This is a genomic window from Rhizobium sp. WSM1274, from assembly GCF_025200775.1.
In the GTDB taxonomy this organism is placed as follows: Bacteria; Pseudomonadota; Alphaproteobacteria; order Rhizobiales; family Rhizobiaceae; genus Rhizobium; species Rhizobium leguminosarum_I.
This window is the reverse complement of sequence record NZ_CP104138.1, coordinates 3,640,172-3,696,860: the sequence shown is the minus strand read 5'-3', so window position 1 is coordinate 3,696,860 and position 56,689 is coordinate 3,640,172. Positions and strand designations below refer to the sequence as shown.

Genomic DNA, 56,689 nt, shown 5'->3' with positions numbered 1-56,689 from the left:
TTTTCGTGCAGATCATGGAATATCTGCGCGGCGAGGGTTTTGCCCATTTCAATCTCGGCATGGCGCCTCTTTCCGGCATGTCGAAACGCGAGGCTGCGCCCGTCTGGGACCGCATCGGCAGCACCGTCTTCGAACACGGCGAGCGCTTCTATAACTTCAAAGGCCTTCGGGCATTCAAATCCAAGTTTCATCCGCACTGGCAACCGCGCTATCTTGCGGTCTCCGGAGGGGGCAATCCGATGATCGCGTTGATGGACGCGACATTGCTGATTGGGGGCGGATTGAAAGGGGTAGTGAGAAAATGATCAGGACAATCCTTCTTGCCACGGCATGCGCCTGCATGCTCGCGGCCGCACCGGCTGATGCCGCCGAGGAGACCACGCAGACCTTCGAAACCGGGCTTATCCCGTCGCCGCACATCTTCCTGCCGGAAGGGGAGGTGAAGGGCACGGTGACGCTGATCTCGGATGCCGCCGGCTGGGGCGACTATGAGAAGGCCGAAGCCGACAGGTTGGTCGCCGAAGGCGCCGTCGTCATCGGCATCGATTTTCCATCCTATATCCAGGCGCTTAGCCGGTACGACGTCAGCCTCAACGATGGCTGCGTCTACATGGTCTCGGACATCGAATCGCTGAGCCAGCAGGTGCAGCGCGCGACCGGCAACAACGCCTATCACCTGCCGATCGTCGCCGGCATCGGCGAGGGCGGGGCCTTAGCGCTGGCGATCGCCGCGCAAACGCCGGATGCGACGATCGGCCAGACACTTGCCGTTAATCCGGTCGCCGGCATTCCGCTTGCCAAGGAGCTTTGCACGCCGGCGTCCAAGCAGGTGGTTGGCGAACGCACAGTCTATGGCCTCAGCGACGGGATCTTGCCGGACCCGATCATTACTGTCTTCACGCCTGATGCCAACAAGGATGGCCGGGCGCACGCCGAGGCGCTGAAGAAGGCCCATGCCGCGATCGAGATCCGCGATTCCGCCGACGATGCGCAGACGGCGTTTGCCGATACGCTCGACGATCTCGTCACCGCCTCCGGCGCCTTCGGCAACCCGCTCGGCCTGCCGCTGGCGGTGCTCGAGGCAACGCCGGCCTTCGATACGATGGCTGTGATCTATTCCGGCGACGGCGGCTGGCGCGACATCGACAAGGAGGTCGGTGGCACGCTGCAGAAGGAAGGCATTCCGGTCGTCGGCGTCGATTCGCTCCACTATTTCTGGTCGGAGCGCAAGCCGGAGGAGACCGCCGCCGATCTTTCGAAGATCATCGATTTCTACCGCAAGCAATGGAAGGTGAAGCATGTGCTGCTCGTCGGTTATTCCTTCGGTGCCGATGTCGTACCCGCCACCTACCAGCTCCTCAAGCCAGCCGAAAAGTCGACGGTGGCGCAATTGTCGCTGCTGTCGCTTTCGCACCAAGTTGACTACGTCATCTCTGTTCTCGGCTGGCTCGGCCAGAAGACGGAAGGGGCGGGAGGCGATCCCGTCGGCGATCTGAAGAACATCGATCCGAAGCTCGTGCAATGCATCTACGGCAAGGACGACGATGACGATGTCGCCTGTCCGGCGCTGAAGGACAGCGGCGCCGAGGTGATCGAGCTGCCCGGCGACCATCATTTCGACGAGAATTACGACCTTCTCACCAAGACGATCATCGACGGGCTGAAGAGACGGCTGCAGGATTAGAGCATGATCCGAACACCGTACAGCGGTTTCGGACCACGACAGGCATCAGATAAAGACTTAAAGCGTGCCACGCGTCCTGCAGGACGCGCTAACGCATCAGTGTTTCTTCGCTCCAGCCGAGCGCTGCGAGTTCGCTGCCGCGGAACCTGGCATCGTTGGCAACGATGAATTCATCGAGTTGCGGCGGAGCGACGCTCGTGCCGGAGAGCATCGCATGTACCTGTCCGCGATGATGGGTCTGATGCTGGAAGAGGTGGCCGAGCACGTCGTCCATCCGCTCCTCTTGAATGCGGTCGCCGCGATGGAGGCTAATGGTCGAGGTGAGCCTCTCCGGCGTCAGGGCCTCGCAAAGTGCCACCAGGCGCTGATCGACCTTCGCCTGGGCTTCTGCCAGCGAGGAGAGGTCATCGAATGGTTCGTCGACCTCAAAGGCTTTGAGCCCGAGCGTGCCGCCTTCCAGGCCGTCGACATAGAACCAGTCGACCGTGATGATATGGTTCAAGGTTTCCTTGATCGAGGGAAAGAAGCTTGTGCGTGGCGCTTCGAATTCGCCAGACTTCAATGTCGCGCAGGTCCGAAGCAGCCGGCGGTTGGCAAGGGCGTTGTTATAGGCAAGTTTGCGGAATGGCCTGACAGGATCGAAGGTCGGCATCGGCGCATCTCCTCCTTAAGCGCTTTTGGCTACAGCTCCGGGCGCCTTTTGAGGCGCGCAAAGGGCGCTGTAACGCCTTGAATTGCTTGCGTCAGTCTTTGCCGTCGAGATCGCCGTCCCGCCAGACGAGATGACGTGGCGAAACGGGAAGGGTTTCGATTTCATCGGCGATGAAATAGGGCGGGATGTCGAGTGCGATCAGGGCATGGCGCGTTGCCGGCACCCATTTGAATTCGAGATGGTTGTCGTCGTCCTCGACTCGATGGATGATCTCGCCCCGTCGGAAGGGGAATTCCGGCGGGATGTCCATCAGGTAATAGAAGCCGAGTTCGTGCCAATCGCGCTGTTCGTAGTGGAAGAAATTCTCGACGATCCACAGCAGGCGATGGACGGTCACCTCAACGCCCAGCTCCTCCACCATCTCGCGCTTCAGTGTCTCTTCCGAGGTTTCGCCGATCTCCGCCCGACCGCCCGGAAAAGTCCAGAAGGGCTCGTGTACGGCGCGATGAACGAGCACATGGCCGTCGCGAAAGCCGAGGCCGGCGATGCGATAGTTGAAACGCCGACCGCCTGCATTCAGGCGGATGTGAATGCGCTTGGTCATGCCATTCTTATCCAAGATCGATCACGACAATTTCCGGCGGCACGCCGAACCGGACGGGTGCAATGGAGCAGCCAAGGCCGCCGGAAACGATGATATTACGCTCCTCTTCAACGATATGGCCATAGGCGTAGCGATTGCCGTAGCGCGAGGGCACGATCGGCGAACGGCCGAGGAATCGGATCTGTCCGCCATGGGTGTGGCCCGATAGCGTCAGCGAGACGCGCTCGGGCACGCGCGGAAAGATATCGGGCTCATGAGCGAGCAGGATGACGGGCGCATCGTCGGTAATCTGCGCCATCGTTCCCTCGAGATCGTCGAGGCCGAGCATCTGCGTGCGGCCCCACTTCCGGCCCGGCAGCAGCGCCAGCTGATCTTCGAGGCCTGCGAGCCAAAAGCCGCGGCCATCCTTTTCGAGCCGGACGGCGCGGTTGCCATAGACCGGGATGCCGACGTCGGCGAGGGCCCGGTGCCCGAATGTTTCCGTCCCGCCGTTCTTCTGGGCTGTCCTGTCCTCCCACCAATCGTGGTTGCCCATAATCGCGTGGACTCCGAGAGGGGCCTGCAAGGTGGCGAGCGCCTTCGACCATTGGCTCGAATGCACGTACTGCGTCACCATGTTCATGCCGGCGGCATAATCGCCGAGCAGGACGGTGACGTCGCCTTCGAGTTCGTTCGCCCTGTGGCAGATCGCGGCAATGCGGCTTGCCGACATCCAGGGCTCGCAGGCATGGAGATCGGCGAGCGCAACGACGCGCAGCTTGAGCCCGGGCGTCCATCCCGGCGGCGTCAGCTGATAGCGGGTGATGGCGAGCCGCGCGAGCGGTTCATAGGCGAAGGCATAACCACCGAGCGACATGACGCCTGCGATACCGCCGCCCAGAACCTTGAAAAATCCGCGGCGGGTGATCACTCAGTTGTCCTCCTGGAACAGCCGGAACTGCGCAGCCTCCATATCCTTGGGCGGTTGCATTCCCAGATGTTTCCACGCGATTGCGGTCAGAACACGGCCGCGTGGCGTGCGCTGAATAAAACCCTGCTGGATCATATAGGGCTCGATGATGTCCTCGATCGCGTCGCGCGGCTCGGAAAGGCCGGCGGCGATGGTTTCGATGCCGACCGGGCCACCGCCGAAATTGACGGCGATCATGTTGAGGTAACGTTTGTCGAGCTGGTCGAAGCCGACATTGTCGACCAGCAGGCGGGTCAGCGCTTCGTCGGCGATCTCGCGGGTGACGGCTTCCGCCCTTGCCACCTCGGCAAAGTCGCGCACGCGCCGCAGAAGCCGGCCGGCGATGCGCGGAGTGCCGCGGGCGCGTCTTGCAATCTCGCGGGCGCCCTCCTCGGTGATCGGCAGGTTCATCAGCCGCGCGCCACGGCGCACGATCAGTTCCAGCTCCTCGACGGTGTAGAAGCTCAGGCGCACCGGAATGCCGAAACGGTCGCGCAACGGCGTCGTCAACAGGCCGAGGCGGGTGGTGGCCGCCACCAGCGTGAATTTCGACAGGTCGATCTTCACCGAGCGAGCGGCAGGGCCTTCCCCGATGATCAGGTCGAGCTGGAAATCTTCCATGGCCGGATAGAGGATTTCCTCGACGGCGGGGTTGAGGCGATGGATCTCGTCGATGAAGAGCACATCACGCTCCTCGAGATTGGTGAGCAGGGCAGCGAGATCGCCGGCCTTGGCGATAACAGGGCCGGAGGTCGAGCGAAAGTTGACGCCGAGTTCTTTGGCCATGATCTGCGCCAGCGTGGTCTTGCCGAGGCCGGGCGGGCCGACGAAGAGCACATGGTCCAGCGCTTCGCCGCGGTTTTTCGCCGCCTCGATGAAGACCTTGAGATTGGCGCGCGCCTCCGCCTGGCCGGTGAACTCGTCCAGCGATTGCGGGCGCAACGTGATATCAAGGTCTTCGCCCCGCTTTTCCGGCGAAATCAGGCGGGCGGATTCGCTCATGTCAAAAGTTCCATTCCAGGTATGGTTTTTGCGGCTTGGGCATCGAATGTCCTGGTTGTCACGCAACCCGCATCACGATTGCGAAGGGCGATGAAGACATCTGCGAATTCTGCATTCGTCCGCACCATGATTGCGAGCGTTTCCTCGACTACTCTTTCATCTTCAAGGATCAGGTCGGCCGAGTCCAACAAGTCCGAAATCGCCTCCATGAGCTGTTCTCTCTTCAGCTTGATCCGTTGTCTCAAGAACCACGCGCATTCCATCAGCGTGATGCAACTGATATAGCCAGGTGCGGTATCGGACAGGCTCGCGAAGAGGGTTGTGACCTTCTCCGTCTGGACGACATCGTCCTTCAGGAGGAAGCGCAGCATAATATTGGTGTCGAGGCCAATCATCTTGCACTGGTCACGTGATCGGCGATGGCTTCCCCAATCGCCTCGTCCATTTGCGTCAAAGTAATCGTCGGTCGGTTCGGATCGTGAAACTTGCCTGCCAGGTCGATGGCGCGTTTGTTCTTGGCTTTCATGATGATTTCGCCATCGCGGTTGATGTAGCGGATCCTGTCGCCGGACTTCAGATTCAGCAATTCACGAACTTCAGCCGGAATTGTAGTCTGGCCCTTCGATGTCATCGTACCGTAGTAGATATTCATGCGGATCTCCTTACCATTCAAGTTTAGTAAGGAATTGCGATATATTCAAGGAGATCAACGCGCCAACTCCTTCAATCCCAGCCTGATCAGCTTGGCGCTGTCGGCGCCGTCGCCTGCAGTCTTCATTGCTGCGGCAATCGCATTCGCCGCCTGGTCTCTGCTGTAGCCGAGGTTGGTCAGCGCGGAAACCGCGTCGGCGACAGGCGCGGCCGCGACCCCTTCGCCGAGTTCCTGCTTGAGGGCGATATTGATCGCTTCGCCGGCAAAGGCCGGCGCCCGATTCTTGAGCTCGGTGACGAGGCGCATCGCCACTTTCGGGCCGACGCCCGGCGCACGCGAGACCGCGGCACGGTCCTGCAGGGCGATTGCATTGGCAAGTTCGCCTGGCGTCAGCGTCGAGAGCACGGCGAGCGCCACCTTGGCGCCGACGCCCTGGACGCTCTGGAGCAGGTTGAACCATTCCCGCTCCAGCGCCGTCATGAAACCGAAGAGCTTCAACTGGTCCTCGCGCACATAGGTCTCGATGAAGAGCACGCAGGCCTCGCCGGCCGAGCCGAGCTTGGACAGGGTGCGGGCCGAGCAATGGGCGACGTAGCAAACGCCGTGCACGTCGACGAGCACATAGTCTTCGCCGATCTCGTCTATGGTGCCTTTCAGCTTGCCGATCATGGGTCGCGGTCTCTCAAGGATGCGTTTCGGGGGTTATAAGGTCAACGGAGGGGAAATAGGAGCGGTATCCGCTGGGATCGCGGGTCAAAATTCTGTAGCCCCTTATTGCCGCATGCGCGCCGATGAAGAAATCGGGCAAGATCCGTTCGCGCCCACCGCCGGCGCGACGGTAAAGCCGGAAGGCCGCAGCAGCGGCGAATGCAGCCGGCCAAGGCAGATTCTCGCGGCGGAATTCATCCTGCGGCAGCAGTCGATCGACTTCGTCCACGTCGTCGTACCGAACGGAAAATTCGGAATAGATGATCGGGTTTATGAGGACAGGACCGTCTTTGAAGACGTCAAGCATCCTTCGACGCGACCAACCGTGCCAGTCCGAACCGACCACGGCCAGATCGACAAGTATGTTCGTGTCGACAAGTGTGGCCATCAGCGATCACGGGTCATCGACATAAGGTCTTCGGCATCGATCTCCTGATCGCCAGTGCCCTCGAGACGACGGATCGTCTGTATGAAACGATCCAGGCGGCCCCGATCCTCGATCTCCTGCTTGCCGTTCTTCGGCGAGAGAACGAGCTTGCCGCCCTCTATTGAGAAAATGACCTCGCTATTGGCCTCGATGCCGACAAGTTCCCTGAGATCACGAGGAATGGTGACCTGCCCTTTGGACGTAACTCGCATCTTGTTGCTCCTTCACAGTAAGAATTATCCTTACCAATGGAACAAGTCAAGAACAAGCTATCCGGCCAATGCCTGCCGCATTCGGTTGCTGCCGCGATTATGCGCGTGACAGATGGCGATCGCCAGGGCGTCGGCGGCGTCGTTGCCCTTGAATTCGACCTTCGGCATCAGGATCTTCAACATCATGTGGATCTGCTGCTTTTCGCCATGGCCGACGCCGATGACGGCCTTCTTCACGGCGTTCGGGGCATATTCGGAGACCGGCAGCCCGGCGCGGGCCGGTACCAGCATGGCAATGCCGCGGGCCTGACCAAGCTTCAGGGTCGCCACCGCATCCTTGTTGACGAAGGTCTGTTCGACGGCGGCCTCGTCCGGCTTGTAACTGTGGACGATCTCCGCCAGGCCGTCGTGCAATTGGCAAAGGCGGGAGGCAAGGTCCATGTCGCCATCAGAGGTCACGGTTCCGGACGCCACAAACCGCAGGGAATTGCCTGATGTCTCGATGATTCCCCAGCCGGTGCGGCGAAGCCCGGGATCGATGCCGACGATGCGAATCGTATTTTGCATGGTTCAACCTATAGCGATTGCGAAATAAGTGCCATCGATGTGTGAACAAAACAAAAACATTCCCGGATTTCGGCCCTGCCATTTACCGCGAATTAAAACAGATGCCTGAATTCTAGTCATTGAATACGAGAGGGGCCCTTTTCGCGAAGATTTAAGCCCCCGATGTTCTGTTTATAGGTCAGTTGATCAGGCATGCGCAGCGTGCCCGCGCTGGCAGGCGCGTTACGAAGGGGTTCGTCGTACATGGCTCGGAGATTTCAATCCTTGTCCTTCAAGGTCATCGTCACATTCATTCTGCTGACCGTGCTGTCGATCGCGGTCATCGATGTGCTTGCCTATTTCGCCAGCAGCCGCATTTCTGACGAGCAGGCGCTGAAGGCCAAGGAAAGCGTGCTGATCTTTCGCGGCGACATGCTGCAGGACCAGCTGACGCAGCTTGAAAACCAGGCCAACTCCATCGCGCGCATCGAGGCGCTGCAGATGTCGATCACCAATCTGAAGAGCGGCTGGAAGACCATCGAGAAGACCGCGGGCGATGCCCGGGCCGAGCTGAAGAAGGTTTTCATAGCAGGCAACCCCAATCCCGCCGACCAGCGCGAGAAGCTGATCAAGCCGGAGGGGCCAAGCGGCTTTTACTATTCGAGCCACGAAAAGACGCAGGGCGAAGTCGCCCGCGACCTCGAGGATACCGCCTTCAGCGATCTGCTGATCGTCGATCTCGAGGGTACGGTGCTCTATTCCTATAAGAAGCAAGACGATTTCGCCGAAAATCTGAAGTCGGACGCCTGGAAGGCGACCGGCGCCGGCATTGCTTTCGCCAAGGCGATCGAGAATACCGCCAAGGCGACCGATGACGCCGCGCCGACCGGCTTTTCCGGTCTTCGCGTCGATGCCGGCAACGGCAAGTCGGCGATCTTCTATGCCGTGCCGATCGTCAAGCTTGGGGCGGCCAAGGGCATCATCCTCTTCAAGGTGCGGGATGAGATCGTCACCGGCATCCTCGCCAAGGGCATCGTCCAGGGCAGCACGGCGCGGGCGGCGATCGTCTCCGGCGATGGATCCGCCGTCAGTCTCGACGGTAGCGGCAAGCTTACGACGCTTGACGCGACACCCTTCACCTTCATCAAGAGCGCGCTTGCCAGTTCGGCGATGACAGTTGCCGATTTCAGCCGAGCGGATGGTGCGGCTCGCGCCTATGTTCGCGGTATCGACTATCGCGGCGATCGCTTCCTCGTGGTCGAAAGCGTGCTTTTGAGCGAGCTCAATGCCGGCTCGATCGAGATCGCCACCCTGCTGACGATGATCGGCATCGGCGTACTCGTCGTCATGGCGATCGCGACCGGGCTCGTCACCAATTTGCTGTTTTCACCGCTTGCGCGGCTTGCCGGCGTCACCCGCGATGTCGCCGACGGCAAGCTCGACAGCGAGATCGGCAGCCTGAACCGCAAGGACGAGATCGGCACGATGGCCAACGCGCTCGACCGCTTCCGCCACTCGCTGATCGAAAGCCGCGAGCTCGAAGCCGCCAGCGAAGAGACACGCCTGCAGGCGGAGCAAGACCGCCAGCAGAATCTGGCCGAACGCGACGCCGAGGCGAAGACGCTGCAGCAGGTGGTCGAGGCGATTGACGAGGGCCTGCATCATCTGGCGAACGGCGATCTCGCCTATCAGATCGATACCCGCTTCCCGAACGAGCTCGAAAGCCTGCGCGTCAATTTCAACGAGGCGCTGGCGACGCTCAGCGAAACCATGACGGCAATCGGCGGTAATTCGATGGCCGTGCGCGCCGGCTCAGAGGAGATGCGCACCGGCGCCGACGAACTTGCCGGGCGCACCGAGCGCCAGGCCGGCTCGATCACCGAGACGGCGAATGCGATCAGCGCCATCACCCAGTCGGTCCGCCGGCAGATCGAGCGAGCCGAACAGGCCGAGCGCATCGCCCGCGACGCCAAGAAGGAGACGACCGGCTCAGGCCAGATCATGCGCGAGACGATCGCGGCGATGGAGGCAATCCAGGCCTCGTCGCGCCAGATCAACACGATCATCTCCGTCATCGACGACATTGCCTTCCAGACCAACCTCCTGGCGCTCAATGCCGGTGTCGAGGCGGCGCGCGCGGGTGAATCCGGCAAGGGCTTCGCGGTCGTCGCCATGGAAGTGCGCGAGCTCGCCCAGCGCTCGTCGAGTGCCGCCAAGGAAATCTCCAGCCTGCTGCAGAAATCGACGCATGAGGTCGAAAGCGGCGTTGCGCTTGTGGAAAAAGCGGGCGTCGCGTTGACCGGCATCGGCGCCCATGTCGAGGCGATCAACGGGCAGATCAACGAGATCATGGGTGCGACCCGCGAGGAAGCCAATACGCTGCGCGAGATCAATAGCGCCGTCGCCGAACTCGACGCGATGACGCAGCAGAACGCCTCGATGGTCGAGGAGACGACGGCGGCGATCCACCGGCTGGCGACGGAAGCCCTGGAAATGGACCGCCAGCTCGGCAATTTCACGCTGCCGCCCGGCCACCATCAACCGAGCGCCGAGGTGCACGTGCTGCGCCGTCACCGGTAACTCAGCGCTTTCAACATTGCACAGAGGCCGCGCTCGCGCGGCCCTTTTTGTTACGCTCATGGTTTGGAATGGTGTGGGCGCGAACCTACATAGACGGCATCGTCCAACTGCCCGGCAGGTTTCCCATGGTTCCCTTCTCCATACTCGACCTTTCCCCCGTTGCCGAAGGCAGCACCGTGCGCCAGTCCCTCGAGGGCTCGGCGCGGATGGCTGTGAAGGCGGAGGAATTCGGCTACAAGCGTTTCTGGCTTGCCGAACATCACGGCATGCCGGGGATCGCCAGTGCCGCCACATCAGTCGTCATCGGCCATGTCGGGGCTGCGACAAAGCACATCCGCATCGGCTCCGGCGGCATCATGCTGCCCAATCATTCGCCGCTCGTCATCGCCGAGCAGTTCGGCACGCTGGAGGCGCTCTTCCCCGGCCGCATCGATCTCGGCCTCGGGCGTGCACCGGGAACGGACATGCGCACGGCACAAGCGCTGCGGCGCAACCTCGAGGCCGGTGCAAACAGTTTCCCCAACGACGTGGTGGAACTGCAGCAACTCCTCGATACGCCGGTCGAGAACCAGGCGATCCTCGCGGTTCCCGGCAATGGCTCTCATATCCCGATCTGGCTGCTCGGCTCCAGTCTCTACAGCGCCCAGCTCGCCGGCATGCTGGGGCTTCCCTATGCCTTCGCCTCGCATTTCGCGCCCGACATGCTGCTCGATGCGATTGCGATCTATCGCGACCGCTTCAAGCCTTCGGCGACGCTCGACAAGCCCCATGTGATGGTCGGCGTGATGGGTGCGGTGGCGGCGACGGACGAGGAGGCACGCTATCATTTCACCTCTGCCCAGCAGCAATTCGTCAATCTGCGCCGCAACGTCCGCGGCCCGTTCCCGCGTCCGGTGACCGATATGGGGGACTTCTGGTCGCCGATGGAAAAGATGAATGTCGAACACACGCTGCGTTATGCCGTGGTCGGCTCGCAGAAGACGGCGGAGGCGAAACTGACGGAGTTTCTACAGGAAACGCAGGCCGACGAGGTAATCATCTCGATGCCGATCCACGACATCGAGGCGCGGCTGACATCGGTGGAACTATTCGCCGGGCTGGGAAATTTCATGCGAGCCGCCGCTTAGAACAGGATGATTTTAGGCCGGTCGGCCTAAAATCTGAATCCTTTACGGCAAGAAGAAACCCGGCGTTGCATCCGGGTTTTATTTGACACCTGCCTGAGGAGATCAGGCCGAGAGCTTCGCCAGGACTTCTTCCGAGACTTCGAAGTTGGAATAGACGTTCTGCACGTCGTCATCGTCTTCCAGGCTGTCGATGAGTTTCAGCAGCGACTGGGCTTTTTCCTCGTCTACCGGGACGTTGTTCTGGGCACGCCAGACGGCCTTGACGGTTTCGGCTTCGCCGAGGCTCGATTCCAGCGCTTTCGCCACGTCGCCGAGGGCTTCGAAGGCGCAGGTGATGTAGTGGCCGTCTTCGTCGGTTTCGACGTCGTCGGCGCCGGCTTCGATCGCGGCTTCCATCACCTTGTCGCCATCGCCGACGGAGAGTTTGTAGGTGATTTCGCCGACATGGTCGAAGGAGAAGGACACGGAACCGGTTTCGCCGAGAGCGCCGCCAGCCTTGGTGAAGCTCGAGCGCACGTTGGAGGCGGTACGGTTGCGGTTGTCGGTCAGGGCCTCGACGATGATCGCCGTGCCGCCGGGGCCGTAGCCCTCATAGCGGACTTCATCGTAATTCTCGCCGTCGGCGCCGGCTGCCTTCTTGATGGCGCGGTCGATATTGTCCTTCGGCATGGACTGGGCCTTGGCGTTCTGGATCGCCAGCCGAAGGCGGGCGTTCATCGTCGGGTCGGGCAGGCCGGCCTTGGCGGCAACGGTGATTTCGCGCGCAAGCTTGGAGAACATTTTCGACCGCACGGCATCCTGACGGCCTTTGCGGTGCATGATGTTTTTAAACTGTGAATGGCCAGCCATGGCACCCCTGTTCACGTCTCATTGTTCGGAATGGGCCGCCTTATAAGAGCGAAACGGCACCCGTTCAAGGAAAAAGCGGTAGATTTGCCGCATGATGCACGGGTCTGTCGCCTGTCTCAGTCAACCGTCAGCCGCTTGCGGCTAGCGAGGAAACCATGTCCGTCCCGGCGTCGGCAGCGCAACCCTTCCGTGCTGGAGGTGCACGAATAGGGCCCGTCCCTCCAGCTCTCGCCATAGTCGAGCACATGCTCTTCGCTGCAGCAGGCGGTGTCGCCGACCATCTTGAAGATATAGGCCTTGCCGCTCGCCGGCAGGATGAGGCGGACGTAGAGCGGTTCGATGCGATCGCAGGCAAGCTCCGGACCGCCGTCTTCGGGAACATACATTTCGACGCCGCCCTTTGGCGTATAGACACAGCCGATATTTCTTGTGGGCGTGACGAAGACGACCTGACCGTTCCCGTCGGGCTTGAACGTCCTTTCCGCCGCAAGGCCCGTGGGCGCAAAGGCTGCGCAAAAGATCAAAGCCAGAATCGAATGTCCTGTTCCCATTGTGATCGCCTCCCGGTCAGGCGCACTATCGCATATTCCCCTGCGCGGAAAAGAGGGCACCGTCCGCTGCTTCCGCACGGAACAAAGGCGATGGGATGACGTTTCAAACCGAACTCCATACAACGGAAAGGAACGGTCATGGCAAGTCTCAGCGAGGCGCAGGAACATCCAGCACGTCAGCTCTGGGATCAGGTCAACGATGTTCATGCCGGCATGCTTGGAATTTCCGGACTGGACATGCACATGCAGCCGATGGCACCGCATGCCGATCGTACCACCAACACCATCTGGTTCTACACCAAGACCGATGCCGACATCGTGCGCGCCATCAAGCCCGGCAGCCGCGCGCATTTCTGCGTCATCGGTAGGGATCACGACTATCACGCCTGCCTTGCCGGCGTGATCGACGTGCGCCCCGACCCTTCCAAGATCGAGGAATACTGGAGTTCGATCGTCGCGGCCTGGTATGACGGCGGCAAGAAGGACCCCAAGCTTACCATGCTGTCCCTCCATGTCGACGATGCCGAGATCTGGGTTTCCACAGGCAACACGCTGAAATTCGGCTGGGAGATCGCCAAGGCCAATCTCGACGACGACAAGATGCCGGATGTCGGCATCAAGCGCCATCTGCAGTTCGCCTGATGTACGAGGCTCCTGGATAACTCCTAAATTGGAATCGATTTAGGGATAGAATTATGCAGCAGTTCAGAGTGCTACAGCGTCCTTTGCGCGCCTAAAAGACGCGCGGAAAACCGCCGAGCCTGTTTACTGCACACCCTTCAGCACATAGATCAGCGGTTTTTTCGGCAACGTGCGCATCGAGACGATGATACTGTCATCGGGCGCATTGACGACGTCGAAATCCTTGCCGAACATCGAGACGAAGGCTTCGACCGGCGGGCCGCGGCGGTGCATCGGCAGGATCAGCGACGAGCGTAGCCGCTTGATGACGCGGCTCATGCTGTCAGCGCCCATGGTCAGGCCACCGTCGACGGGGACCATGACGACGTCGAGGCGGCCGATCTCGGTATAATGGGCATCCGTCAGTTCGTAGTGCAGGTGGCCGAGATGACCGATGCAGAGGCCGGCGATTTCGAAAATGAAGATCGAGTTGCCGTTCTCGTGCGCACCGCCGAGGCCATAGCTGAAGCGGATATCCGTCGTGACGTTGCGGATATAAGCATCGCCGACGACGAGATTAATATTCGCCTTTTCGCCCGGAATATCGCTCCACCCATGCAGCACATGCTTGATGCCGGGATCGGGCGTCAAGGTGAAGTGGGTCGAATGGGCCTTGTTCATGGTCACGACGTCGGGCATCGTCGCCGGCCTGTACCAGCCATTATAATCTGTCGCGATGACCATGCCTGCGGGCGTTTCGATCTCGAAGGTGGAGTGGCCGAGGAAGGTGAGTTTGACATCTTCGCCCTCGAAGACGGCAGGCATCAGCTGCGGAGCGCCGGAAAAGCTTGCGAAGGTCACCTTGGGGATGGTTTGCGCGATCGCCTGGCACTGGCTGGCCGGTGGCCGCTGTCTTGTGCCCCGGCAAGATTCGGCGCGGCGAAGGCAGCAAGGCATGCGATAGCGAGGACAAGATATCGCGGCTTCATGCCACCCCTCCGGCGCTCTATCACCCTTTGATCGGCGCATAACCCCGAAAATCAATTCCGATTTTCGGGGTTATGGGCGAATGGCGGAAGGATGCGGCATGAGGCCGCGGGGGTCCAGACGGAGCATGCTCACAATTGCGTGTTGGATGGCGCCCGCAGCCTGCTACCGCCAGAACTCCGGCACCGTCTCCGCCAGCCGCGGTCCGAGCCGGAGCGGCGCGATCTTTTCGGCAAGTCCCGTCGCATCCGAGATTTCCACGCCGACGCCGCAGATCGTCGCGGGGCCGGTCGCGGCCTCCATGCGGCCCTTCGGCATCTTGGAGATGAAGCGGTTGAGCGGCTCCTCCTTGTCCATGCCGAGGGAGGAGTCGTAGTCGCCGCACATGCCGGCATCCGACATATAGGCGGTGCCGCCGTTCAGGATCTGTGCGTCGGCGGTCGGTACATGCGTGTGGGTCCCGACGACCAAGCTGGCGCGGCCGTCGACGAAATGGCCGAAGCACTGCTTCTCACTGGTCGCCTCCGCATGGAAATCGAAGATGATCGCGTCGGCCTGTTCCTTCAGCGGGCAGGCGTCGAGGATGACTTCCGCCGATTTGAAAGGGTCGTCGAGTTCCGGATGCATGAAGACCCGGCCCATGACGTTGGCGACGAGCACCCGCGCGCCGTTCCTGGCATAGAAAAGGCCGGAGCCGCGGCCAGGCGTGCCTTGCGGATAGTTGGCAGGACGCAGGAACTGATCGTGACGGCCGGCAAAAGCGACGGCTTCCTTCTGGTCCCAGACGTGATTGCCTGTCGTCACCACATCGGCGCCGGCATTGATCGTTTCCAGAAAGATGTCCTCGGTGATACCGAAGCCGCCAGCGGCGTTCTCGCCGTTGACGATGACGAAATCGAGTTTGAGGTCGGAAACCAGGCCGGGAAGACGGTCCCAGACCGCCGTGCGTCCCGTCTTGCCGACCATGTCACCCAGAAAAAGCAGCCGCATTCCCTATCCAATCCAAGAGGCAAAAAAGCGAAGGCCGCTTTCTGTCAGGATGGCATCCAGGCTTATGTCGTGCGGCTCAGCGGGCACATGTGCCACTTCCTGGCAGTCGAATGCAATGCCGATCAGCTTCGGATGCAGGCCTTTTTGCCTTAGCCGGCTGATGGCGCGGTCGTAGTGGCCGGCGCCGTAGCCGATGCGGTGGCCTCTGATATCGAAGGCCGAAAGCGGCACCAGCATGATCTCGGGATCAAGAATGGCGGCATCTGTGCCGGGGCCGACCGTGCCGAAACCGGTATCGACGAGGGGCGCACCTTCGGCCAGCTCGCGAAAGACAATGGTCTGCCGATCGAGGATTGCCGGTACGCAGAGCCGCGCACCGCGTACGGCAAAGCGCGCCATCAGCGGCCTGAGATCGGCCTCCGAACGGATCGGCAGAAAGCCGGAGATGATCGTACCCAGTGCAAAACCGACAGCCTCGCCGGCATGTTCGGCCATTGCGAAGCTTTTGGAGGCGCGTTTCTCGGCGGGGATAGCGTCGCGGGCGGACAGCCGCTCGTTGCGCAACTGCGCTTTCAATTCTTTCGCGGTCATTGGATCTGCCGGTTCTGAGAGATTTACCCGAGCATAGACGGCGGGATGTCCGATGCAAATGCCGGATGCGACGGTATCACGCGCGTTTCATGCCTCGGCCGCCGACGGCAGCGATCGTCAGACGATGATGCTTGTCGGTATTGTCGCCGCGGCGATGGAGAAGCCCGTCATATCAGGAACGGCATTGGCTCCGGCCTGCCGGTCTTGCAGCCGCAACTCGCGCATCGCCTTTTCGAGCACTTGCTTGAGTTCGCGCACCACCGCCTTGAACTCTTCCATCGTTTCGCGATCATCGGCCGAGATGCCCGAGAATTTCGGGGCATCCTCGGCGACGCTGGCATAGGCGTTGCGGGCGTTGGTGGCGGCGTCTGGTTCCTGGGAGCCGGTCTCGCCGGCCGCAGCTTCTCCTGAAGTATCCGTCAGCGTAGCGGCGGCCCCGCTGGTTGCGACCGGCGTCGCATCCGTGGTTGTTGCATCCACCGGAACAGCCGTTGCCGGGCTGTCGGCCGCGACTGATGATGCGAATTCGGAGGCGGCGGTGCCGACCTTGCTTGCCAGTTCGGCGGCCAGCCGGGCGACCACCTCCGGAGCCATGTTGGAGCTGCGCAGCATCTCCAACTGCTGCTTTGCCTCTTCGAGCTTGCGTTGCGCCTTCGCCTTGGCCTCGTCTCCCGAGTTCGCCAAGGTCTGGCGCATCTGCTGCAGCGCCTGGGTGGCGCGCTGCAGCTTCAGCACGCCTTGATCGGTCTCGGTTCCGGCGGCTGAAATGGCTGCCGTCGAAGACGTGCCGCGCAAGATGATGGAGGCAGACGTGGTTGCGACCTGCATGGACAAATTCCCCGATCTTTAATTCGGGCGCATTCTGCATCGTCAGACTTGCGTGGAACTGTGTCTTGGGGGTTCGGGAAGCATAGCGGCCAGCCGCTGCATCGTCTCCTCGAACAGAGGCACTCCGCCGGGCGCCCAGCCGAGCGCGCGGATTTTCGTAGTGTTCATGGGGTTGAGCGCGGCGCTATCGGCGGGAGCCGGCAGCGCGTGCCGACAGCCCGTCTCGCGGCGGATGCGTGACAGGATATCGCGCGTGTCGACCGACATGTCTGAGACGTTGAAGACCTCGCCGGAGACGCGGGTGCTTTCCGTCTCCAGCATCAGCCGTACCGCCCGCCCGAGATCGCGGCCGTGAACCTCGGTTCCCACGCGGGCAACGACCGGCCGGCCGGCGAGATAGTCGGCGATGAGGCGGTCCCACTTGTTCGGCGAGAGATCGCCATAGACGCCGGTCGGCCTCAGGCTCACGCCGGCAAAACCCGGCGTCGAGAGATGGGCAAGCGCCCGTTCGGCATCGAGCTTGACCTGGCCGTAGAGTGTTTCGGGCTTGGCCAGCATCGTCTCCGTCAGTTCGGTTTCTGGCGGGTGTTCGCCATAGGCGGCGCGGCTGGACAGGAAGACGCAGCGGCGCGTGCCGGCGCGTTTGGCGGCTTCGAAAAGCCGAACGGTGCCGTCGAGGTTCAACCTGTGGAAGGTCTTCGGATCGTTGCCCTCGCCGCCGCGATATTTGCCCGGGACATGGCTGAAAGCGGCGTGGACGAAGAAATAGGCGTCATCGAAGACATCGATCTGATCTTTGTCGGGATCGAGCGAAAGCGCTGCGAACTCGACCGGGCGGGAGAAGAGGCGGGGCAGCGGCGCGCGGCGCCCACCGACGATCACCTGATATCCGGCGGCCAACAGTTCCTCGACCACATACCGGCCGACGAGACCCGTTCCACCCGATACCAGTACTTTCATGCTGCCCCTTCCGGATTGTCCAGCGTCGTCACCTCAGGCACATCGCCGCCATTGTAGAAACGATGCCACAGATCGATCAAGGGTTGTAGCCGCGCTGCTTTGGGATGATCCTTTTCCCACGGTTTTTCGTACTGGTAATGCAGGATCGAAATGCTCTTCCAGTCCCAAAGCTCCGGCATGGTGAACCATACATATTGCAGCATGTTGAAATAAACCGGCAGGCCGTGCCAATGCGGGAAGAACGTCTCCAGAAAGGTCTGATCGGTGCGCCGCCAGAAGGCGTCCAGCCTGTCAAGCCTTTCGAGCATGTGCCGGAATGTGTCATGCGAGGGCGTGGCGACGAAGACGCCGGAATTCATGCGGCGGAAGTCGGCGAGGCTTTCGTAGACATTGGGGGCGGCGGAAAATTCCGGATAGAGGAAGAGCCTGTCGACGTTCTTCAGTACGAGAGCGTCGGCGTCGATGAAGACGCAGCGCTGATATTCGACGAGTTGCCAGAGCCTGAGCTTGCAGAAATTGTCGAGCGGCGAATGGAAATCCGGCTTGCGGCCCTTGGTGAAAGGGGCTGTCGAATGGAGCCGGCCGCGGGCGTGGCGTTGGTTGAAGGCGTCGGAAAGCGGCAGATGCTCGACTTCGATCAGGCGGCAGTCGAGCGCTTTCAGGGGCGCGAGGGCGGCTGCATCGACGCCGCCGGTGTGGAGAATAACGATGTCGGCGCTGGTGCTGGTTCGGCGCAGGGAGCGGGCAAGCGCGGTCGCGCCCATGACGTAGTCGGCATTGGTGACGAGCGTGACGTAGGCGAAGCGATGAGGCGGTTGCGTGGTTACGTTAGCCACTACCACACTTCCTTGTTTCTGTCCTTGATCAGGCCCAAGGACGGGATGGAGAAGAGGGTGTGCCGTGGCCACCCCCCTCTGCCCTGCCGGGCATCTCCCCCACAGGTGGGGAGATTAGCTAGGCGCGACGACTTCCCCCAGCAACCGGCGCCCAGCACAGCGAAACGGTAAATGGGTGGGAAGTGCGAGCCGCTTGTGATCTCCCCACCTGTGGGGGAGATGCCCGGCAGGGCAGAGGGGGGCTCACACTGTATGCCGTCTCCTTCCCACATAAAGTGAGTTGGTGAGGGAGCCTCTATGGAACCTTCCAATATGAACACGCCCGCACTCACGACACCGACTTCAACCGCTTGCCTTCCGGATCGTGATTGATCGTCGCGGCGATATCCCTAGTCCAGGCGGAGACGGCCGGCACGCGTGCGCGGTCGACGCGATAGGCGAATTTCTTGGCGACGTCGACGATTTCGCCGAGCATGCCTGCTTCCAGCGTGATCGGGTCGAGGCCGAGATCGCGGAATTTTTCGTTCCGGACGATCAGCTCGTTCTCTGCGGCTTCCTTGCGCGGGTTGGGCAGCCAGGCAATCTTGGCGCCGCTTATCCCCGCGATCATCTCGGCAAGGTCGCGCACCCGGTGGGTTTCCGTCATCTGGTTGAAGATCTCGACGCGGGCGCCACGCGCCGGCGGGTTTTTCAGCGCCAGCTCGATGCAGCGCACCGAATCCTGGATATGGATGAAGGCGCGGGTCTGGCCGCCGGTGCCGTGTACCGTCAGCGGGTATCCGATCGCCGCCTGGATGAGGAAGCGGTTCAGCACCGTGCCGTAATCGCCGTCGTAGTCGAAACGGTTGATCAGCTGAGTGTGGCGGCGTGTCTGCTCGGTATGCGTCCCCCAGACGATGCCCTGGTGCAGATCGGTGATCCTGAGACCATCATTCCTCGCGTAGAACTGGAAGAGAAGCTGATCCAGGCACTTGGTCATGTGATAGATCGAGCCGGGATTGGAGGGGTAGAGGATTTCCTGGCTGACCGTCTCGCCGCCTGCGGTTTCGATGCCGACCGGCAGGTAACCCTCTGGGATCGCCGCGCCGACCGTCGAATAGCCGTAGACGCCCATAGTGCCGAGATGGATGAGATGGGTATCGAGATTGAGCTCCGTCAACGCGTTCAGCAGGTTGTGCGTGGCGCTGACATTGTTGTTGACCGTGTAGTTTTTGTGGCGGTCGCTCTTCATCGAATAGGGCGCGGCCCGCTGTTCGGCGAAATGGATGACGGCATCCGGGCGATGTTCGGAAAGCCAGTTCTTCAGGAGTTCGTAATCCTTGGCGAGATCGATCAGATTGAAGTGGATGCGGCGTCCGGTTTCGGCATGCCAGATGCGGGTTCGCTCCTGGATCGAATCCATCGGCGTCAGCGACTGCACGCCGAGTTCGGTGTCGATCCAGCGGCGCGAGAGATTGTCGAGGATATGGACGTCGTGACCGGCATCGGAGAGATGCAGCGATGTTGGCCAACCGATGAAACCGTCTCCGCCCATAACCGCAATCTTCATCGCATCGTCTCCTGATTGGTCGCTCGTTGTCGGGAATAATTAGGAATTGTGACAGTTATTCAATGCTTGCCTGTCTGGAAGCGTTGCGCCAAAGAGGGCACCTCAGTTTGGAGAAAATTATGACGGAACGCCCTTTTTCCATTTCGGGAGAGCTGACGGAGGCCGGACACCGCCTCGTCCAGCGGGTCTATTATGAAGATACGGACTTCTCAGGCCTGGTCTATCACGCCCGCTACCTACATTTCCTGGAGCGCGGCCGCACCGATTATCTGCGCTGCCTCGGCGTCGAGCAGCGCGAGCTCGTCACCGCCGACGAGGAGGGCCTCGTCTTCGTCGTCCACCGCATGGAGATCGACTTCAAGAGCCCGGCGCGCATGGACGATGTCCTGACGATCCTGACGCATACGGAAAAAGCCGGCGGCGCCAAGATGGTGCTTAATCAGCAGATCCGCTCGGGCGAGACGCTGCTGATCGCCGCCAGGGTGATCATCGCCGTCATCAACGCTCGAGGGCGGCCGAGGCGGTTGCCGGAAACACTGGCAGCGAAATTCCTGGAAGGCAGCACGCCGCTATAGTCCGAATTGCCGAAAAATCGGACCTTGTCAAAACTTGAACTTTATGTGAAGGAATTCCCGCGCCGCAGGATGAGCGCTCTTTCGGCAGCCGGACTTTGCTCCGGTCAAGTAAGCCATGGAACGAAATCTTCCAAATACAGGCTTACTGTCACAGTCCGGCACTAACGATCTATTAACCATAATAGTGTCTTACTGGGAAAGTCGGAGTTTGTGCGGTGCACGCCTTCCTTTGACCAAATTTGACGGCAAGAAGGCGGAAGATGAGCTTGGAAGTTTGACCAGGGCTTTGGGCGGCGGCCGCCGGACACTTCTTACGAGATCAGTTTGTGCCGCCCGGTCCAGCACCGGGCGTTTGGATTCGGGGATTTTGGACCAATGGAACAAGTAGGATTGGCAGCAGCAGCGACGGACGTCAGCCTCTGGTCGCTTTTCATGCAGGCCGGCATTGTCGTCAAGCTCGTCATGCTCGGGCTTATCGCGGCCTCGGTGTGGACGTGGGCGATCGTCATCGACAAATACCTGGCCTACGGCCGCGCGCGGCGCCAGTTCGACAAGTTCGAGCAGGTGTTCTGGTCGGGCCAGTCGCTCGAAGAACTCTACCGCTCGCTGTCGGAACGCAACAATACGGGGCTCGCGGCAATCTTCGTGGCTGCCATGCGCGAATGGAAGAAATCCTTCGAACGCGGCGCCCGCTCGCCGATCGGCCTGCAGATGCGCATCGACCGGGCGATGGATGTGACGCTCGCCCGCGAATCCGAATCTCTCGGCGCCCGTCTCGGGTCGCTCGCGACCATCGGCTCAGCCGGTCCGTTCATCGGTCTGTTCGGCACGGTCGTCGGTATCATGACCTCGTTCCAGGCGATTGCCGGTTCGAAGTCGACCAACCTTGCGGTCGTCGCGCCCGGTATCGCCGAAGCGCTGCTTGCCACCGCGATCGGCCTCGTCGCCGCTATCCCGGCGGTTATCGCCTACAACAAGTTCTCTGCCGATGCCGGCAAGCTCTCGGGTCGAATGGAAGGTTTCGCGGATGAATTCTCCGCCATACTTTCGCGCCAGATCGACGAGAAACTGCAGCCGCGCGCTGCAGCTCAGTAACCAACGGAGTATTCTCGCATGGGTATGGCTGTTGGAGGCAATGGCGGCGGGGGCGGCGGACGCCGTCGTCGCGGCGGTCGGAACAGGGCCGTGATTTCCGAAATCAACGTGACGCCGCTCGTCGACGTCATGCTGGTGCTTTTGATCATCTTCATGGTCGCGGCACCGATGATGACCGTCGGCGTGCCGATCGACCTGCCGGAAACGCAGGCCAAGGCGCTGAATTCCGAGACGCAGCCGATCACCATCTCCGTCAAGAATGACGGCGAGGTGTTCCTGCAGGAAACCTCGATCCCGGCCGCGGAGATCGCCGCCAAGCTCGAGGCGATCGCCACCACCGGCTATAATGAACGTATCTTCGTGCGCGGCGACGCGACAGCGCCTTACGGCGTGATCGCCGACGTCATGGCCCGTATCCAGGGCGCAGGCTTCAAGAATATCGGACTCGTGACGCAGCAGAAGAAGGACCAATAGCGCGCAAAATGAAGGCCAGCGTCATCACATCTGCTGTTTTGCACGGGCTGGTGCTTACCTGGGCGCTGGTGTCGCTTAGCGCGCCGGAATCTTTCAAGGTGGAGGATTTCGAGGCGATGCCGGTCGATCTGGTGCCGGTGGAATCCATTACCCAGATGCAGCAAGGCGACAAGAAGGCTCCGAAGAAGGAGACATCAGCGCCCGTGCCGACGACACGTCCGCCGATCGCGCAGCCTGCCGAGAATGCCGGCGACAACAATGTCGACCTGAAGACGCCGCCGGTGCCGAACGCCAAGCCCAGCAACAGCGAGGCTGCCGCGGCGAATTCGAGCGAAAAGCCACTGCCGAAGACCGATCCGAAACCGAACGATGTCAAGGACATCGTCAAGGAGGAAACGGAAGTCGAGCAGCCGAAGGAAGTCGCTTCCATTCCGCCGCCGAAGCCCGTCGAAGTGACGCCGCCGAAGCCCGAGGAAAAACCGCCGGAAGAGCAGGCCAAGCCGGAGGAACCGCCGAAGCCGGATGCCGAGGCGCTGCCGGACAATGTGCCGACCCCCGTCGCCAAGCCGCAGGTGAAGCCGCCGGAGCCGCAGAAGCCCGCCGAAAAGCCGCCAGAAAAGACAGCCGACCAGCCGAAGGCTGCCGAGAAGCCGACCGAAAAGAAGAAGGCCGATCAGAAGCAGGAGACGGCGAAATCCGCCTCGTCGATGAAGAGCGACTTCAATGCCGACGAGATTTCGATCTTGCTGAACAAGACCGATCCTTCCGCCGGCGGCGCCAAGCGCTCGACGCAGGAGGCATCGCTGGGGGCGAAGAAGAGCAATGGCGGTTCCAAGCTCAGCCAAAGCGAACAGGATGCGCTACAGGGTTTGATCCAGGGGAACTGGCTTATCACCCCGGGAATGGAAGGTCTTTCCGGCATGGTCATCACGGTGCATTTCAAGCTCGATAAAGATGGAAATATTATCGGCCAGCCCGAAATCGAGTCTTCCGGCGGAAGCAGCACCGATTCAACGCGTCGTGCGCTGGAAAGTGGCGCTTACCGTGCCGTGATGAAATCTGCTCCCTCGTTCCGCACGACGCTTCCGATGGACAAGTATGACGTGTGGAACGAGGTCGTCCTTAACTTTCATCCCAGCGATATGGGAATTTAAATGCCGAGGAGTCCATTCAATTTCGCGAAGTCTTTCGGACTATACATCGCGCTGACAGGGCTCATCGGCTGCTCCATCTTTCCATTCAATGCGGATGCTGAAACGACCGGTCGAGCGAATGACAGTGCCACCGCGACGCATCTCACTGGGGCGGAGATCGATGCAATGCGGGATGCGATCGAAAATAACTTCTTTGTCGATGGCAGAATGAGCGACGACGGCAATGTATATGCGACGATCCATGTGAAGCTGGATAGAGACGGCCAGATTGTCGGCGTCCCTGACGTTAAGGCCAGTGGTGGAAGTGAGCGCACGCGGAAAAGCTTTGCCGATGCCGGCCTTCGCGCAGTTCGTCGCGCAGCTCCTTTTACAATGCTTCCAAAAGATAAATACGATGGCTGGAAGGAAGTCATTTTGAACTTTGACACCAGCGGTCCTACCCATTAGATGCTGAAAGGCTTGTTTGATATGGTCAAGTGTTCCCTCATCCGCGCTCTGATGGTCATTGCAGGCCTGATTGGGGCTGCAGCCTTTACGACCCCGGCGAACGCGTTGGTCACCCTCGACCTTCGAAAAGGCAATGTCCAGCCGATGCCGATTGCGGTGACTGACTTCCAGGGCGACATAGGCGCGCAGGTCTCGCAGGTCATCGCCGCCGACCTGCAGCGTTCCGGCCTGTTTGCCCCGATCAACAAGGCGGCCTTTATCGAAAAGATCTCCAATCCGGATGCCGCGCCGCGTTTCGAGGACTGGAAGGTCATCAATGCCCAGGCGCTGGTCACCGGCCGGGTTACCAAGGAAGCCGATGGCCGTCTTCGCGCCGAATTCCGGCTCTGGGACCCGTTCGCCGGACAGCAGATGACTGGTCAGCAGTTCTATACGCAGCCGGAGAACTGGCGCCGTGTGGCGCACATCATCGCCGATGCGATCTACAAGCAGATCACCGGTGAGGAAGGTTATTTCGACACGCGCGTCGTCTTCGTCTCCGAATCCGGCACCAAGCAGCAGCGCAAGCGCCAGCTCGCGATCATGGATCAGGACGGCTTCAACGTGCGGATGCTGACCGATGGCAGCGATCTCGTGCTGACGCCGCGCTTCTCGCCGAGCCGGCAGGAAGTCACCTACATGTCCTTTGCCAACCAGCAGCCGCGCGTCTATCTGCTGCAGCTCGAAACCGGGCAGCGCGAAGTCGTCGGCAATTTCCCCGGCATGACCTTCTCGCCGCGCTTTTCGCCGGATGGTCAGAAGGTGATCATGAGCCTGCAGCAGGATGCCAATTCCAACATCTATACGATGGACCTGCGCTCGCGCACGACGACCCGGTTGACCTCGACGGCGGCGATCGACACCTCGCCCTCCTATTCGCCTGATGGTGCGCGTGTCAGCTTCGAGAGCGACCGCGGCGGAAAACCGCAGATCTACGTGATGAACGCCGATGGCTCGGGCCAGACCCGTATTTCCTTCGGCGACGGCTCCTATTCGACGCCAGTCTGGTCGCCGCGCGGCGATCTCATCGCCTTCACCAAACAGGCCGGCGGCAAGTTCTCGATCGGCGTGATGAAGCCGGATGGTTCCGGCGAGCGCATCCTGACGACCGGCTTTCACAATGAGGGCCCGACCTGGGCGCCGAACGGCCGCGTGCTGATGTTCTTCCGCCAGGCGGCAGGCGCAGGCGGTCCGCAGCTCTATTCGATCGATCTGACCGGTTACAACGAGCAGCTCGTGAAGACGCCGACCTACGGTTCCGACCCGGCCTGGTCGCCGCTTATGGAGTAGGCGATGCGCTGCTGTCTTCTTGTCGCCCCAAAGTCATGGAACCGAGCGACCCGGGACAAATCAGTAAATCGTTAACCATAATCTTTGAGGGGCGGTTAACCGAGTGCGGTTACTGTCCGGAAACCCTGATGAAATCGCAAGGAGACCGGCCATGAGCCGAATTCATACCCCGGCAATGAGCCGCATGCAGAATTTCGCCCGCAACCCCGTCATGATCGCGCTTATCGCCGGCCTAGCGCTCGCAAGCTGCGCCAAGAAGAATACGCCGAACAGTGCCGGCGATCTCGGCCTCGGCGCTGGTGCGGCAACGCCGGGCTCCGCCCAGGACTTCACAGTCAATGTCGGCGACCGTATCTTCTTCGATACCGACTCCTCGTCGATCCGCGCCGATGCCTCGCAGACGCTCGACCGTCAGGCCCAGTGGCTCGCCCGCTACCCGAACTACCAGATCACCGTCGAAGGCCATGCCGACGAACGCGGCACGCGCGAATACAACCTTGCGCTCGGCGCCCGCCGTGCGGCTGCCGCCAAGGACTATCTCGCTTCGCGCGGCGTCCCGGCGCAGCGCCTGAAGACGATCTCCTACGGCAAGGAACGCCCGGTCGCCGTCTGTGACGACATTTCCTGCTGGTCGCAGAACCGCCGCGCGGTTACCGTGCTTGGCGGCGCCGGCATGTAATTGCCGAGCAATAATTGGCTTTTTCGAAAGGCGGTCCCATCAGGGGCCGCCTTTTCTTTTTGACCACACTTTGGCCAGACTCCGTTGCTTTTTGAAAGCAATTGGAAAAATCTCCTGTTCGTGCCATCGAGGTGCGAAGAATCACTGGGACAGGACGATACATATGAAGAAATTTGTCGTGGCAGGCATGCTGTGCCTCGCGGCTGTGACCGGAAGCGAACGGGCGGCCTATTCGGCCTCGTTCTTCGGGCTACATCTCGGCGGCCGATCCGCGGAAAACCAGGCGGCGCCGCCTGTTGTCAAGGTGCAGAGCGGCGACGCGGAGGTCCGCGTGCAGCAACTCGAAGAGCAGTTGCGGCAGCTGAACGGCCGGATCGAAGAGATGAGCTTTCAGCTTCTGCAGATGCAGGAGACGATCCGCAAGCAGCAGGAAGACAATGAATTCCGCTTCCAGCAGCTCGAAAAGACCGGTGCTGGTGGTGCCGCCAAGGCACCTGTCAAGAAGAGCGAGATCGATGCCGCTCCGGCAGCCTCCGGCGGCGACGACATTGCCAGGGTGATCCAAGCACCGCAGGGAGCCGAGACGGCTCCCTCCACCAACGTGCCCAGCAATACTGGCCTCGGCCAGCCGCCGAAGGAACTCGGCTCGATCGATTTCGATCAGAACGGCAAGCCGATCGGCGGAAGCGTCGACGAAAATGCCACGATCGGTTCCGGTCCGATTCCCGATGCCAATAGCAAGACGCCGCAGCAGACCGCCTCGCTCGGCAGCGAGGCCGACCAGTATAAGGCCGCCTACGGCCACGTGCTATCCGGTGATTACAGCACAGCCGAACAGGAATTCACCCAGTACATCACCCATTATCCGAGCAGCGCGCGGGCGGCGGACGCCAATTTCTGGCTCGGCGAAGCGCTTTATTCGCAGGGCAAATACAATGAGGCGGCCAAGACTTTCCTCAATGCGCATCAGAAATACGGCACATCGGAAAAGGCGCCGGAAATGCTGCTGAAGCTCGGCATGTCGCTTGCTGCCCTCGACAATACAGAGACGGCCTGCGCGACGCTGCGCGAAGTGTCGAAGCGTTATCCGAAGGCCTCTCGCGCCGTCATAAGCAAGGTTGCGAGCGAACAGAAGCGCCTCGCCTGCTAAGGGTTTCCGGAATGTCTCCGGAAACTCCATCGCCTCAGCGGGCGATCCTCCAGTTTCTTTTGTCGCTTCAAAGCCCCGCGCGCATTCTCGTCGCAATATCGGGCGGCAGCGATTCCACCGGCCTACTTCTTCTCCTCGATGAAGCCCTGAAGGCCGCACCCCATCTCAAGATTTCCCTTTGCGCTGCAACCGTCGACCATGCGCTGCGCGCCGGCTCGGCAGACGAGGCGCGTGAAGTCGCAGCCCTCTGCGCATCGCTTGGCATTCCCCACACCACCATGATCTGGGAGGGCGACAAGCCGAAAACCGGCATCATGGCGGCGGCCCGCGAGGCGCGCTATGGCCTGCTGGCAACCGCCGCCGAAAGTTTCGAAGCCGATCTCATCGTCACTGGCCACACGTTCGACGACCAGCGTGAAACACTGCAGATGCGTGGGATGCGAACGGAGCAGATTTCGACCGGCATTGCAGATGCGGTGCTCTTCAACCGGCGCTTCTGGATTTTGCGGCCGCTTCTCTTTTCCAGCCGAGCAGATATCCGCGCTTTCCTCACGGAGCGGGACGTGCCGTGGATCGATGATCCGAGCAACGAGGATGTGACCTATGAGCGCGTGCGGACACGCCGCAAGCTTTCGGCCGATGCAGGTGCCGAGAGGAATATCCGCGCGGCCTGGGAAGCGCGACTGGCTCTTTCGGCTAGGGGAGCAGAATGGCTGGATGGTCATTTCAGGCTTCACGGCGGTCTGCTCGGGCAGGTGACGCCTGACGGGTTGCGGCAGGATCGGGCGGTCCTCGATTATGCACTCGGCCGTCTGACAGCCGTTTTCGGTGGGCTGCCGTTTGCACCGGGGAGGGCGCATATGGAACATATCCTTGCATTTGTCACCGGCAGTGAGCCGGGACGGATGACCGTTGGCAGGGTGGTGTTCGATCTCAGGCGTGACGGGCTTTTTTTGGCGCGCGAGAGCCGGGGGATATTGCCGCTGGTATTGCAGCCGGGAAAGGCTGGGGTTTGGGATGGAAGGTTTTATGCGCGCAATGCGTCGGCCGCATCAATTGAGATCCAGACGCCCAAGGACTTCGGCGCGCAAGACACTTCACGCCTAATTGAGCCAATCATCGCGCAGAAGCGCGGTGGCTGGATTCCCGTGACATCCCTCGGATCAAGTCGGAGGGCAGGAATGAGGGGGCGTATGCATCACCTTCCCAAGGGTGCATGGAAGCGCGCCGTCGCCGCAGCGCCGGTTTTGTCTGCCGAAGGAGCTCCTTTATCTGAGGAATCCGTCCGTAAGGTCGAACTGACGCGCTATTTCGCACCCTTCGACCGCTTTTTGACACGATTTGACTTCATCTTTGCCAATAGGCTTTCGGCGGTTTTCGCGACGGCGCCCTATGCGAGGCTGCCTTTAAGAAGTATTGACGGAAAAACCATCTGACCTGGGGTGTCGCCTTGGCAATCGTGCGGCGCAACCCTATGTTAGAAACGAATAAGACTGTCGCCATGAGGCGGCTGTTCCATGCTGGGGAGTTCAATGAACCCTAACTTACGTAATTTCGCCTTGTGGGCCATCATCGCGCTTCTGCTGATCGCCCTTTTCAGTATGTTCCAGACGGCGCCGGCACAGACAGGCTCCCGCGAAATCCCTTATTCGCAGTTTCTGCGTGAGGTCGATGCGGGCCGCGTGAAGGATGTCGTGGTCACCGGTAACCGGTTGACCGGGACATATCTGGAGAACAACAATACCTTCCAGACCTATTCGCCTGTGATCGACGACAGTCTGCTCGACCGCCTGCAGGGCAAGAACGTGGCCGTCACCGCGCGTCCCGAGACTGATGGTTCTTCCGGCTTCCTGAGCTATCTCGGCACGCTTTTGCCGATGCTACTGATTCTCGGCGTCTGGCTGTTCTTCATGCGGCAGATGCAAGGCGGCTCACGCGGCGCGATGGGCTTCGGCAAGTCCAAGGCCAAGCTTCTGACCGAAGCGCATGGCCGCGTGACTTTCGAAGACGTTGCCGGTGTCGACGAGGCCAAGCAGGATCTCGAGGAAATCGTCGAATTCCTGCGTGATCCGCAGAAGTTCCAGCGTCTCGGCGGCAAGATCCCGCGTGGCGTGCTGCTCGTCGGTCCTCCGGGTACCGGCAAGACGCTGCTCGCCCGCTCGGTCGCCGGCGAAGCCAATGTGCCCTTCTTCACCATTTCGGGCTCCGATTTCGTCGAAATGTTCGTCGGCGTCGGTGCAAGCCGCGTGCGCGATATGTTCGAGCAGGCGAAGAAGAACGCTCCCTGCATCATCTTCATCGACGAAATCGATGCTGTCGGCCGCCATCGCGGCGCCGGTCTCGGCGGCGGCAATGACGAACGCGAGCAGACGCTGAACCAGCTGCTGGTCGAAATGGACGGCTTCGAGGCGAATGAAGGCGTGATCCTCATCGCTGCCACCAACCGCCCCGACGTGCTCGATCCGGCGCTGCTGCGTCCCGGCCGTTTCGACCGTCAGGTCGTGGTGCCGAACCCCGACATCGTCGGCCGCGAGCGTATCCTCAAGGTACATGCCCGCAACGTCCCGCTGGCGCCGAATGTCGATCTCAAGATTCTCGCCCGTGGCACGCCCGGTTTTTCCGGCGCCGACCTGATGAACCTTGTCAACGAAGCCGCCCTCATGGCCGCCCGCCGTAACAAGCGCGTCGTCACCATGCAGGAATTCGAGGACGCCAAGGACAAGATCATGATGGGCGCCGAGCGCCGGTCCTCGGCGATGACCGAGGCGGAAAAGAAGCTCACCGCTTACCATGAGGCCGGACACGCCATCACCGCGCTCAATGTCGCCGTCGCCGATCCGCTGCACAAGGCGACGATCATTCCGCGCGGCCGTGCGCTCGGCATGGTCATGCAGCTTCCCGAGGGCGACCGCTACTCGATGAGCTACAAGTGGATGGTTTCGCGCCTCTGCATCATGATGGGCGGCCGCGTTGCCGAAGAGCTCACCTTCGGCAAAGAGAACATCACTTCGGGTGCCTCTTCCGACATCGAGCAGGCGACCAAGCTTGCCCGTGCCATGGTCACGCAATGGGGCTTTTCCGATCAGCTCGGTCAGGTCGCCTATGGCGAGAACCAGCAGGAAGTCTTCCTCGGTCACTCGGTTTCGCAGTCGAAGAATGTTTCGGAGGCAACCGCGCAGAAGATCGACAATGAAGTGCGCCGCCTGATCGACGAAGCTTATACGCAGGCCCGCACGATCCTGACGGAAAAGCACGACGAATTCGTCGCCCTTGCCGAAGGTCTGCTCGAATACGAGACATTGACCGGGGAAGAGATCAAGGCGCTGATCCGCGGCGAAAAGCCTTCCCGCGATCTCGGCGATGATTCGCCGCCGAGCCGCGGCTCAGCCGTTCCGAAGGCCGGCGCACGGCCCGTCACCAAGGGCGACGAGCCCGAAGGCGGCCTCGAACCGCAGCCGCATTGAACAGCGGCACTACCCTGAAGAAGGCCGGATTTCCGAAATGGGAGATCCGGCTTTTTCAATTGGTAACGGGATATAATCATTTTTCTTGCTAATTTACGTGCTGATCGCCGCATTTTGTGGCATTCCGCTGAATTGAGGCAAGCATGAATCACGCTCGTGGATTGACGACAATTCACTGAAGCCGGATTCGCTCGGAACGGTGCGCTGCCTTGAATGGCGCGCGGAAAGCGCAGGAGTGCAGATGAAGAGACGCTATTTCGGTACGGACGGCATTCGCGGCCAGGCCAACGTCTTCCCTATGACGCCGGACCTCGCGATGCGGGTTGGCATCGCCGCAGGAACGATTTTCCGTAACGGCGCCCACCGTCATCGTGTAGTGATCGGCAAGGACACGCGGCTGTCAGGATACATGCTTGAGAATGCCCTCGTGGCCGGTTTTACCGCGGCCGGACTGGACGTGTTCCTGCTCGGCCCTATTCCGACACCCGCGGTTGCCATGCTGACGCGTTCCCTGCGATGCGATATTGGGGTGATGATTTCGGCCTCGCATAATCCGTTCCAAGACAATGGTATCAAACTTTTCGGTCCGGACGGCTACAAGCTCTCCGATGACATCGAAGCGCAGATCGAGGATCTGCTCGAGAAGGATCTATCGGGGCAGCTTGCCAAGGCTGAGGAAATCGGCCGAGCCAAGCGCGTCGATGGCGATATCTATCGCTATCTCGAGCACGTCAAACGCACGCTGCCGCGCGACGTCACGCTGCAGGGTCTCCGGATCGCCATCGATTGCGCCAACGGTGCCGCCTACAAGGTGGCGCCCGCCGTGCTCTGGGAACTCGGTGCCGAGGTCGTCACTATCGGCAACGAGCCGAGCGGCATCAACATCAACCTCAATTGTGGTTCCACCAGTCCCGTCGCGCTGCAGAAGAAGGTCGACGAGGTGCGCGCCGATATCGGCATCGCGCTCGACGGCGACGCGGACCGCGTCATCATCGTCGATGAAAACGGTTCGATCGTCGACGGCGACCAGTTGATGGCCGTCATCGCCGAAAGCTGGGCCGAGAGCCAGCAACTGCGTGGCAATGGGATCGTTGCGACCGTCATGTCCAATCTCGGCCTCGAGCGCTTTCTCGATGAGCGCGGCATGGCGCTTGCCCGCACGCGGGTCGGCGACCGCTACGTCGTCGAGCATATGCGCCAGCACAATTACAATGTCGGTGGCGAGCAGTCGGGCCATATCGTGCTTTCGGATTACGGCACGACCGGCGACGGTCTCGTCGCGGCCCTGCAGATCCTGGCCGCAGTCAAACGCACCGGCCGGACCGTCAGCGAGGTCTGCCGTCGCTTCGAGCCGGTGCCGCAGCTGCTGCGCAATGTTCGCATCAGCGGTGGCAAGCCGCTGGAGGATATCCAGGTGCAGAAGGCGATCGCCGATGCCGAAGCCGAGCTTGCCAGGAACGGCCGCCTCGTCATCCGCCCCTCCGGCACCGAACCGCTGATCCGCGTCATGGCCGAAGGCGACGACCGCGCCCAGATCGAGCGCATCGTCAACGAACTGATCGGCACCATCTCGAACGTCCGGACTGCCGCCTGATTTTTTCGGGGCGAGATGTCAAAAGCCGGCACAAGTGCCGGCTTTTGTTATGCATGCGCACTATTTTGAGCTGATCGCCGCGGCCAACCATCCCGATGAGCCAAACCGCTATTGTTTCGGGCCGCCTTGATGCCTGGCATCAAGGTAAATAATCGTGGTTAAGCAGCTTTTAACGTTTCCCATTCATTATCCATCCCAAGCGTACCAGATTGGCAGCGACCGAGCCTGCCGACGCAACGGGATTTTGGAGTGGGATCCATGAAAAGAAGCTTGTCCGGCATCTTCGCCGCATTGTTGATCGCGACAAACGCCTATTCCGCGGACCTCGCCCCTGCCGAGCCTATCCCGGAGCAGCCGCCTGAGGTGACGGTCACCGAAGCGACCGGCTGGTACCTGCGCGGCGATGTCGGCTATGCCTTCACCGATCTGCGCGGCGCCCGCTATTTCCAGGGCAGCAACGCCACGGAGGTCGATTTCGACGACGCCGATCTGGACGATACATGGACTGTCGGCGGTGGTGTCGGTTACCAGATCAACAGCTATCTGCGCACCGATCTGACCTTCGACTATCTCACCCAGGCGGATTTCAACGGCTCGACGGTCGGGCAGTGCGGCTTTCCGCTGGTGGACTGCACCTCGAGCGACCGCTCTTCGCTGACAGCCTATACGCTGCTCGCCAACGCCTATGTCGATCTCGGCACCTACGGCTACGTCACGCCTTATGTCGGCGCCGGTATCGGCGGTTCTTACGTGAAGTGGAAGAACCTCAGCAACGTCGCCTGCGCCGATGACGGCAGCTTCTGCGACGACCAGGTCACCCATGGTGGCAAGGGCAACTGGCGCTTCACCTACGCGCTCATGGCCGGCGCTTCGATCGACGTGACCTGCAACATCAAGGCCGATGTCGGCTACCGTTACCTGCATATCGATGGCGGCAACATGTTCGGCTATGCTGACAATGGCGGCCCGGGCCGCGACAAGGGTCTGAGCGCCCACGAAGCCCGCGTCGGCGCCCGCTATCTCTTCGGCGGTTGCGCCCAGGCGAGCTACGAACCGCCGCCGGAAATCCCGCTGCAGCAGCCTGTCTACAAGTAAGTCCGATCCCCTGACATCTGAAAGCCGCCCCGACCGGGCGGCTTTTTCCTATTGCGGCCATCCCGCCCTGCGTCAAAATATGTTCCGCCCGCGACACTTCGATCTTGACTATGACGCGCCGGGTCCATACACACGGCGGCGGGACACCCTTCCCCAACGAAGGGCTTTCTATCTGAGAGGATAGCATCATGGCGAAGACCGCAAAGCCGGACATCCGTCCGAACAATACTCATTTTTCTTCTGGCCCCTGCTCGAAGCGCCCCGGTTGGTCGCTCGAAGCCCTTTCCGACGCGGCCCTTGGCCGTTCGCACCGCGCGAAGGTCGGCAAGGCCAAGCTCAAGCAGGCCATCGACCTTACCCGTGAAATTCTCGAAGTGCCGGCGGATTACCGCATCGGCATCGTTCCGGCGTCCGACACCGGCGCCGTCGAAATGGCGCTCTGGTCGCTGCTCGGCGAACGCGGCGTCGACATGCTCGCCTGGGAAAGCTTCGGCGCCGGCTGGGTCACCGATGTCGTCAAGCAACTGAAGCTCAAGGATGTGCGCAAGCTCGAAGCCGGTTACGGCGAGCTTCCCGATCTGTCCGCCGTCGATTTCGACCGCGACGTCGTCTTCACCTGGAACGGCACCACCTCGGGCGTGCGCGTGCCGAATGCCGATTTCATCCCGGCCGACCGCAAGGGCCTGACGATCTGCGACGCCACCTCGGCGGCTTTCGCGCAGGCACTCGATTTCGCCAAGCTCGACGTCGTCACCTTCTCCTGGCAGAAGGTTCTGGGCGGCGAGGGTGCCCACGGCGTCATCATCCTTTCGCCGCGCGCCGTCGAGCGTCTGGTTACCTACACGCCGGCCTGGCCGCTGCCGAAGATCTTCCGGATGACTTCGGGTGGCAAGCTGACGGAGGGCATCTTCCAGGGTGAGACGATCAACACCCCGTCGATGCTCTGCGTGGAGGATTATATCGATGCGCTTGTCTGGGCGAAGCAGGTCGGCGGCCTCAAGGGGCTGATCGCGCGTGCCGATGCCAATGCCAAGGTCATCCACGATTTCGTCGCGGCGAACGACTGGATTGCCAATCTCGCCGTCAAGGCGGAGACGGCCTCCAACACCTCCGTCTGCCTGAAGATCGTCGACAAGGACATCGCAGCGCTTGACGACGACGGTCGGGCGAATTTTGCCAAGGGCCTGGTCGGCCTCCTGGAAAAGGAAGGTGTCGCCTATGACGTTGGCCACTACCGTGACGCGCCGTCGGGCCTGCGCATCTGGGCCGGCGCAACGATCGAGGCATCCGACATGCAGAAGCTGATGCCCTGGCTTTCCTGGGCCTTCGAAACACAGAAGGCGCAGCTCGCTCAGGCCGCCGCCTGAGGTGATCGCATCCGGCTCCGCCATAGGGCGGAGCCCATTCCTGATTCATTCATCGCTGAACACTTTTGAAGGAGGCCATCATGGCACCTCGCGTTCTCGTATCCGACGAATTGTCGGAAACCGCCGTCCAGATTTTTCGCGACCGGGGCGTCGAAGTCGATTTCGAACCGCAGCTCGGCAAGGACAAAGACCGTCTGCTCGAAGTCATCGGCAAGTATGATGGCCTGGCCATCCGTTCCGCCACCAAAGTGACGGAAAAGATCATCGAGGGGGCGACGAACCTCAAGGTCGTCGGCCGTGCCGGTATCGGCGTCGACAATGTCGATATCCCGGCCGCCTCGCGCCGCGGCATCATCGTGATGAACACGCCCTTCGGCAACTCGATCACGACGGCCGAACACGCGATCGCGCTGATGTTCGCCGTCGCCCGCCAGCTTCCGGCAGCCGATACCTCGACGCAGGCCGGCAAGTGGGAGAAGTCGAAGTTCATGGGCGTCGAGATCACCGGCAAGACGCTCGGCGTTATCGGCGCCGGCAATATCGGCTCGATCGTCTGCGCCCGGGCCATCGGCCTCAAGATGCACGTCGTCGCCTACGATCCGTTCCTCTCCAAGGAGCGCGCCGAGGAGATGGGCGTCACCAAGGTCGAACTCGAAGAGCTGTTCGCCCGGGCCGATTTCATCACGCTGCATGTGCCGATGACCGACAAGACGCGCGGCATCCTCAACAAGGAAGCACTGGCAAAGACCAAGCCAGGCGTGCGCATCATCAACTGCGCCCGCGGCGGCCTGGTCGATGAGGCAGCGCTTGCCGAAGCGATCAAGTCCGGCCATGTCGCGGGTGCCGCCTTCGACGTGTTCGAGGTCGAACCCGCCAAGGAAAGCCCGCTCTTCGGCCTGCCGAACGTCGTCTGCACGCCGCATCTCGGCGCCTCGACGACCGAGGCGCAGGAAAACGTCGCTTTGCAGGTGGCCGAACAGATGGCGGATTACCTCGTCAATGGTGCGGTCTCCAACGCCATCAACATGCCGTCGATCACGGCTGAGGAAGCGCCGATCCTGAAGCCCTTCATCCGTCTTGCCGACGTTCTCGGCGCCTTCGTCGGCCAGGTCACCGAAGAGCCGATCAAGGAAATCGAAATCCTCTATGACGGCGTCACCGCCAACATGAACACGCGGGCACTGACGAGCGCCGTGCTCGCCGGCCTCATCCGCCCGCAGGTCGCCGACGTCAACATGGTTTCGGCGCCAATCATGATCAAGGAAAAGGGCATCGTGCTTTCCGAGGTCAAGCGCGACAAGACAGGCGTCTTCGACGGCTATATCAAACTGACGGTGACCACCGAAAGCATGACACGCTCGGTGGCCGGCACGGTGTTTTCGGACGGCAAGCCGCGCTTCATCCAGATCAAGGGTATCAACCTCGATGCCGATGTCGGCTCGCACATGATCTACATCACCAATACCGACGTTCCCGGTATGATCGGCTTCATCGGCACGACGCTTGGTGCTGCCGGCGTCAACATCGCCAACTTCCAGCTCGGCCGTGACAAGCAGGGCGGCGACGCCATCGCGCTGCTCTATGTCGACGGCAAGGTAGATGACGCGGTGCTTGCTGAGTTGACCGCCCACCAGGCGGTACGCCAGGCAAAGCCGCTGACCTTCAATATCGATTGAGTCTTTCCTCCCAAGGAAATGAAAAACCCGGCGCTGGAAACGGCGCCGGGTCTTTTGCTGTTTCAGAAGTTAAATTAATGGTGCCGGCGTTTCCGGCGGCGGATTTTGCCGAAACGGGCGGCATCGTCTTCAGCCTTGGTGCGGTGAAGGAAGGCGAGCCTGCTGCCGTCGAGGCCCTGGAAGAATTCATCCCAGGAAATCTCTTCCGGTTCCGAGGAAAAATCGACGCGGACGGTTTCGCTGTCCGGTGCGTTCTTGATGCGGGCGGGATGGCCGCCGCGCGCTTCGATCCAATGTCTGATTCTGCTGTAATCCGTCGTCGTGCCGAACCTGCCCATGAAGCCCTCCTCAGCAATTCGAATGCGACATCGATCAGCCGCAACGCACGATCGACGGAATTGTTCCAGGGCGCCCAAATCATTTTATCGAGGGCCGAGATCGTGATGGAAGACCGCCGCTTTGCACATTCTGAAGGCGGAAGCCTAAAGTTTAACCCTGAGTATGATTCTGATTTTATTTAACTTTTCTCGGTATACCCCTGGCATCGGCATCAACGGCACGCGAATTTCCATGGCCCCCTTGCAGAAGACCGAGCAGATCGAAGCATTAAACGACGACTTCCGGTCATTGTTTGCAACGCATCCGTCGCCGATGTGGGTCTATGATCCGACATCGCTGCGCTTTCTCATCGTCAACGAGGCGGCGGCGGCACTTTACGGCTACGGTGCGGACGAATACCGGCGCATGACGGTTCTGGATATTCGCCCTGAGCATGAGCGGGAACGGATGATCGATGCCGTCAGCGGCCGAACCGACATGGAAAAGGCGGAGCGCTGGGTTCACCTCAAGGCGAGTGGCGAGACCTTCGAAGTGCTGACCTATGGCCGAGAAGTGCGCTTCGAGGGCAGGGCCGCAATCCTGGCGATCGTGCAGGACCGCAGCGAGGTCAACGCCGCCAAACGCCAGATCAGCGATACACGCTCGCTTCTCGACAGCATCGTCGACAACCTGCCGGTCGGCGTCTTCGTCAAGGACATGGAAGCCGACGGGCTTTACATTCTCTTCAATGAGGCCTGCGGCGACATCGTCGGCATGCGGGCGGAGCACGTGGTCGGCCAAACCGACCGGGCGCTGTTTCCTCCCAGTCAGACAGACGCCTTCCGCGAGCAGGATCGCCGGGCCTTCGAAGCCAGTACGGCGATCAGCTTCGAGGAGACCATGCTGCGCGCCGACGGTGCGCCGCGCCTCCTGCGCACCGTCAAGCGCGCCCTGCCGACGCCCGAGGGCCATTCGCCGCGTTATCTGCTCGGTATCTCGCAAGACGTGACGGAGGAGCGCGCCGTCGAGGCAAAGCTTGCCCATCTCGCCATGCATGATCCGCTCACCGGCCTGCCGAACCGGGCGGCATTTTCCATGCGTATCAACCAGCGGGCGGTCGAAGCGGCCGCCGACAGCCCGATTGCGCTGCTTTATATCGACGTCGATCACTTCAAGCATATCAACGTTTTGAAACATTGAAGCAACTTGCTCAACCGAGATGCTCCTAGAACGGGATCGGTCAGGCGCCCTTTGTTATAGCCTAACCCTTCATTCAAATATCCTCGGGGGTCCGGGGGCGGAAAGCCCCCGGTCTTAGGGGGTGTGGGGGGAATGGCCGGTGTTGCGCCAGTGCTCAGCGCAACACAAAAAGCCGCGGCAACCGAAGTTCCGCAGCGGCGAACCAAAAAGCTTAACCCTTCACGGTCATTGGCATCCCTGCCTGTACCGTGGTGCTACGTTAGCAAATCCAATCGCTTTACACAATCATGAACTTGTTCCGCACGTGCAGAAGCTCCGTATCATTCGCCTCGCATGGATTGCTTCCGCTTCTGGAGGTTAAATCGAGGATGCCGCGCCGACGGTTCGGCCTCCATTTTTGAGAAAGCGACCTCCCAGCCTCGAGTGCCGTTGGGCATCAGGAATGCGACGCCTTCCTTCTCCAAATACGCGATAAGATAAAGGCGCGTCTCGTTTTGGACAGTTTCGTCTGCGGCCTCGATCCGTCGGACGGTCACAGTCCCAAGATCGGCGTCATTACCTAATGCTTCCTGGGACCTATTGAGGCCGATACGCGCCGCGCGGATAAATCTTGAAGGTACCGGTGTCTCGCCACGATCGAAGAGTTCGGCGATCCCCCATCCGCTTCGCTCTGGGCTTGGTGCCGAGAACCTCATGCCATGCGTTAGGAAGTATTCTGTGAAAATTTGTTGGCGCTCTAAACTCAGGGACGGGTAGCGAGCCTCCGCGCGCTGAACCGCCCGTCTTTCCAGGTCAAGTTCATCCGCGAGCTCACTTTGGCTCATGCCAAGGAGCTCTCGTGCGACCTTAAGCATTCGCGGGGGTATCCTCATAAGGATTGAATGTCATCCCACGCGGCAGGAATCAAATTAGTTGACGCCGCAATCGAAAGGGCGTCTACAAAGATCGAAAAGGCGACATGAAGGATCGAGGCTGACGAATCCTTGCCTTTTCGTTGCGAGAACCAGCAAAAAGAGGAAATCGATGATTCGCCACCGATCGGAGATGCCGCGTCTAATAGCCACCATAGGATGAACTAGCATGCATCATCATCTCGACAGCAAGGTCTTCACGGAAACCAGCAGCAATACAGCAAAATTCCTTATGCTCTGCGCGCTCCGGCAGGCCCTTCGAGGAACCGATCAGTTCAAGAACGATGCGAAGGGGATCATCCTCTGCATCGTCGAAAAAGCCTGGATCTGGTACGCCAAGTCGGCAGCCAATGTGCTTATGAGCGGTGGCCGGGAGAATTCGTACTACGATGATTTCCGCAGACCGGTACATATCATAGGAGAAGCGCCACGACGCACGACGCCAAAGGGGATCGAGGACTTCGCGGTCTTTCGTCCGGAGCATCAGGTCATCTATCTGGCGACGTCGTTGGACTCCGTGAGGCTGTCGCTTCAGTTGGCTGCGGATGTCATTGTCAACATTTTGCCGCCGACCGCCAGGCACGTAATCGCGGCACGAAAGGTGCTCGGCGTTGAAGATGTCGATATGACGCTTGCAGAAGCGATCGCGGAACAGCCAGCGGAGATAGTAATCGGCCTAACCGCTCGAAACTCGCTTAAGGGTTTCGATATAGCGACCCTGACGAAGCCGATTTCGACTCCCGACCGTTCTGCCAAGCTTTCGGAACTGCCTGGGTACGGTCCAGCACGTCCATGGGTCGATGCGATCAAGCAGGACGTCGCCGATTGGAGAGAGGGTACAATCCCTTGGACGGACGTCGATAGGGGAATCCTTCTCATGGGCCCGCCCGGAACGGGCAAGACGCTGTTCGCGACTGCGCTCGCCAACGAGCTCGGATTCGAACTCGTTCCGACGTCGGTGGGCGCATGGCAGGGATCCAAGAACGGCTACCTTGGCGACATGCTCGCGGCGATGTCCAAATCCTTCTCCGACGCCACGTCGAGACGCGGTGCGGTGTTGCTCGTGGACGAACTCGATGCCATCGGCGATCGCGCTACGATGCGGGGAGATCACGCATTCTATGAAGGTAATGTCATTGGCAGGTTTCTTGAACTGACGACGCACGCGCTCGAACAACCCGGAACAATCATCGTTGGAGCGACCAACTACGGGCACCTGATCGACAATGCGATCCTCAGGGCCGGCCGTCTGGAGAAACACGTCTACCTGGAACTGCCCGAGGACCAGGAGCGTGCGGAAATTCTCGCCTATCATCTCAATCAGGCTCTCTCTGCAAAGAACCTGCGCGTGATCACGGACAAGCTAAGACTCATCACACCTGCCGACCTGGAAAAACTTGCGCGAGCCGCAAAACGCGCGGCTAGAGTTCGAAAGGGCGTTCTCAGTATCCGGGACGTCAAAGCCGTTCTTCCGGCCCAAGTCCCGCTTCCCGAAACCGTCGTTCATCGCATCTGCGTGCATGAGATCGGTCACGCTCTCATGGCGATGGCATCGGGAGTGGCGGACGTAATCAGCATCAGGGTCGAATCCCACATGGTGGAGGGCGAGCCCGTGCAGGACGGTGGCCGATTGCATTACAAGATGCGAAACCAAGCCTTGCCCACAGAAAAGGATTTGCTGGCAAATATCCGGATCATGCTGGGCGGCACCGCGGCGGAAGAAGTCATATTTGGCAACCGGTCTATCGGCGCCGGCGGCATCGAAGGAAGCGACCTCGACCAAGCTACCCGATTGGCCTACCGGCTGGTTGGAAGCTATGGGCTGGGGAAGTGGCTCCGTTACCAGGTGGGAGCAACCCGCGTCGACGAATCCTTCGTGCCGACGGCCGAAATTCGTGTTGAAGTCGACGGGATCCTTGCGCGCGAATATCGGGCAACGAAAGACCTCCTCACGAAGGAGAAGGCTCGCCTGATGCGGCTGGCCGCCGAACTTGTCGTCGATCGCCAGATGCGTATCGACAAGACATGAGTTGCGGCGATCTCACGTGGCAAGGATTCATTGGCCGCGGTTCAAAGGAAATAAACTATGCCGGCCGTAGAAAAGGAGCTCACGTGGAATTCACCGTCTATTGCCACGAGATTATATCCGGATCGGATGTGGGTATGCATTTTTCGGCGACACTCGAGCAGTCGAAAGCGGAAGTGGGAGAGTACCGGGAGGCTCTACGGCAAATGGACCCGACGGGCGAACCGCTGGGCGCTTTAGGAATCCATGAGTTCGTGCTTCGGATGCCCGACGTGGCGATGATTATCGACATTCTCAATTCGCCTGAATCCCTCCTCCAGTGCTGCCAGATTCGCAGGCAGTGTGTGGCGTTCACGGTCGACTAGCTTCTGGAACTCTCGCCTTGTACGCGGGCCGATGACTGGCGAGCTTCTAACGCCTTTTCTAGTCCGCAGAATGTTGCGCCGCCGAGAGCGACCCCGAATTGGCTCAGCTTCTCGACAATGTCGCTGATGGTCTAAGCGAGCACGTAGTCACCTTGGCCGACGAAATAGCCGAGCTGGAATACGAGAAGCAGTCATAGTTCGGTCTGATGCCGCTCTCCGCGGCGCGGTCGCACCTACCACTTCACAGTGAAACCGATCTTTGCGCCGATGGTGTTGCTGTCGCCGAAGTCCTTGAGGCTGGTGCGGGCAAAGGCTTCACCGTGGGCTGCATAACGCTCGTCGGACCAACTGAGTGATCCGCCCAGGCCCAGACCGCCCCAGAGGGCCTGGTTTTCGCTGACGACGCTGGTCCCCGAGACGTCGACATCCGAGCCGTCGAGGAAGTCGTAATAGAGATTGGCGATGGTGTAGAGCGTCGAGCGGCTGGTCTTTCCGGAGGCATCCTTCCACTCGCTGTCAAAATCGGCCGAGACGCCGAGGCGGCCTGTCAGGCTGTCACCGTCGTCAAGCGAGACATCGGCGCCATAGGCATCGGTGAAACTGTCGAAGCGCACCGAGGAATAGGCGAGCTGCGCCTGCGGCGTCACCGACCATTGGCTCGTCAGAGCGATCCTTTGTCCGGCTTCGATGCTGAGGCCATACCCGAAGCCGTCATTGCCGTCGGCAAGCGAAGTTTGAAGTGTCGAGGATTTGAGGTCGCTGTCGTACCAGGTGACGGCAGCCTGCGTATCGACGTAGAAGCCGCTCTTGCCGTACCAGGTCAAGGTGCCGTCGAAGCCATAGCCCGTGGTGTCGATGTCGCCCTTGCCGAAGCGCGAGGAGATGTCGGCCGAAGCGGTGTTCATATGAAAGTTGATCCCGCCGATCAGAGCACCGGCCTCGCTTTCGCGCAGCACTCCGTCGACACCGGCCTGCAGCGTCCAACTGCTGACCTCATAGTCGGTGCCGGTGGTCGAGCTTTCCGGCTCGAAGTGCGAACGGTTACCGCCGATGCGGGTCTGGATCCCCCTGGCGGCGGTGTTGCCGTCCTGGTCTGCGGATCGATCACCGTCGAGCATCCGCCCACCGGTGCGCTGGTGTAGCGTGCCGAACTGGTTGAGGCTTTGCAGCACGCCGGCATAGGCCTCGTAGACCGGCACTCCGGGCGCATAGATCGGCCCGATCTCGGCGCCCGCGGGGTCAAGCTCGGTCGAGCGCAGATACCAGTCGCCATCGGCAGGCGTGCTGACGCCGCCCTGGTAGAGGCGGTAGGCATATGCCCCCGCGACCACGGCCTGATCACCCTCGAAGACATAATCCCCGAGCAGCGAGAAGTTGCCGGCGGATATGCCGCCGACATCGATGATCTTGATGCCCTCGACCGTCTGCGCGCCGCCGCCACCGAGATTGATGACCGTGACATTAGTCGTACCTGCGGTATTGCCCGTCACCACGAGACGGTCGGATGGCGAGGCATCGCCGCCAAGGATTGTTTCGATCTCGAGGGTGCCGCCAGTGCCGGTATAGTTGCCTGTGATGGTCAGCGTGCCGATCGAATTGCCGGGCGCGATCGTGCCGGCATTGGTCGTATCGCCGAAGATCGTGCCGGTGCCGCCGAGAATGCCGGTGCCTGATGTCGTCAGCGCGCTGGTGATCGAGCCGTTGACGGCCAGCCGGCCAGCGCTCACCGTCGTCGCGCCGGTATAGGTGTTGACGCCGGAAAGCGTCTGATTGCCGCCGGTGACGGTCAGTCCGCCCGTGCCGCCGATGACGCCTGCGAAGGTGTCGTTGGCATTGGCGATCGTCAGGGTTTGGGCTCCGAGTAGGACGCTGCCGCTGCCGGCCAGGCTCTGGATGGTCGGGGCCGCGGCCGCCGAAACGTTAAAAGTGCCGTCGGCGACAACCCGGCTGGAATTGGCGATGGCGCCGGCGCCGGATAGCGCGAGGCCACTGCCGAAGTCGATCTGCGTCTCGCCGGTATAGATGCTGCTTGCCAGAAGGCTGAAGATACCGCCACCGGTGACACTCAGGCCGCCGACGCCTGAAAACCCCGACGCCGCGTCGGTTCCCACAGCAAAGCCGGCAGTATCGATCGTCAGCCCGCCGGCGAGCAGGTTGAGTTCAGTGCCGGAAAATCCGTTGATGAAGGTCGCGTTGGCGGCTGTCGCGCGCAAAATACCATTGTCGAAATTGGCCTGGCTCGCGCCGGGCCCGCCCCGCAGGGACAGGGTCTGCAACGTGCCGCCGCTGCTGATGTTGAGGATGCCCGAAGCTGCAATACCACCGCCAAGGACTGTATTTGAACCCGTCGTAACTTGCCCGCCGTTTTTAATGTACAGGGTGCCAGTGCCTTGAAAGCCGACATAAAACGTTCCAAGTGGTATGGTCCATTGCGATCCAGAGCCGGTCACGGTGACGGTCCCGGAGCTTCCGGCTACGACCGCAAGCCGGGCGGTGCTTGTGTTGGACAAACGGCTGCCGTTCTGGATCGTGAGTGTGCCAGGCACACCCGCGACTTGGCCCACGTTTATGGAGCCTGCCGAGACGACCATTGGCCCGCTGACGCCGAGGATTGCATCCGGCCGACTTGCACCTGCTGCGCCGATGTTGACAGTTTGACCTGCCGCAGGAGCGGTGCCGGTCGACCAGTTGTTCCCGTTCGTCCAGTCATTGCTTGTCGCGCCGGTCCAAACAGCGGTTTGGGCCGATGCCGCTCCTGCGGAGAGCGCCACCAGCGCCGCCCCCGAGGCAACGATCAACAGACCTCGCAGAGTCAGACATGTGGCGGCCATCTTGTTGATGGCTCGTCCTAGCATATTGCGGCACATGAAAGTCCCCGGAATCGTTTACGGAACAATACGGTAGGTGAGGCACAGAAGGATGACAACCTGCCGGCTCAACTAAATTCTCCTCAGGCTTGAACAATTCCTTGCCGACTTCAGGCAAGTTGTAGGGGCTTCAAAGCCAGCCCGAGCGATTACGCCAGCTCATAAACAGTCGCCACATCAGCCACGTCGCGCAGCCCTCTGTAATACGCATGCCTCAGCTTGCCGTCTTCCACCCAGGCCCGATCGAATGGCAATCCGCGCAACATCAAATGGCAACAAGTCAAGACAGACGAGACCAAAGTCAGCACCAAAGAAAAGAACCTGTCGGCGCAACTTGCGGGCCTGAACTCCTTGAAGGGGAACTATAAGGCATTGATGCATACGTCGGACCCACGCATGACCGCCATTTCGGCCTATGCCGTGGCTTATGCCCAGTATGAGCTCGACAATGGAATCGAGCCCGCAGCCGATGACCCGCTATTGGGGGATGAGGCGCTGGAGGACGCATTGGCTTCCGCAACGAAAACCAGTGAAGTCAGTCCGGCGGTTCTGAGCCAGGCCAAGACCATTCTGGGGGTTGGCGACGCAAATGGGAAAATTGATCAAATCCGCACCTCACTTGAGGACGCCGCTCCGGCGACGCCCGATGAATAGGCACTTGTGAGGTGCAAGCGGTGCGCAGCGCAAAGTGTGCTACGCACTAACCTACGAGAGCATTTCCGCCTTGGTTTGAGTAGCGGAAATGCTCTATTTTTTTGCGAATCCGAACACTTTCCTTTTGTTGGAAAATTGGGGCTACGGCAAAAATTGCTTCCCTAGTGATCCCACGGCAGCAGCCCATCAATTCGCCCTGCTTGTTGCGTTGCGCACATCTTATTTGATCTCGTAAATGGCCGTGTCGTCTGAGGTCTCGCGCAGGCCCTTATAGGACGCGTGCCGCAGCTTGCCGTCATGCGTCCATGCCCGATACTCGACCTCGGCAACAAGTTTGGGATCGATGAAGACCGCGTTTCGCTTCCTCCCCGTATCAACGGCGGGCTTGCTGATGATCAGCTTGTCCATCTGCTTCCGGAGCTCGGCGGCGGATCGTTCATTAAAGCCGGTCCCCACTCCCCCGACATAGACGAGCTCATCTCCTTTGCGCGCTGCGAGTAGCAGTCGGCCGATGCCACCGAACGATGCCGTCGACTTCTCATATCCGACGATCGCGAAGCCGTCACTCTGGGTGCACTTTATCTTCAGCCAGTCGCCCAGGCGGCCGCTGCGATAGGGCGCGTTGCGGCGCTTGGCGATGATGCCTTCCAGGCCATGTTCGCAGGCGCTCGCCAGCAACTGATCGCCATCGGCCTCAATCTCCTCAGAGAGCCGGATATCGCCCAGCTCGCCGGCCGGCACCAGGTCCTCGAGCAGATGCCGACGCATGTCGAGTTCGGAGTTTCTGAGATCGTGGCCGTCGAAATAAAGCAGATCAAAAGTCATGAAGACGGCGTCGCTTGAGCTCTTCTTGCCGCCCCGCCCACCCAGCGATTGTTGCAGCAGGCTGAAATCCGACCTTCCCTGCTCGTCGAGAACCACCGCTTCGCCGTCGAGGATTGCCGTGCCAACAGGAAGCCACAATGCCGCCTGCTTGATTGCCAGGAAACGATCCGTCCAGTCATGGCCGCCGCGCGTCAGGATGCGAATGCGCGTCGGCTCGACATGAACCGACAGGCGATAGCCATCCCATTTGATCTCATAAACCCAACCGTCGCCCTTCGGCGGTCTTGCTTTCAGAAGCGCAAGACACGGCTCAATGCGATCTGGCATAGGGTCCAAGGGAAGATTCGGCTGCGCTGGATCTCGCGCTTTGCGAGGCCGGGATCGAATAGGCTTCTCGGCATCCTGCAGAAGCGGCTTTGGTTTCGACGGCTTCGTCATGCCGCCATACCATCAGCAATGTCTTAAAAAGCAATTGCCCAATACGAGTTATTGACTTCGGGTTAGACGAGAACACTTAGCAACATCGCTCGACGGTCGCCGATGGGGCACTCGCAGATTTGCGGGTCGACCCGTCCTGACCGCCGTGCTGTCTTCTTCGAATGAAGGAGGCAACGATGAGATCGTTTCATATCGCAGTTCAGGTCGACAGTGCGCTCTGGGCGGTCACCTTCGTCAGTGAACTTGGTTTCCACGAAACCAGGATCATGACCAGCGCCGAATTCATCGAGATGATATCGGCAGAAGCCCAGCTCGGCCATTAATCGTCTTTCGGTGAGGCTACGTCGTGTGAGTGATGAATAGCCCAAATACAGATGGCGCCAGACGTGGCCAGGAGAAGGATTTCACCGGGTTCGACGGTGAGCAGTCTTTTGGCCGCATCCAGCTAGATCAAACCAGCTTTGGCAAGACGGGCATGTGGAAATGGAACATCATCCATGTCCCGTGGGTGCGAAAGCACATAGTGCCTCACAGCGGACGGAAGGGAATGTCGCGTGAAGCAATGCCGCAGAGTCGAAGAGCACTACGAGAAATTGTTGGAATTGCATGGTCTGCAAAAACATGATCGATAGTTCCGGCATCGACCTTGCAGGAGCTTGAACGAGCGACACCGACAAGCCAGCGCTAACAAACGCACCGCAAGCTACTGATTGGCAAAAAATGAGCGCGTTGACGTCGCCAAGCAAGGATTCACAATCGTAATCGGCCGAGAGAGACCATGACATGAATGGTAGCCGAAATCGCGTTGAATTCGTCGTTTACTGCCATGAGATCATTTCCGGATCGGATGTGGGGCTCCACTTCGCCGCCACACTCGAGGCCGCGCAATCAGATGTGCGCACCTATCGCGACGCTTTTCGAACGATTGAATCCGGCTGGGGAGCTGCTCGGCGTCTTGGCAATTCATGAAATGGTCCTGCGAATTCGCGACGTCGCGACGATGATCGATCTTCTCAACTCCCCCGAAAGCCTTTTGAAATTATGCTTGACGAGCAGGAAGCGGGTGGCCGTGAGCGTCGATTAGTTAGAAACCCGTCAAGTCTTGCTCGTACTTCTTTGGGTGCTGTTCAACCGAACATCCAAGGATTCAGGAAGGTCGTTTCGCGATCCAATCCTTTGAGTGTGGATTCCACGTGTTGACGCCGCCAACTTTCGGCGCCACCCTGGTCCAATCGACGCAAAGGACCCGACGTGACAGATAGCGGATATACGGACAGGATCATCAGAGACCATATAGGCTGGCTCGCCGATGGTGCCAGCGAATCCTACTTCGGCCCAGAAACTGCGCTTCTCGCTTATGGCAGGCCCATGGCGGGCGTTCGAGACCGTCCTGCTTATGTGCCTGCAGGGCAGAAGCGTCAGTGCTACGCAAACTGCGTGAAGGCGGTTCTCCCTGCTTCACCCGGACGTGAGGAGCTTTTCTACGCCGAAGGCTTCGCTACGACCAAGCCTGGACAGCTCATACCTATGCAGCACGCCTGGCTAGTCGATCAACAGGGGCACGTCATTGATCCAACGTGGGGGAACGCCCACGAGCACTTATATTTCGGCGTCGTTTTCAAAACGTCATTTGTGATCGACATGCTATGTGTCGCGGACATGGTGCCTGGAATTCTATCAACTCCAGTTTTGATGCGTCAAAATTTGGGTACTCGATCTCTCTTCGAAGCGGCGCTCGAGCAGCGTTATCACCCCCTTTTCAATAGCGCTGCCGACGAGAGCTCGGCATTGCGCATTGGCATAAGGCCCCCCGCAGTACTCATCCCCGCGCTCAGCGGAGTCTGAACCGCGCTCTTACCAGACCCATGGCTCCATTCGACATGCAGCTTTGCCTTAAGGAACCTGGCAATGAGACCGCTCTTGCGCAAGACCATTAGCTGTCTGCGAGCGGCCCTTTACCATTGCGCGCGATCAAAGTCTTGGAGGAACTGCTCCGCAATCCGGTTAGACTTGATCCTCACGCCGATCTCTCGCAATGGCTTCTGATCGTTTGGATCGACGGAAAGCCAGTTGAAGCTGGTGATCGCGATCTCGTCACGATCCCATCCAAGCACCTTAGCATGGAGACGAGGACGCTCTACCGACCTAAGCACCAGACCCGCTTCTCCATATCGCTGGCGCAGATCCAGCAGTTCTTCGGCCGTCATCTTGCCGGCCCCCCTCTTTCCGGAAGATTTGCCGTAGAAAACGGAGACGTCGATTCCCGACGATTTGGCTGAGTCCATCAGAGGGAAGATGGTGACAGGACGGCCCGCGATGCCGAACTGGTGGCTGAGGACGAACACGCGCTCCCTCGCCATCCGGGCAGCCTCCATAACAAGAGGGGCATGATCGCCAGTGAACAAAAGATCGATTTGCGCTTTTCTTCCTCCCTTCGCCGGCAGTCGCTCTACAGATCGTCCCAGGACGAATAGGCCCGCGACATTTGTGTCGTTCCAGACGCCGACGCGTCCCTTTGCCATCTTTCCCAAGATCTTTAGGAGCTGTCCGACGAGTCGCGGATCGCGAAGGCGAACCGACGCGTCAAAGCTCTTGTAGTCAGCCGCAAGCCAGTTGCAGGAGCCGACAATCGCCGTCCATCCAGCCTGTCGGTCGTCAGCGATCGCGATTTTTGAATGCGACTCCGTGGAGAAGGGGTGGATGTGAAACATCTCGCGGACGCCCGTGCCGGCAATCTTCTTCTTGAGATGTTCTATCGCCAACTCGCTGCTTGTTCGGGCCCCTTCCGCCTCGTCTTGACCATAGAAGAGATCAATCCTGACCGATCGTCCGGCGGCAGCAAGCAGTTTTGGAAGTACTGCGTCGACGTTCGTGGTAACAAATCCCGAGTGGATCAGGATTCTCGTATCCGCACTTTTAATCAGCTTTGAGAGCGCTTCCTCGTGTCCTTTGCCGTCAAGGATGAGATCCGTGTTGTCGAACAGATAGCTGTTGTCGGAACTCTCCCTTGTTGCCGCTGCGACGGCGGGCCGTGAAGGTTCAGGTAGTGTCTTTTCCAGCTCACGGACTTTTGCGTATTCGTTTTCTATAAAATCGACGAAAGCTTTGGGCGCTTTGGACGGAATTCCCTCGGGAACGCCGTGGCGGTACGTCACGATCCCGTTGGTTCGGGAGAGCCTTGTGGCGGAAGGATGCACTCCGACGATAAGCTCGTCTTGGCCTTCGATCGCGTTGAATATCTCTCCGAGGTCCTCGCTTTCGATCGCTGGCCTGTCAAGAAAATGGACGATCTGCTCGTCTGTAGTTTGCGGCACGGCGTTGTAGTGGAGGGTCGTTAGATCGCCCACCCGAAAAGCGGCTCCGGTATGCGCATCGATCTGGAAGCTACGCCACTTGTTCGTAGGCGTGATCGCGGACGGGAGTTCCTGGTCAACGGACCTTGCCTTGCCTATGTTGGTCGCGTCGAAGACGACCGTCGATCCGGACGAGAGCAGTTCCACCCAGCCCGCCCGCATCAGGCGCGTTATTGCCTCGATGATAACTCGTCGTGGCAGTCCACCTGAGTCCTCCGAGAGTTCACGGGCCGAGCGAGGCCGCGTTGCAAGCGCCTGGAGTATCAGGTGCTCGATCACGCTCCACCGACGACCCTTCTCGATCTTAAATTTTCTCGCTCCGCGCAATACGGGAAAGATAATGTGTACAGCTCTCATTTTAGCTCTCCCAGCGACATGTACGTGATCGTCTCTACCGATTCCTTTGGGGTCTCGGTTACGGCCGCGTAAAACTTGCGGAAGAAGCTCAGATCCACATCGGGCAGTTCGCCGTTGGAGAGGACGTACTCGTAGAATTCCCTGGACCCAATCAGAACCATTTTCCACTTCGCTCGGCTGAGAAGGACGTTCATGCGATGGCTCTTCGTGAGAAACCCGAGCGCCTTGTCTGGATTGGTGTGCTCGTTGTTTCGGACAAGGCTTATGACGACGCAATCGGCCTGATCTCCCTGGAAGGAGTCGACCGTACCGACGAATTCGCTCCCGCCTACAGCGGGAGCGAACGCGGATAGGTCCAGTTCCCCGGCGTCGATGGCGGCGCTGATGGCAGTCTTCAGCCGCCTTACCTGCTCTGCATAAGGAGAGAGAACTGCCAAGCTGGGTTTCTTTCCATCGTTGCCGGGCCGGGCTTCGAGTTCCTTGAGAACCTGTAATGCCGCGTCGACTTCCTTGTCGTTCCGCCAGTTCGGCGCCGCGTCTGCGAACGCGGCATGCTCGACTTTCTTACGGCTGTAGGGCATGTCGATCACCGAGATGGGCGCCCGTTGATTTCCAATCTTCAGGACGACCGGGGAATCGGATGTTAGAAACTCGCGCTCCTTCTTCTCATAGTTTTTCAGCGTGCCCTCATAGAAGCATTCGGAGACGATCTTGGCGATCGCTGGATGCATTCGATGCTGCTCAAGTAGCTTCTGCGCGATCGGACGCGCTGAGGAGTGCTTTTCCTGAAAAGCGTAATCCTCCTCCACGAAGGATCCGAACATTTTCAGAAACCGCAGGGCGAGCGCGCAGATAGCAGGAAAGTCGCTGCTCTCTTGCTGGACGTCGGAAAGCAGTTCCTCCAGTAGGGCATCTTTCAACTGCCGCGAGATCAGTTCCTCTCCCGCCTTCAGCACCGACTTCACAGCCTCTGGATCGGCGAGCAGCTTCTCGACACGCTCGGAGTCGAAAGGGGGGAGCTGTTTGTGGTCCCCGATCATAAGTCGCCGGTGAGAAAGAAGAAGAGGCGATATGAGCTCGCTGCCGGTCGCCTTGCCCGCCTCCTCGACGATCGTCCAGTCGAAAAGGCCTCGGTCTAAGATCAACGTCTCGACGGCAGCCGAATTCGTTGTCGCGAATACGAGGTTCGCGGATCGAAGAATCATACTCTCGATCGCGCGCTTGTCCGAGGAAGTTCGAGCGCGTTTTTTTGCCTTCCCGTTTCCCTGCTGTCCCCCATATTCCAGGGCAAGCGCCTGCACGCGCTCCTGCACCGTCGGCGTTCCCTCCTTCACCAACGGACTCGCCGCTAGCTCTTTTACGATTTTGGCAGCGACGTGTTCTGTTTCGACGCCTTGCGCCTTGCGATCGTCCTCTATCGAGCGAGCGCGTACGATCATCGGAGGGTTGTCCGAGTTTCTGAACAGCGGTCGAATTTCATCCATCAGGTGGTCGATGGCGGCATTGCTCTGGGCCGTCAGCAAAAACCTTGATGTAGCCTCGTCTTCAAGCCGTCTACGGACAATCTCGCTCACGACGTAGGTCTTGCCGACGCCAGGCGGTCCCTGGACGAGAAAGAGCGGTACGGTGGCGAATATCCGCTCCAGCGCTTTCTGTTTGGACTTATCCAGGTTGGCAAACTCGTCGTCCTTCATGTCGAGCTTGTCCTGACTGTCGTCGATTCCACCGCGAGGATCATTCAACATCTTTAGGAGCTCGGTGTGCCTGCCCAGTTCAACGAGGGCTCGAAGGCGCCGCTTTAGCTGGACGATCGTTCCGGCTTGAGCCTTTGCCAGATAGGCCGATCCGTCGATCTGCGGAGGCTTGGTTCCTTCGAGTTCGAACGCGCCCGCGTTTTCATCGCGTTCTGGATCCACCAAGCGCCATTGCGTCATCTGCACCGTTTCGCCGAGCTCGCCACGTTCGAGAAGCATCCATGCGTTTTCCTCCCTAAGGTCTCCGCTATCGAGAATCTGCGACAGTCGCCTTGCGGGCGAATGGAGCTTCAATGCGTCCGACAGCTTCTGCCGCGGCTCATCGCGTTCGCTTTTGACATGAATGCGGAACGTGTCGCCGCGCTGCGCGGCGTTGGCGTCCGTCATCACCCGGACAGGAAAGATGTCAGCCGCCGAATACGCCAGTTCGATCAGGAATAGGAGCACGATTGCCTGGTACGTCTGCTGTTCCTCCGTCTTTTTGGCGCTGGTTGCTTCCAGAGCCTTCAGTTCCGCCTGCCAGGAAAGCGTTCGGCCCCGGAGCCGGGGGAAGGATTCGCGCGCGTCTACGCGGCTGATAAAGTCGAGACTGGCGAGATCGATCGCCTTGCTGGCGCGAACCGTGAGGTGCGACGGAGGATCCGTGTCGGCGTCTTCGCAACGTGCGAATTCCCAGGTCTCCGCTTCGGTTGAGTTTGGCTGCTTCCAAGGGCGAATCTTGTAATTTAGCAGACCACCACAAAGCTGATAGTTCACGGCGCCGTACTCGGGCTGGCAGCAAACGAGAAGCGGAGCGTCGCCCAAGTCCGAGGCGATGAAGTCGATTTGCTTGCTGATGTCGGAGACGTCGATGGATCTTCCTGTTGCTGCTCTGATCTTATCGGTAAGCTTGCTATTGTGCCCAAGGGAAAGGGCAAGGTGCAGTTGGGCGTCCTTACGCGATGCGTCGGCGACCGACGTCGTAATGATCGCATCGAGCTGCCTCAACAGCTCGTCGCTGTCCAAGCGATCGACCGGGATTAGGCCGAGCATCGTTCTTAGGAGTCGGACCTCGGCGGCTGTCGTGTGATCCGTCACGGCCGACGGAGGCAGGCGAAGATCGGCAAGCTTCGCCGCGGGTATCTCCAATACTGTCGCGATCAGCAGAGCGAGGTCGTTCCAGTCTCCGAGGAAAGACGATGTGGCGCGGGTACGTGGAGCTGGCCTAACCGACCCCTTTTTCAAAGGCTCTGCCGTCTTCGCGATGCGCATCGACCACTCGAATCCTGTCAGACGGAAATCCGGATCGGAGGAGAAGTCCGTCATGACCGACCAGGGATCGATGTTCCGGTGCAGCGTCCCCTGAGAATGTAGAAGCTCGACCCCTTCGATCAGGCGTCGGAAGTTCCTCCACAATAAGGCGCGGACCTGCGGCATGCGATGCGAAACTAGCATGTTGTTTCTTCGCGATGCGTCGAGGAGTGTCTGAAGCGGAGAGGCGTCTCCCGCTTCCAAAACTAGATAAAACCCCTCGCCATCCTTTCCGGTTGACAGCAAGCGCGTTATCAACTCACCTGCCGCGGGGAGAGCGGCGAGGCTGTGTAGCTGCCTTATCTCGCTGCGCCAGATGTCCTCCAGTTCTTCGTCTTGCTGCTTGTGTTGCCGAGGCCATTGTCTGATCAGAACACTTCTTCCGGCGGCGTCGGTACCGTGCCAGATTGCCGATCTACCCAGTTTGTCGCCGGCGAACAGGCGACGCAGACCGTGGTATCTGTCGAGAAACTTTTGATCTTTCGGTTTTTTCATTGTGCCCTCTCCAACACGCATTGAGGGGCACGGCAAGAGAATTTGCAAGTGGTGGTAGTCGGAGTTCCTGTGCACAAATCGCAGTTAAATTGCAGTCGCGGGAAGGTTCTCCGCGATGGACCGGTAGTCCGACAATCATGTCCGTGTCGAAGCACAGCGCCATCTTCTTCGCTCGTTCCTGAAGAAGTGCGTCGTCGGTACGCTGGTAGATCGTGAACTTTGATACGTTCTCTCGCAGATCACCGCCGTGCATGTCCACGTAGAAGTCTGCGTCGACCGTCCATTCGTTCATCACGGCATCGCAGAGTCTCTCGGAAAACGATCCGTCCGCGGCTCCAGGAAACGAGAAGTTGATGTTCTTCTCGTCCAAGGGACATTCGAGCGAGGCGCAACGAGCATCCGGAGGCTTGGTTCCGAAGCCGGCGGGGGCGCTAGTCGACTCGAGAGAACTCACGCCTACAGGCCGTCGCGATAACGTCGTCGATGGCGTCGTTTTGGAGGTCGCTCGGCCAGGCCGTGCCCGCGTAGGCGCGGTGAAGCGGCGCATTGATACTCAATCCCAAGTTCGGAGACGTCAGACCGACGAAACTACGTCTGAGATTCACCGACTGACAGAGCGGGCTGCTCCGCAGAAAGCCACTCGAATTTTTGAACGTTGGCGAGTTGTCTAGGCTGGCGGCCCTGACGAAGCCTTCCGCTCAGGCGAACGTATGATCCGTGTCGGAGATGGGCGGCATTGGCCTTGAGGTAGTCCTCGGCATTCAGATCGACCCTTGCTCGTACCGTCTCGCCGTCCGGAAGAAGTAGCGCAAGCATGACCGGACCTGCGCGCCGTCCATCGGTGCCCATGACGCCCTCCATCCGTTCGACTGTCCCTATGAAGGAATCCTCCTCGTCGTCCTCGTCCGCCTTCAATGCCCGCCGGACATCGTCGATGCGAGAGAAGTAGTCCCGCTGCAGGCGGATCAGCCCTACGTTGCCCCTCGCGGGAATGGCCCGCTTCGGCGACCAGACGAACCCCACGTCGAGTGCGTTGTTTATATGCTCGTCGTGCATACCGGCCAGGGCGTCGCATAGGTTCGCGGAAATAATCGGAGAGGGAGAAGAGCGCAGTTCGTCCACTAGCGTTTCGAGAGTGTCGGCCTCGATAGCCTGGACAAGCTGCATCATCGCGTTCTGAAGCGAGATTGTGACCTGCCTCACGAATGGCGCGTCCTGCTCGTCGAACTGCAGTTTGCCTTGCGCGTCGAGCGCGTTGATCGCGCAGGAGACGCTCAGGATGAAACTTCCTTCCTCTGTCTGGCCGAACTTGGAGTGGTCGATGAACTGGACCGCTTCCGCGAGTGAAAGCTTCGGATGGCTGATCCTGGGCTGCAGCACAGTGCAAGCTCCCGCCTTCAAGAGTTTTTCCGTGTTGGCAACCAGCGTCGAGGCGAACGGCAGCGGGAGCGATCTGTCGTCGCCGTCAAAAAATACCCTAAGCTTAAGGACATCCTCATGGAGACTGGACAACGCCGAATAGATGCTGCGGACGCTGCGCTTTGAAATATCCGCCAGCTTTTCTACGACACGTTCGACGGCTTCGACGTAATCCGGCGCAGACGTGTCCATCGGATAGATGAGCTGCCTCCGGGGGTAGTCGGCATGGTCGAGCACGTACTGTCGGTGTGCCAGACCTTCCTTGATCACGCGCCAGCCAGCAGCCTTCAGGAAGTCTCGAAGATCGATAGGCGGTATGAACTTCCCGGCACTCATTCCTCGCCCCCATTCACGTCCGAGTAGGACGGTACCACGTCGCGAGACAAGTCCGCCATCAATCTCGTGAGCCCATCGACGTCGAACCGTTGGGACGCGGGAATGTAAATTGTCTGGGAGGTGTCGTTCAAAGACGCCTTCGCACCCCTGAGGCTCACCCAGTAGGCGCATTTGCGCAAGACCAATGCTTCTTCGCTATGGTGAATCCACTCGCCGCTATCTGGAGGAAGGAACAGCACAACAAGGATCCTTGGGATCGTCAGCGTTTCTGCCCTCAGGTCGTCATAGCGCCGGATGCCTTTCAATCCATAGGAAAAGCGTTCGTTCGTTAGCGTTGGCGGTCTGATCGTAGCCTTGAGCTGCACCTTCAGTTCGACTTCTGTTCTATACCCCCCATTTTGGAATGGCCCCCACGCCACAATGCGTGCGTCGGCGCCAGCATTGTCCTCGTGTCGTCCGCAGATATCACATGCCATCCCCGCCGCGCTCGCGACTGCATGGAGATACGCGTAGCTAAGCTCTGACTCGATGTGCTGGGAGGTGAGTGGCTGCATTCGGGGGCGGGCCGATTTGGTGTCGATTTTCTGGCAATATAGGGGATAAATGCTTAACCGCCAGTTGTCGAGAATCAGTGACCGCCAAAGCTAATCTTGCGCCGTCGTCATGACGTCTAGCCAAAGTTCCTTCCACGGTCTTTAGACTGTTGTAGGGAAGCCCGGAAAGTTTGTAGTAGTGGGCTGAAAACCGCCTAGGAAGCTTTTCTTGGAAGTTGGTACCATGAGCCTGATCAAATCTAAAAAACGTGTCGCCGACCACGGGGAGGTATTCACACCGTCTTGGCTGGTCGAAAATATGCTCGATCTCGTGCAGGGCGAGACCGAACGTATCGATTCCCGCTTTTTGGAACCTGCTTGCGGCAGCGGAAATTTCTTGGTTCCCATTCTGCGACGCAAACTCGCCGCCGTGGAGCTCAAGTTTGGTAAGTCCGATTTCGAGAGGCGTCACTTCGCCCTGCTGGCGCTCATGTGCGCCTACGGTATCGAACTGCTTGAAGACAACGTTGCCGAATGCCGTGCCAACATGCTGGAAGTCTTCGCAGCTTATCTGAAACTAGACAAAGAAGCGGAATTTTATCGGGCCGCGTCCTTCGTGCTGTCGCTCAATCTGGTTCATGGCGATGCAATGACTATGCGCGACATCGGCGGTGCACCAATCCGGGTTGTGGAGTGGGGCTATCTCGGTAAAGGCAAGTTCCAGCGGCGGGACTTCCGACTTGATGTGCTTACAGGCATGGCGAGTTTTAGCACGGAAGACTCGCTTTTTTCTCACCTTGGGCAACACGAAATATTTAAGCCGGCCAGAGTATATCCTCCCGTGACAGTCCGCGATCTGGCGGGCGGAGATATTTCGGGAGAAGCCGCATGAACGACCGGGCGGGATTTGCGCTGCGGGGTCGTAATCCCGATGTTCTTACCTGTATCGCCAACCTTTCCAACGACGAAGTTTTCACGCCGCCCGAGTTCGCTAACCGGATGCTCGACACGCTGGCCCAGGCATGGGCCGCACGTAGCGGCGGGGCGTCGATCTGGGCCGATAGTTCGGTACGTTTTCTCGACCCCTTCACCAAGTCCGGCGTGTTCCTGAGGGAGATCACCAGGCGGCTGATCGGCGGGCTAGCAGCGGAAATCCCGGATTTGGAAACACGGGTTGATCATATCCTGACGCGGCAGGTGTTCGGCATAGGCATCACCAAGCTTACCAGCCTACTGGCGCGGCGCAGCCTTTACTGCTCCAAGCAGGCCAATGGCGAACACTCCGTTGCCCAGAGCTTTGCGAGCGCTGTCGGCAACATCTGGTTTGAACGCGTCGAGCATACCTGGAGCGATGCTAAATGCTCTTACTGCGGTGCTCCACGTGCTCTTTTCGACCGTGAATCGGGGTTGGAAAATCACGCTTATGCTTTCATACATACCAATGACGTTAAAGCTCGCATACGTGGGCTGTTCGGAGCCGAAATGCAGTTTGACGTAATTATCGGGAACCCACCATATCAGATGACCGGCGGCGGAGGGGGGAC

Annotated in this window: 51 protein-coding genes and 4 pseudogenes (2 of these 55 cut by a window edge); 28 read left to right on the top strand and 27 right to left on the bottom strand. The window is 60.0% G+C overall.

What is annotated here, in order from left to right; all coding sequences use genetic code 11:
* Positions 1–305 carry the end of a bifunctional lysylphosphatidylglycerol flippase/synthetase MprF gene (gene mprF, locus N2600_RS18430; protein ID WP_260297051.1) on the top strand. 2,299 nt of this gene lie to the left of the window's left edge, so 305 of the gene's 2,604 nt are visible here — the last part of the coding sequence; its start codon lies beyond the left edge, outside the window; the stop codon is at positions 303–305.
* Positions 302–1,684 carry a virulence factor family protein gene (locus N2600_RS18425; RefSeq protein WP_222384606.1) on the top strand — a complete coding sequence of 461 codons (1,383 nt, stop codon included), beginning with the start codon at positions 302–304 and terminating at the stop codon, positions 1,682–1,684. The genes mprF and N2600_RS18425 overlap by 4 nt, the downstream gene beginning before the upstream one ends.
* Before the next feature lie 88 nt (positions 1,685–1,772).
* Here N2600_RS18425 and N2600_RS18420 read toward each other — a convergent pair whose 3' ends face one another.
* From N2600_RS18420 to ruvC, 10 genes are all read right to left on the bottom strand, one after another.
* On the bottom strand, positions 1,773–2,336 hold the full coding sequence (locus tag N2600_RS18420) for a DinB family protein (RefSeq protein ID WP_260297049.1): 564 nt from the start codon (positions 2,334–2,336) through the stop codon (positions 1,773–1,775).
* 91 nt (positions 2,337–2,427) lie between these two features.
* Positions 2,428–2,940: an NUDIX hydrolase gene (locus N2600_RS18415; protein ID WP_260297048.1), complete on the bottom strand. Its 513-nt coding sequence runs from the start codon at positions 2,938–2,940 to the stop codon at positions 2,428–2,430.
* A 7-nt stretch (positions 2,941–2,947) separates the two neighbouring features.
* Positions 2,948–3,850: a metallophosphoesterase gene (locus N2600_RS18410; protein WP_017968122.1), complete on the bottom strand. Its 903-nt coding sequence runs from the start codon at positions 3,848–3,850 to the stop codon at positions 2,948–2,950.
* On the bottom strand, positions 3,851–4,891 hold the full coding sequence (ruvB, locus tag N2600_RS18405; protein WP_017968121.1) for a Holliday junction branch migration DNA helicase RuvB: 1,041 nt from the start codon (positions 4,889–4,891) through the stop codon (positions 3,851–3,853). It abuts the gene before it with no gap.
* The gene (locus N2600_RS18400) at positions 4,888–5,286 is read right to left on the bottom strand and encodes a PIN domain-containing protein (RefSeq protein WP_260297047.1); all 399 of its coding nucleotides are present in this window, start codon (positions 5,284–5,286) and stop codon (positions 4,888–4,890) included. Before N2600_RS18400 ends, ruvB begins: the two co-directional genes overlap by 4 nt.
* On the bottom strand, positions 5,283–5,543 hold the full coding sequence (locus N2600_RS18395) for an AbrB/MazE/SpoVT family DNA-binding domain-containing protein (protein ID WP_017968119.1): 261 nt from the start codon (positions 5,541–5,543) through the stop codon (positions 5,283–5,285). The genes N2600_RS18400 and N2600_RS18395 overlap by 4 nt, the downstream gene beginning before the upstream one ends.
* A 54-nt stretch (positions 5,544–5,597) precedes the next feature.
* Positions 5,598–6,212, bottom strand: coding sequence for a Holliday junction branch migration protein RuvA (gene ruvA, locus N2600_RS18390; RefSeq protein WP_017968118.1), 615 nt, complete (start codon positions 6,210–6,212; stop codon positions 5,598–5,600).
* A gap of 13 nt (positions 6,213–6,225) precedes the next feature.
* Positions 6,226–6,639 (bottom strand): type II toxin-antitoxin system VapC family toxin, encoded by a 414-nt coding sequence (locus tag N2600_RS18385; protein ID WP_017968117.1) that lies wholly within the window; start codon positions 6,637–6,639, stop codon positions 6,226–6,228.
* On the bottom strand, positions 6,639–6,890 hold the full coding sequence (locus N2600_RS18380; protein WP_017961997.1) for an AbrB/MazE/SpoVT family DNA-binding domain-containing protein: 252 nt from the start codon (positions 6,888–6,890) through the stop codon (positions 6,639–6,641). Before N2600_RS18380 ends, N2600_RS18385 begins: the two co-directional genes overlap by 1 nt.
* Before the next feature lie 57 nt (positions 6,891–6,947).
* Entirely contained in the window at positions 6,948–7,457 is a 510-nt protein-coding gene (gene ruvC, locus N2600_RS18375) for a crossover junction endodeoxyribonuclease RuvC (protein ID WP_003542749.1), read from the bottom strand.
* A gap of 243 nt (positions 7,458–7,700) precedes the next feature.
* Here ruvC and N2600_RS18370 point away from each other — a divergent pair, with 243 nt between their 5' ends.
* Together N2600_RS18370 and N2600_RS18365 are read left to right on the top strand one after the other, a co-directional pair.
* Entirely contained in the window at positions 7,701–10,016 is a 2,316-nt protein-coding gene (locus N2600_RS18370; protein ID WP_260297044.1) for a methyl-accepting chemotaxis protein, read from the top strand.
* 125 nt (positions 10,017–10,141) lie between these two features.
* Positions 10,142–11,143, top strand: coding sequence for an LLM class flavin-dependent oxidoreductase (locus tag N2600_RS18365; protein WP_260298847.1), 1,002 nt, complete (start codon positions 10,142–10,144; stop codon positions 11,141–11,143).
* 102 nt (positions 11,144–11,245) lie between these two features.
* Here N2600_RS18365 and N2600_RS18360 read toward each other — a convergent pair whose 3' ends face one another.
* Both N2600_RS18360 and N2600_RS18355 read right to left on the bottom strand, forming a co-directional pair.
* Entirely contained in the window at positions 11,246–11,992 is a 747-nt protein-coding gene (locus tag N2600_RS18360) for a YebC/PmpR family DNA-binding transcriptional regulator (RefSeq protein WP_162118855.1), read from the bottom strand.
* A 116-nt stretch (positions 11,993–12,108) separates the two neighbouring features.
* On the bottom strand, positions 12,109–12,543 hold the full coding sequence (locus tag N2600_RS18355) for a DUF6636 domain-containing protein (RefSeq protein WP_260297043.1): 435 nt from the start codon (positions 12,541–12,543) through the stop codon (positions 12,109–12,111).
* A 138-nt stretch (positions 12,544–12,681) separates the two neighbouring features.
* On the opposite strand from N2600_RS18355, the gene N2600_RS18350 reads away from it, so the two are divergent.
* Entirely contained in the window at positions 12,682–13,185 is a 504-nt protein-coding gene (locus N2600_RS18350; protein ID WP_260297042.1) for a pyridoxamine 5'-phosphate oxidase family protein, read from the top strand.
* A gap of 123 nt (positions 13,186–13,308) precedes the next feature.
* On the opposite strand, the pseudogene N2600_RS18345 reads toward N2600_RS18350, so the two are convergent.
* The 7 genes and pseudogenes from N2600_RS18345 to N2600_RS18315 form a co-directional block, all read right to left on the bottom strand.
* A pseudogene (locus tag N2600_RS18345) lies at positions 13,309–14,153 on the bottom strand (MBL fold metallo-hydrolase).
* A 163-nt stretch (positions 14,154–14,316) separates the two neighbouring features.
* The gene (locus N2600_RS18340; protein ID WP_260297041.1) at positions 14,317–15,141 is read right to left on the bottom strand and encodes a TIGR00282 family metallophosphoesterase; all 825 of its coding nucleotides are present in this window, start codon (positions 15,139–15,141) and stop codon (positions 14,317–14,319) included.
* Positions 15,142–15,144: 3 nt separating this feature from the next.
* On the bottom strand, positions 15,145–15,732 hold the full coding sequence (locus tag N2600_RS18335; RefSeq protein WP_170257741.1) for a 5-formyltetrahydrofolate cyclo-ligase: 588 nt from the start codon (positions 15,730–15,732) through the stop codon (positions 15,145–15,147).
* A gap of 117 nt (positions 15,733–15,849) precedes the next feature.
* Positions 15,850–16,560 (bottom strand): hypothetical protein, encoded by a 711-nt coding sequence (locus N2600_RS18330; protein ID WP_260297040.1) that lies wholly within the window; start codon positions 16,558–16,560, stop codon positions 15,850–15,852.
* Between the two features lie 42 nt (positions 16,561–16,602).
* The gene (locus N2600_RS18325) at positions 16,603–17,520 is read right to left on the bottom strand and encodes an NAD-dependent epimerase/dehydratase family protein (protein WP_222384620.1); all 918 of its coding nucleotides are present in this window, start codon (positions 17,518–17,520) and stop codon (positions 16,603–16,605) included.
* Complete coding sequence (locus tag N2600_RS18320) at positions 17,517–18,284, bottom strand: glycosyltransferase (RefSeq protein ID WP_206120633.1); 768 nt, start codon at positions 18,282–18,284, stop codon at positions 17,517–17,519. The genes N2600_RS18325 and N2600_RS18320 overlap by 4 nt, the downstream gene beginning before the upstream one ends.
* A gap of 400 nt (positions 18,285–18,684) precedes the next feature.
* On the bottom strand, positions 18,685–19,905 hold the full coding sequence (locus tag N2600_RS18315; RefSeq protein ID WP_170279773.1) for an NAD-dependent epimerase/dehydratase family protein: 1,221 nt from the start codon (positions 19,903–19,905) through the stop codon (positions 18,685–18,687).
* Between the two features lie 119 nt (positions 19,906–20,024).
* Between N2600_RS18315 and ybgC the strand changes: the two genes are divergently transcribed.
* The 14 genes from ybgC to serA all read left to right on the top strand — a co-directional run bounded on the left by ybgC (position 20,025) and on the right by serA (position 36,004).
* Positions 20,025–20,480, top strand: coding sequence for a tol-pal system-associated acyl-CoA thioesterase (gene ybgC, locus N2600_RS18310; RefSeq protein WP_017968104.1), 456 nt, complete (start codon positions 20,025–20,027; stop codon positions 20,478–20,480).
* A gap of 375 nt (positions 20,481–20,855) precedes the next feature.
* Positions 20,856–21,575, top strand: coding sequence for a protein TolQ (gene tolQ, locus N2600_RS18305; protein ID WP_260297038.1), 720 nt, complete (start codon positions 20,856–20,858; stop codon positions 21,573–21,575).
* 18 nt (positions 21,576–21,593) lie between these two features.
* Positions 21,594–22,049 carry a protein TolR gene (gene tolR / locus N2600_RS18300; protein WP_170279772.1) on the top strand — a complete coding sequence of 152 codons (456 nt, stop codon included), beginning with the start codon at positions 21,594–21,596 and terminating at the stop codon, positions 22,047–22,049.
* Between the two features lie 8 nt (positions 22,050–22,057).
* Complete coding sequence (locus N2600_RS18295; RefSeq protein WP_260297036.1) at positions 22,058–23,203, top strand: hypothetical protein; 1,146 nt, start codon at positions 22,058–22,060, stop codon at positions 23,201–23,203.
* Positions 23,204–23,650, top strand: coding sequence for a cell envelope integrity protein TolA (locus tag N2600_RS18290; protein ID WP_020051521.1), 447 nt, complete (start codon positions 23,204–23,206; stop codon positions 23,648–23,650).
* 21 nt (positions 23,651–23,671) lie between these two features.
* Entirely contained in the window at positions 23,672–24,979 is a 1,308-nt protein-coding gene (tolB, locus tag N2600_RS18285) for a Tol-Pal system beta propeller repeat protein TolB (RefSeq protein WP_260297033.1), read from the top strand.
* 151 nt (positions 24,980–25,130) lie between these two features.
* On the top strand, positions 25,131–25,658 hold the full coding sequence (gene pal, locus N2600_RS18280; protein ID WP_162118843.1) for a peptidoglycan-associated lipoprotein Pal: 528 nt from the start codon (positions 25,131–25,133) through the stop codon (positions 25,656–25,658).
* Positions 25,659–25,821: 163 nt separating this feature from the next.
* On the top strand, positions 25,822–26,808 hold the full coding sequence (ybgF, locus tag N2600_RS18275) for a tol-pal system protein YbgF (RefSeq protein WP_260297032.1): 987 nt from the start codon (positions 25,822–25,824) through the stop codon (positions 26,806–26,808).
* A gap of 11 nt (positions 26,809–26,819) precedes the next feature.
* Positions 26,820–28,244, top strand: coding sequence for a tRNA lysidine(34) synthetase TilS (tilS, locus tag N2600_RS18270; RefSeq protein ID WP_260297031.1), 1,425 nt, complete (start codon positions 26,820–26,822; stop codon positions 28,242–28,244).
* Between the two features lie 96 nt (positions 28,245–28,340).
* Positions 28,341–30,272 carry an ATP-dependent zinc metalloprotease FtsH gene (ftsH, locus tag N2600_RS18265; protein ID WP_017968095.1) on the top strand — a complete coding sequence of 644 codons (1,932 nt, stop codon included), beginning with the start codon at positions 28,341–28,343 and terminating at the stop codon, positions 30,270–30,272.
* 241 nt (positions 30,273–30,513) lie between these two features.
* Positions 30,514–31,866 carry a phosphoglucosamine mutase gene (gene glmM, locus N2600_RS18260; RefSeq protein ID WP_017968094.1) on the top strand — a complete coding sequence of 451 codons (1,353 nt, stop codon included), beginning with the start codon at positions 30,514–30,516 and terminating at the stop codon, positions 31,864–31,866.
* 258 nt (positions 31,867–32,124) lie between these two features.
* Complete coding sequence (locus tag N2600_RS18255; RefSeq protein ID WP_162118840.1) at positions 32,125–32,961, top strand: outer membrane protein; 837 nt, start codon at positions 32,125–32,127, stop codon at positions 32,959–32,961.
* Positions 32,962–33,149: 188 nt separating this feature from the next.
* The gene (locus N2600_RS18250) at positions 33,150–34,328 is read left to right on the top strand and encodes a phosphoserine transaminase (protein ID WP_170262190.1); all 1,179 of its coding nucleotides are present in this window, start codon (positions 33,150–33,152) and stop codon (positions 34,326–34,328) included.
* An 80-nt stretch (positions 34,329–34,408) separates the two neighbouring features.
* Entirely contained in the window at positions 34,409–36,004 is a 1,596-nt protein-coding gene (gene serA, locus N2600_RS18245; protein ID WP_170279767.1) for a phosphoglycerate dehydrogenase, read from the top strand.
* Positions 36,005–36,078: 74 nt separating this feature from the next.
* Here serA and N2600_RS18240 read toward each other — a convergent pair whose 3' ends face one another.
* Entirely contained in the window at positions 36,079–36,342 is a 264-nt protein-coding gene (locus N2600_RS18240) for a hypothetical protein (RefSeq protein ID WP_162118838.1), read from the bottom strand.
* Between the two features lie 163 nt (positions 36,343–36,505).
* On the opposite strand from N2600_RS18240, the pseudogene N2600_RS18235 reads away from it, so the two are divergent.
* A pseudogene (locus tag N2600_RS18235) lies at positions 36,506–37,507 on the top strand (PAS domain S-box protein); the annotation flags it as partial.
* Positions 37,508–37,842: 335 nt separating this feature from the next.
* On the opposite strand, the gene N2600_RS18230 reads toward N2600_RS18235, so the two are convergent.
* Entirely contained in the window at positions 37,843–38,376 is a 534-nt protein-coding gene (locus tag N2600_RS18230; protein WP_130762413.1) for a helix-turn-helix domain-containing protein, read from the bottom strand.
* Positions 38,377–38,602: 226 nt separating this feature from the next.
* Here N2600_RS18230 and N2600_RS18225 point away from each other — a divergent pair, with 226 nt between their 5' ends.
* Positions 38,603–40,462: an AAA family ATPase gene (locus N2600_RS18225; protein ID WP_260297024.1), complete on the top strand. Its 1,860-nt coding sequence runs from the start codon at positions 38,603–38,605 to the stop codon at positions 40,460–40,462.
* Positions 40,463–40,545: 83 nt separating this feature from the next.
* The gene (locus N2600_RS18220; protein ID WP_260297019.1) at positions 40,546–40,824 is read left to right on the top strand and encodes a hypothetical protein; all 279 of its coding nucleotides are present in this window, start codon (positions 40,546–40,548) and stop codon (positions 40,822–40,824) included.
* Between the two features lie 233 nt (positions 40,825–41,057).
* Here N2600_RS18220 and N2600_RS18215 read toward each other — a convergent pair whose 3' ends face one another.
* On the bottom strand, positions 41,058–43,415 hold the full coding sequence (locus tag N2600_RS18215; RefSeq protein ID WP_260298846.1) for an autotransporter family protein: 2,358 nt from the start codon (positions 43,413–43,415) through the stop codon (positions 41,058–41,060).
* Positions 43,416–43,958: 543 nt separating this feature from the next.
* Here N2600_RS18215 and N2600_RS18210 point away from each other — a divergent pair.
* Positions 43,959–44,345: pseudogene (locus tag N2600_RS18210) on the top strand (hypothetical protein); the annotation flags it as partial.
* A gap of 219 nt (positions 44,346–44,564) precedes the next feature.
* Here N2600_RS18210 and ligD read toward each other — a convergent pair.
* Positions 44,565–45,608 (bottom strand): non-homologous end-joining DNA ligase, encoded by a 1,044-nt coding sequence (ligD, locus tag N2600_RS18205; RefSeq protein WP_260297017.1) that lies wholly within the window; start codon positions 45,606–45,608, stop codon positions 44,565–44,567.
* A gap of 176 nt (positions 45,609–45,784) precedes the next feature.
* Here ligD and N2600_RS18200 point away from each other — a divergent pair, with 176 nt between their 5' ends.
* From N2600_RS18200 to N2600_RS18190, 3 genes and pseudogenes are all read left to right on the top strand, one after another.
* The gene (locus N2600_RS18200; protein WP_260297016.1) at positions 45,785–45,931 is read left to right on the top strand and encodes a hypothetical protein; all 147 of its coding nucleotides are present in this window, start codon (positions 45,785–45,787) and stop codon (positions 45,929–45,931) included.
* A 40-nt stretch (positions 45,932–45,971) separates the two neighbouring features.
* Positions 45,972–46,240: pseudogene (locus tag N2600_RS18195) on the top strand (hypothetical protein); the annotation flags it as partial.
* A 619-nt stretch (positions 46,241–46,859) separates the two neighbouring features.
* On the top strand, positions 46,860–47,453 hold the full coding sequence (locus N2600_RS18190; protein WP_260297015.1) for a hypothetical protein: 594 nt from the start codon (positions 46,860–46,862) through the stop codon (positions 47,451–47,453).
* Positions 47,454–47,563: 110 nt separating this feature from the next.
* On the opposite strand, the gene N2600_RS18185 is transcribed toward N2600_RS18190, so the two are convergent.
* From N2600_RS18185 to N2600_RS18170, 4 genes are all read right to left on the bottom strand, one after another.
* On the bottom strand, positions 47,564–49,318 hold the full coding sequence (locus tag N2600_RS18185) for a phospholipase D-like domain-containing protein (protein ID WP_260297014.1): 1,755 nt from the start codon (positions 49,316–49,318) through the stop codon (positions 47,564–47,566).
* A complete protein-coding gene (locus N2600_RS18180; protein ID WP_260297012.1) occupies positions 49,315–52,857 on the bottom strand; it encodes an AAA domain-containing protein in 3,543 nt (1,180 codons plus the stop codon). The genes N2600_RS18185 and N2600_RS18180 overlap by 4 nt, the downstream gene beginning before the upstream one ends.
* Before the next feature lie 588 nt (positions 52,858–53,445).
* Positions 53,446–54,612, bottom strand: coding sequence for a hypothetical protein (locus tag N2600_RS18175; protein WP_260297011.1), 1,167 nt, complete (start codon positions 54,610–54,612; stop codon positions 53,446–53,448).
* On the bottom strand, positions 54,609–55,166 hold the full coding sequence (locus N2600_RS18170) for a DUF4365 domain-containing protein (RefSeq protein ID WP_260297009.1): 558 nt from the start codon (positions 55,164–55,166) through the stop codon (positions 54,609–54,611). Before N2600_RS18170 ends, N2600_RS18175 begins: the two co-directional genes overlap by 4 nt.
* Positions 55,167–55,389: 223 nt before the next feature.
* On the opposite strand from N2600_RS18170, the gene N2600_RS18165 reads away from it, so the two are divergent.
* Together N2600_RS18165 and N2600_RS18160 are read left to right on the top strand one after the other, a co-directional pair.
* Entirely contained in the window at positions 55,390–56,037 is a 648-nt protein-coding gene (locus tag N2600_RS18165) for an SAM-dependent methyltransferase (protein ID WP_260297007.1), read from the top strand.
* Positions 56,034–56,689, top strand: the beginning of a protein-coding gene (locus N2600_RS18160) for an Eco57I restriction-modification methylase domain-containing protein (RefSeq protein WP_260297006.1). It continues 937 nt past the right edge of the window; the window shows 656 of its 1,593 coding nt (coding positions 1–656); its start codon is at positions 56,034–56,036; the stop codon falls past the right edge of the window. The genes N2600_RS18165 and N2600_RS18160 overlap by 4 nt, the downstream gene beginning before the upstream one ends.

What these genes read in the sequence shown, in the direction of transcription:
- N2600_RS18425 (WP_222384606.1), top strand. Translation starts at nt 302, where the DNA reads ATGATCAGGACAATCCTTCTTGCCACGGCATGCGCCTGCATGCTCGCG.
- N2600_RS18420 (WP_260297049.1), bottom strand. Translation starts at nt 2,336, where the DNA reads ATGCCGACCTTCGATCCTGTCAGGCCATTCCGCAAACTTGCCTATAAC.
- N2600_RS18415 (WP_260297048.1), bottom strand. Translation starts at nt 2,940, where the DNA reads ATGACCAAGCGCATTCACATCCGCCTGAATGCAGGCGGTCGGCGTTTC.
- ruvB (WP_017968121.1), bottom strand. Translation starts at nt 4,891, where the DNA reads ATGAGCGAATCCGCCCGCCTGATTTCGCCGGAAAAGCGGGGCGAAGAC.
- N2600_RS18400 (WP_260297047.1), bottom strand. Translation starts at nt 5,286, where the DNA reads ATGATTGGCCTCGACACCAATATTATGCTGCGCTTCCTCCTGAAGGAC.
- N2600_RS18395 (WP_017968119.1), bottom strand. Translation starts at nt 5,543, where the DNA reads ATGAATATCTACTACGGTACGATGACATCGAAGGGCCAGACTACAATT.
- ruvA (WP_017968118.1), bottom strand. Translation starts at nt 6,212, where the DNA reads ATGATCGGCAAGCTGAAAGGCACCATAGACGAGATCGGCGAAGACTAT.
- N2600_RS18385 (WP_017968117.1), bottom strand. Translation starts at nt 6,639, where the DNA reads ATGGCCACACTTGTCGACACGAACATACTTGTCGATCTGGCCGTGGTC.
- N2600_RS18380 (WP_017961997.1), bottom strand. Translation starts at nt 6,890, where the DNA reads ATGCGAGTTACGTCCAAAGGGCAGGTCACCATTCCTCGTGATCTCAGG.
- ruvC (WP_003542749.1), bottom strand. Translation starts at nt 7,457, where the DNA reads ATGCAAAATACGATTCGCATCGTCGGCATCGATCCCGGGCTTCGCCGC.
- N2600_RS18370 (WP_260297044.1), top strand. Translation starts at nt 7,701, where the DNA reads ATGGCTCGGAGATTTCAATCCTTGTCCTTCAAGGTCATCGTCACATTC.
- N2600_RS18365 (WP_260298847.1), top strand. Translation starts at nt 10,142, where the DNA reads ATGGTTCCCTTCTCCATACTCGACCTTTCCCCCGTTGCCGAAGGCAGC.
- N2600_RS18360 (WP_162118855.1), bottom strand. Translation starts at nt 11,992, where the DNA reads ATGGCTGGCCATTCACAGTTTAAAAACATCATGCACCGCAAAGGCCGT.
- N2600_RS18355 (WP_260297043.1), bottom strand. Translation starts at nt 12,543, where the DNA reads ATGGGAACAGGACATTCGATTCTGGCTTTGATCTTTTGCGCAGCCTTT.
- N2600_RS18350 (WP_260297042.1), top strand. Translation starts at nt 12,682, where the DNA reads ATGGCAAGTCTCAGCGAGGCGCAGGAACATCCAGCACGTCAGCTCTGG.
- N2600_RS18340 (WP_260297041.1), bottom strand. Translation starts at nt 15,141, where the DNA reads ATGCGGCTGCTTTTTCTGGGTGACATGGTCGGCAAGACGGGACGCACG.
- N2600_RS18335 (WP_170257741.1), bottom strand. Translation starts at nt 15,732, where the DNA reads ATGACCGCGAAAGAATTGAAAGCGCAGTTGCGCAACGAGCGGCTGTCC.
- N2600_RS18330 (WP_260297040.1), bottom strand. Translation starts at nt 16,560, where the DNA reads ATGCAGGTCGCAACCACGTCTGCCTCCATCATCTTGCGCGGCACGTCT.
- N2600_RS18325 (WP_222384620.1), bottom strand. Translation starts at nt 17,520, where the DNA reads ATGAAAGTACTGGTATCGGGTGGAACGGGTCTCGTCGGCCGGTATGTG.
- N2600_RS18320 (WP_206120633.1), bottom strand. Translation starts at nt 18,284, where the DNA reads ATGGGCGCGACCGCGCTTGCCCGCTCCCTGCGCCGAACCAGCACCAGC.
- N2600_RS18315 (WP_170279773.1), bottom strand. Translation starts at nt 19,905, where the DNA reads ATGAAGATTGCGGTTATGGGCGGAGACGGTTTCATCGGTTGGCCAACA.
- ybgC (WP_017968104.1), top strand. Translation starts at nt 20,025, where the DNA reads ATGACGGAACGCCCTTTTTCCATTTCGGGAGAGCTGACGGAGGCCGGA.
- tolQ (WP_260297038.1), top strand. Translation starts at nt 20,856, where the DNA reads ATGGAACAAGTAGGATTGGCAGCAGCAGCGACGGACGTCAGCCTCTGG.
- tolR (WP_170279772.1), top strand. Translation starts at nt 21,594, where the DNA reads ATGGGTATGGCTGTTGGAGGCAATGGCGGCGGGGGCGGCGGACGCCGT.
- N2600_RS18295 (WP_260297036.1), top strand. Translation starts at nt 22,058, where the DNA reads ATGAAGGCCAGCGTCATCACATCTGCTGTTTTGCACGGGCTGGTGCTT.
- N2600_RS18290 (WP_020051521.1), top strand. Translation starts at nt 23,204, where the DNA reads ATGCCGAGGAGTCCATTCAATTTCGCGAAGTCTTTCGGACTATACATC.
- tolB (WP_260297033.1), top strand. Translation starts at nt 23,672, where the DNA reads ATGGTCAAGTGTTCCCTCATCCGCGCTCTGATGGTCATTGCAGGCCTG.
- pal (WP_162118843.1), top strand. Translation starts at nt 25,131, where the DNA reads ATGAGCCGAATTCATACCCCGGCAATGAGCCGCATGCAGAATTTCGCC.
- ybgF (WP_260297032.1), top strand. Translation starts at nt 25,822, where the DNA reads ATGAAGAAATTTGTCGTGGCAGGCATGCTGTGCCTCGCGGCTGTGACC.
- tilS (WP_260297031.1), top strand. Translation starts at nt 26,820, where the DNA reads ATGTCTCCGGAAACTCCATCGCCTCAGCGGGCGATCCTCCAGTTTCTT.
- ftsH (WP_017968095.1), top strand. Translation starts at nt 28,341, where the DNA reads ATGAACCCTAACTTACGTAATTTCGCCTTGTGGGCCATCATCGCGCTT.
- glmM (WP_017968094.1), top strand. Translation starts at nt 30,514, where the DNA reads ATGAAGAGACGCTATTTCGGTACGGACGGCATTCGCGGCCAGGCCAAC.
- N2600_RS18255 (WP_162118840.1), top strand. Translation starts at nt 32,125, where the DNA reads ATGAAAAGAAGCTTGTCCGGCATCTTCGCCGCATTGTTGATCGCGACA.
- N2600_RS18250 (WP_170262190.1), top strand. Translation starts at nt 33,150, where the DNA reads ATGGCGAAGACCGCAAAGCCGGACATCCGTCCGAACAATACTCATTTT.
- serA (WP_170279767.1), top strand. Translation starts at nt 34,409, where the DNA reads ATGGCACCTCGCGTTCTCGTATCCGACGAATTGTCGGAAACCGCCGTC.
- N2600_RS18240 (WP_162118838.1), bottom strand. Translation starts at nt 36,342, where the DNA reads ATGGGCAGGTTCGGCACGACGACGGATTACAGCAGAATCAGACATTGG.
- N2600_RS18230 (WP_130762413.1), bottom strand. Translation starts at nt 38,376, where the DNA reads ATGCTTAAGGTCGCACGAGAGCTCCTTGGCATGAGCCAAAGTGAGCTC.
- N2600_RS18225 (WP_260297024.1), top strand. Translation starts at nt 38,603, where the DNA reads ATGCATCATCATCTCGACAGCAAGGTCTTCACGGAAACCAGCAGCAAT.
- N2600_RS18215 (WP_260298846.1), bottom strand. Translation starts at nt 43,415, where the DNA reads ATGGTCGTCTCGGCAGGCTCCATAAACGTGGGCCAAGTCGCGGGTGTG.
- ligD (WP_260297017.1), bottom strand. Translation starts at nt 45,608, where the DNA reads ATGACGAAGCCGTCGAAACCAAAGCCGCTTCTGCAGGATGCCGAGAAG.
- N2600_RS18200 (WP_260297016.1), top strand. Translation starts at nt 45,785, where the DNA reads ATGAGATCGTTTCATATCGCAGTTCAGGTCGACAGTGCGCTCTGGGCG.
- N2600_RS18185 (WP_260297014.1), bottom strand. Translation starts at nt 49,318, where the DNA reads ATGAGAGCTGTACACATTATCTTTCCCGTATTGCGCGGAGCGAGAAAA.
- N2600_RS18180 (WP_260297012.1), bottom strand. Translation starts at nt 52,857, where the DNA reads ATGAAAAAACCGAAAGATCAAAAGTTTCTCGACAGATACCACGGTCTG.
- N2600_RS18175 (WP_260297011.1), bottom strand. Translation starts at nt 54,612, where the DNA reads ATGAGTGCCGGGAAGTTCATACCGCCTATCGATCTTCGAGACTTCCTG.
- N2600_RS18170 (WP_260297009.1), bottom strand. Translation starts at nt 55,166, where the DNA reads ATGCAGCCACTCACCTCCCAGCACATCGAGTCAGAGCTTAGCTACGCG.
- N2600_RS18165 (WP_260297007.1), top strand. Translation starts at nt 55,390, where the DNA reads ATGAGCCTGATCAAATCTAAAAAACGTGTCGCCGACCACGGGGAGGTA.